Origin of the sequence: Nocardioides lentus, from assembly GCF_039529515.1 — a bacterium.
Classification (GTDB): domain Bacteria; phylum Actinomycetota; class Actinomycetes; order Propionibacteriales; family Nocardioidaceae; genus Nocardioides; species Nocardioides lentus.
In genome coordinates this window covers 1-56972 of sequence record NZ_BAAAMY010000015.1, presented here as the reverse complement: position 1 = coordinate 56972, position 56972 = coordinate 1, and the positions used below count along the sequence as shown (strand labels likewise).

The following is a 56972-nucleotide window of genomic DNA, read 5'->3' as shown; positions in this document are numbered from 1 at the left end:
GCGTGCACACCGGCGACTCGATCACGGTCGCGCCCGCGATGACGCTGACCGACCGCGAGTACCAGCGGCTGCGCGACATCTCGATCGGCGTCATCCGCGAGGTCGGCGTCGACACCGGCGGCTGCAACATCCAGTTCGCGGTGCACCCCGAGAACGGCCGCATCGTCGTCATCGAGATGAACCCGCGCGTCTCGCGCTCGAGCGCGCTGGCGTCGAAGGCGACGGGGTTCCCGATCGCCAAGATCGCCGCCAAGGTCGCCGTCGGCTACACCCTCGACGAGATCGCCAACGACATCACCACCCGACCCGACGGGCAGTCGACGCCGGCCAGCTTCGAGCCGGCCCTCGACTACGTCGTGGTGAAGGTGCCCCGCTTCGCCTTCGAGAAGTTCCCCGGCGCCGACCCGGTGCTGACCACCCACATGAAGTCGGTCGGCGAGGCCATGGCGATCGGCCGCAACTTCACCGAGGCGCTGCAGAAGGCGCTGCGCAGCCTGGAGCGGGCCGACGCCGTCTTCGACTGGGCCAAGGAGTGGGTCGACCTCGACAAGGACGCCCTGCTGGCCGAGATCGCGAGCCCGCACGACGGCCGCCTGAAGAAGGTCATGGACGCGCTGCGGGCCGGCGCGACCCCCGAGGAGGTGTTCGAGGCCACCCGGATCGACCCCTGGTTCCTCGACCAGCTGCTGCTGATCAACGAGGTCGCCGCCGAGGTCACGGCCGCCCCCGAGCTCACGCCCGAGCTGCTGCGCCTGGCTAAGCGCCACGGCTTCAGCGACCACCAGGTCGGCAAGATCCGCGGGATGAGCGCCGACGTCGTGCGCGGGGTCCGTCACGCCCTCGGCATCCGCCCGGTCTACAAGACCGTCGACACCTGCGCGGCCGAGTTCGCGGCGGCCACCCCGTACCACTACTCGTCGTACGACGAGGAGACCGAGGTGCGGCCGCGCGAGAAGCCGGCCGTGGTCATCCTCGGCTCGGGCCCCAACCGGATCGGGCAGGGCATCGAGTTCGACTACTCCTGCGTGCACGCCTCCCTGGCGCTCGCCGACCCGTCGATCCCCGGCGGCGGCTACGAGACGGTGATGGTCAACTGCAACCCCGAGACCGTCTCGACCGACTACGACACCTCCGACCGGCTCTACTTCGAGCCGCTGACGCTGGAGGACGTCCTCGAGGTGATCGCCGCCGAGCGGGCGGCCGGCCCGGTCGCGGGCGTCATCTGCCAGCTCGGCGGGCAGACCCCGCTGGGGCTCGCGCAGGGCCTGTCCGCCGCCGGCGTGCCGATCGTCGGCACCTCGCCCGACGCCATCGACCTGGCCGAGGACCGCGGCGCGTTCGGCCGGGTGCTCGCCGAGGCCGGCCTGGTCGCGCCGAAGCACGGCACCGCGACGTCGTTCGACGAGGCCCGCCGGATCGCGACCGAGATCGGCTACCCGGTGCTCGTGCGCCCGTCGTACGTGCTGGGCGGGCGGGGCATGGAGATCGTCTACGGCGAGGACGCGCTGCAGACCTACCTCGTGAAGTACGTCGCGGCCGGCCTGATCGGCCCGCAGGCGCCGGTGCTGGTCGACCGGTTCGTCGACGACGCCGTCGAGGTGGACGTGGACGCGCTCTTCGACGGCAGCGAGCTGTTCCTCGGCGGGGTCATGGAGCACATCGAGGAGGCGGGCATCCACTCCGGCGACTCCTCGTGCGCGCTGCCGCCGATCACGCTCGGCGACCGGGAGGTGCAGCGCATCCGCGAGGCCACCGAGGCGATCGCGCGGGGCGTCGGGGTGCGGGGGCTGCTCAACATCCAGTTCGCGCTCGGCTCCGACATCCTCTACGTCCTCGAGGCCAACCCGCGCGCGTCGCGGACCGTGCCGTTCACCTCGAAGGCGACCGGCACGCCGCTGGCGAAGGCCGCGGCGCGGATCATGCTGGGCGAGAGCGTCGCCGACCTGCGCACCGCCGGCGTCCTGCCCGCGTCGGGCGACGGCGGGGACCTGCCGCCCGACCAGCCGATCGCGGTGAAGGAGGCGGTCATGCCCTTCAACCGCTTCCGCACCCCCGACGGCTCGCAGGTCGACACGCTGCTCGGCCCGGAGATGAAGTCGACCGGCGAGGTGATGGGCGTCGACGCCGACTTCGGCACGGCGTTCGCGAAGGCGCAGACCGCCGCGTTCGGGCCGCTCGCCACCAGCGGGCGGGTCTTCGTGTCGGTCTCGAACCGCGACAAGCGCTCGATGATCTTCCCCGTCAAGGTGCTCGCCGACCTCGGCTTCGAGATCCTCGCGACCCAGGGCACGGCGGAGGTGCTGCGGCGCAACGGCGTGCAGGCGACGGTGGTCCGCAAGCACCACGAGGGCCCGGGTCCCGACGGCGAGCCGACGACGGTGCAGATGATCACGAGCGGCCAGGTGCAGCTGATCATCAACACGCCGTACGGCTCGGCCGGAGCCGGCGCGGGCACCGAGAACGCCCGCCTCGACGGCTACGAGATCCGCACCGCCGCGGTCATGAGCAACGTGCCGTGCCTGACGACGATCCAGGGCCTCGGCGCCGCCGTCCAGGGCATCGAGGCCGCCCGCCGCGGTGACATCGAGGTCGAGTCCCTCCAGGGCTGGGCGGCACGCCTCGGCCGCTGAGTCGGCACCCGGGGGCGCCGCCGGACCGTCTCGGCCGCGGCGCGCGCTTCCGCCGGCCCGGGTCAGCGGGCGGGGTGGCCGCCGCGGAGCTGCGCCGAGCGCAGCAGCGCGAGGGCGACGGCGGACGCCGCGAGCACGAGCACGGGAGCGGTGGTGCCCGCGACCGGTGCGAGCACGGTCAGCAGCAGCGGCAGGCCGAACCCGACGTAGGTCACGACGTAGAAGAACCCGGTCAGGACCCCGCGGTGCGAGGCCGGGGCGAGCGCCGAGACGTCGAGCAGGCCCTCGCGCAGGCACAGGCCGTAGGCGAGGCCCATCACGACGCAGGTGAGCAGGAACAGGGGCACCCCGACGTCCTCCCCGCCGAGCGCGAGCAGGCCGAAGCCGCTCGCGGAGAGCAGCAGCCCGACGACCCCGGCGCGGGGACCCCACGCGCGGAGCCGCGCGACGGTCTGGACGACGATCCCGGCGCCGAGGGAGCTGATGGCGGCGACACCCTGCAGCATCGGGCCCCCCAGGTCGGCCGGCAGACGGGGCGGGAGGGTCACGAGCACCACGGTCGCCGAGGCGAACACCACGATCGCGACCGGCATGGACCACGCGAGCGCGCGGCCGACGGACCTCACGGGGTCGGGGACCGCGGCCGCCGGTGCGTCCCCGGCGGCGACCCCCGGCCGGGGACCGAGCGGCACGGCGAGGCGCCAGGCCGCGGCCACCGCGCCGAGCGACAGCACCAGCGAGAGCACGAACGGCACCCGCAGCGGCGCCGGCCCCCACTGCGCCAGCGCACCCGAGACCAGCGGGCCCACGCCGAAGCCGGTGGTCAGGAAGACCCCCGCCAGCACCGTGCCCCGGGTGCCGCCGAGGTCCCCGGCCCAGGCCGTGCCGGCGCCCACCGCCAGCCCGGCGCCGAGCCCGACCACGAAGCGGCCGACGGCGAGCCCCAGCGGCTCGTGGCTCGCCAGGAGGACGGCGGTGCCGCACGCCGCCACGAGCGCCCCCGGCAGGACGACGGCGGGACGGCCCCGGCGGTCCGAGAGCCCACCGCCGAGGAACAGGCCGGGCACCAGCCCCACGGCGTACAGCCCGAACACGGCGTCGACCACCGTCACCGACAGCCCCTCGTCGCCGACCAGCACCGGGATGGTCGCGGAGAAGTGGTTGGCGGCCCACCCGGTGGCGAGGAGGACGCCGAGCACGCTCACGAGGGCTCGGGTCTCACGCACGGGCGCGATCCTCGCACCGCTCCGGGGCTGTTAGCCTCACCGGTGGCCCACCCGGGGACGGTGGCTGGCCGAGAGGCGCACGAGGAGGACCCGCAGGCGTGGACACCTACCGCCGCCTCTTCGAGACCGTGGCCGTGCGCACCGACGCCGAGGTCGCGCACCGCGTCGGCTTCGCCGCGATCCGGGCCGCCGCGCCGGTGCTGGCCCGTGTCCCCGGACCCGCGTCCGGGGCGGCCCCGGTGCGCGCGATGGGTCTCGACTTCGCCCACCCCCTCGGCCTGGCCGCCGGCTTCGACAAGGCCGCCGTCGGCATCGACGCCCTCGGCGGCCTCGGCTTCTCGCACGTCGAGGTCGGCACGGTGACCGCGCACCCGCAGCCCGGCAACCCGCTCCCGCGCCTGTTCCGGCTGCCCGCCGACCACGCGGTCGTCAACCGGATGGGGTTCAACAACCCCGGCGCCGAGGCGGTGGCCACCCGGCTCGCCCTGCGCGCCGCGCGCCGCGCGCACGCCGCGCGCCGCCGACCGACCGGGCCCGCGCCGGTGCTGGGCGTCAACATCGGCAAGACCAAGGTCGTCGCCGAGGCCGAGGCGGTCGCCGACCACGTCCGCAGCGCCGGCCTGCTCGCGCCGTACGCCGACTACCTGGTCGTCAACGTCAGCTCGCCGAACACCCCCGGCCTGCGCGACCTGCAGTCGGTCGAGAAGCTCGAGCCGATCCTCGCCGCGGTGCGCCGCCGTGCCGACGAGGTCACCGCGGACCGCGACCGCCGGGTCCCGCTGCTGGTCAAGATCGCCCCGGACCTCGCCGACGCCGACGTGCTCGCCGTCGCGGACCTGGCGCTCGCGCTCGGCCTCGACGGGATCGTGGCGACCAACACCACCATCAGCCGCGACGGCCTGCTGAGTCCCGCCGATGCCGTGGCCGCCACCGGCGCCGGCGGCCTGTCCGGCGCGCCGGTCGCGGTCCGCGCCCGCGAGGTCCTCCGCCTGCTCGCCCACCGGGTCGGGGACCGCCTCACCCTCGTCTCCGTCGGCGGGCTCCGGGACGCCGAGGACGCCCGCGACCGCCTGGCGGCCGGCGCGACCCTGCTGCAGACCTACACCGGCTTCGTGTACGGCGGGCCCGCCTGGCCGCGCCGCGTCGTCCGCGGTCTGCGCGGCGCTCCTCCGACCCCGCGCGCCGCCACCGACGGTGCCACCACCGACGGTGCCGCGCCCGACGGCCCTGCCACCGACCCCGCGGAGGGCGCCGCGTGACGAGCACGCCGCCCCCGGGCGACCCGGCGCCGACGGCGGCCCCGACCCCGACCGGGCCCGTCCACGTGATCGGCGAGATCCTGCACTCGCGCCGCACCGGCGCCTACCAGCACGTCACCCTCGCCGCGCCCGACGTCGCCGAGCGCGTGCGCCCGGGCACCGTCGTGGCGCTGACCGCGGGGGAGCCGCGGCTGGGCCGGCGCCTGTTCTGGGTGCGCGGGGTCCGCACCGTCGGCGGGTTCGGCAGCGCCGTCGAGATCGTGGTCGAGCCCACCGGCCCGGGCAGCCGCTGGGTGGCCGAGCTCCCGGTCGGCGCCCGCCTGCCCGTCACCGGGCCGCTGGGCCGGCCGTTCTCGCTGCCCCGCGACCCCGTCTCCTGCGTGCTCGTCGGCGAGGAGGTCGCCGCCGCCTGCCTCTACCCGCTGGCGCTGCGCCTGAAGGAGCGCGGCTGCGCCGTGACGATGCTCCTCGGCGCACGCAGCGAGTCGCACCTGCTCGCCGCCCTCGAGGCCCGTCGTACCGCCCGGTCGGTCACCGTGGTCACCGCCGACGGCTCGGTCGGGCGCAAGGGCCCGGCCGACGACCTGTTCGGCGCCGCCCTGCCGGAGGTGCTCGAGCGCGCCGCCGCGGACGTCGTCTACGCCGCCGCGACCACCCCGTCGCTGGCCCGGGTCGCGCGCGCCGCGGAGCACCACGGGGCCTGGTGCCAGACCGCGCTGACGCAGCCCGGGGTTTGCGGCACCGGCCTGTGCCAGGGCTGCGCGGTGCCCGTGGCGGGCGAGGACGGCCTCGTGCGCAGCGCCCGGGCCTGCGCGGACGGCCCGGTCTTCCGCGGGGACCGCGTGCGGTGGGACGAGCTCGCCGGGGGTGCCCCGTGAGCGCCAACGCCGCCCGGATCCCGGGCCCGGTCATGAACGCCGCCGGCTGCGGCGGCACCGGCCGTGAGCTCGCGGCGTACGGCGACCTCTCGGCGCTGGGCGCGTTCGTCACCCGCACCATCACCCTGACGCCCCGCACCGGGGGGTCCATGCCGCGCGTCGTCGAGACCCCCTCGGGGCTGCTGCACGCCGTCGGCCTGCAGAACCCCGGCCTCGACCGCTTCCTCGCCACCGAGCTGCCGTGGCTGGTGCGGCAGGGCGCGCGCGTCGTCGTGTCCATCGCGGGGGAGTCGGTCGTCGAGCACGCCGAGCTCGCACGTCGCGTGGGCCAGTCGCCGGGCGTCGCGGCCGTCGAGGTCGACCTCGCCGAGCCCGACCCGCCGGCGTGGGGCCTGCTGGAGACCCGCGAGCCGATCGCGTCCGCGCTCGTGGCGACCCGGGTCATCTCCTCCTGCCGGCGCGAGCTGCCCCGCGACGTGCCGCTGCTGGCCAAGCTGCGTCCCGACCCGGTGCGCGTGGTCGACCAGGCCTACGGGCTGCTCGAGGCCGGGGTCGACGGCCTGGTCGTCGGTCACGCGCTGCCCGCGCTGATGCCCGACGGCCGCTCCGGCGCCCTCAGCGGACCCGCCCTGTTCCCCGTGGCCCGGCGCTGCGTCGCCGAGCTCGCGGCCGCGGTGCCCGACCTGCCGGTGATCGGCTGCGGCGGCGTCGGCAGCACCGCGGACGCGCACGCCATGCTCGACGCCGGCGCGGTGGCCGTGCAGATCGGCACGGCCCTGCTCCACGACCCCACCGCCGTCCACCGGATCGCCGCCGGCGTCGGCGGCGACCGCCGACACGACACCGGGGGAGCGCGGTGAGCGGCCCCACCCAGCCCTTCGGCGCCCGGCTGCACGCCGCGATGGCCGCCCGCGGCCGGGTCTGCGTCGGGATCGACCCCCATCCGGGCCTGCTCGCCGCCTGGGGCCTCGACGACGACGTGGCCGGCCTCGAGCGCTTCTCCCGCGACGCCGTCGCGGTGCTGGGTCCGCTGGTGCCGGCCCTCAAGCCGCAGTCGGCCTTCTTCGAGCGCCACGGCAGCCGCGGCGTCGCCGTCCTCGCCCGCGTGCTGGCCGACGTGCGCGAGACCGGGGCGCTGGCGGTGCTGGACGTCAAGCGCGGCGACATCGGCTCGACCTCCCGCGCCTACGCCGACGCCTACCTCGACCCCGCCAGCGACCTCGCCGGCGACGCCGTGACCCTGAGCCCGTTCCTCGGCCTGGGCTCGCTCGCCCCCTTCGTGGAGGCGGCCCGCACCCACGCCGGCGGACTCTTCGTCCTGGCGCTGACCTCCAACCCCGAGGGCGCCGAGGTCCAGCACGCCCGTGCCGCCGACGGCCGCAGCGTCGCCGCCGGGGTGCTCGACGGCCTGCGGGCCCTCAACGCCGAGGACGCCGCGACCGCCCGGGCCTCCGGCCGCTCGCCGGACCCCCTCGGGTCGTTCGGGGCCGTCGTCGGCGCGACGGCGTCGCTGCCGGCGGGCGCCGACGTCGCGATCGGCGGGCCGCTCCTCGCGCCGGGGATGGGCGCCCAGGGTGCGGACGCGACCGACGTACGGCGACTGGTCGGCGACGCCTCACCCGCCGTGCTCGCCTCCACCTCCCGTCAGGTGCTCGCCGCCGGCCCCGACCCCGACGCCCTCACCGCGGCGTGCCGGTCGGCCCTGACCGCGGCGGCGCCGCTCGGCGCCGGGTGAGCCCGTCGCGGGCCCCGCGCGGGCTCGGCGTGCTCCTGGCGCTCGCCCTCGCCGCCTCGACCGCGGGCTGCGCCGACCCCCAGGAGCGCTACTGCGACACCGTCGCCGACCAGCAGGACCGCCTCTCCGAGATCGCCGGCTCGGGCGACGCGCTCGCGCTGTTCGAGGCGCGTGAGGTGTACGCCGCGCTGGCGGCCGACGCCCCCGACGACATCGCCGACGAGTGGCGGCTCGTGCTCGACCGCATCGACGCGCTCGAGCGCGCCCTCGACGAGGCCGGTGCCGATCCCGAGGCCTACGACCCCGAGGACCCGCCGGCCGGTGTCGACGCCCGGGAGCAGGCCCGGATCCGGCAGGCGGCGGAGGACCTCGTGGACCTCGACGTGGTCTCGGCGATGGGCGACCTCGAGCAGCAGGCGCTCGACGTCTGCGGCACCCCGCTGCGTCTCTGACGACGCCCCGGGACGGTGCGGGACCCCGATGGACGCCCCGCCGTCCGATCTGACAGATTGGCCCGACCGGCCCTGCCCCGGCCGGTCGCGCGGACCCCACCGGGTGCGCGCCTGCGAACCGGACCCAGTCGACCCGACGAGGAACTCTTCCGTGGCCCTGCCCCCCTTGACCCCCGAGCAACGTCAGGCCGCGCTGGAGAAGGCCGCGGCCTCCCGCCGGGAGCGCGCGGAGGTCAAGAACCGGCTCAAGCACTCCGGCGGCTCCCTCGTCGAGGTCCTCGACGAGGGCCAGCGCAACGAGGTCATCGGCAAGATGAAGGTCGTCGACCTGCTGCAGTCGATGCCCGGCCTCGGCCGCGTGCGGGCCCGTCAGCTCATGGAGCGGCTCCAGATCGCCGAGAGCCGCCGGGTGCGCGGGCTCGGGGCGAACCAGCTGGCCGCCCTGAAGAACGAGTTCGCCCCCCGCGGCGACGCGTGACCCGCCCGCCCGCGCCGCCCGCCCCCTCCCGCCTCGTCGTCCTCGCGGGGCCCACCGCCGTCGGCAAGGGCACCGTCGCCGCCGCGGTGCGCGCCGAGCACCCCCAGGTGTGGCTGTCGGTCTCCGCGACGACCCGCCCGCCGCGCCCCGGCGAGGTCGACGGCGTGCACTACCGCTTCGTCTCGCCCGGCGAGTTCGACCGGATGGTCGCCGAGGACGAGCTGCTGGAGTGGGCCGTCGTGCACGGCCACCACCGCTACGGCACGCCGCGCCGGCCCGTCGAGGAGGCTCTCGCCGAGGGCCGCCCGGCGCTGCTGGAGATCGACCTCCAGGGCGCCCGCCAGGTGCGGCGCACGATGCCCGGCGCGCTGTTCGTGTTCCTGCGCCCGCCGTCGTGGGAGGAGCTGGTGCGGCGCCTCGTCGGCCGGGGCACCGAGGACGCCGCCGAGCGGGAGCGTCGCTTGACGACCGCCCGCACCGAGCTGGCCGCCGAGCCCGAGTTCGACGTCTCCGTCACCAACCACGAAGTTCACGCCGCCGCCCAGGAGTTGGTAGCCTTGCTGACGTCCGTGTCCGGCCGCTGACCGCTGCACCACCCGTCGTCCCACCCGCTCCATCCACCGGGTCAGCCGTTCGCCGTCGACACCCCACCCGAGCGCTTGCGAGGTCTCCTGTCGTGTCTGCCCCCAACATCGCCGCCGAGGGCGTCACCAACCCCTCCATCGACGACCTGCTCACCAAGACCGACAGCAAGTACCAGCTGGTCCTCTACAGCGCCAAGCGCGCCCGTCAGATCAACGCCTACTACTCCCAGCTGGGCGAGGGCCTGCTCGAGTACGTCGGGCCGCTGGTCGACACCCACGTGCAGGAGAAGCCGCTGTCGATCGCGCTGCGCGAGATCAACGAGGACCTCCTGACCTGCGAGGAGGCCGACCCGGCCGAGCTCGCCGCCGAGGAGGCCGCGATGCAGGCCGCCACGGAGACCTCCGGCTCGTTCGAGGAGTGAGCCACGCCGGGCCCGCCGAGCCGGTCGCGCCGCGGGTCGTCCTCGGCGTCGCCGGCGGCATCGCGGCGTACAAGGCCTGCGAGCTGCTGCGGGGCCTGACCGAGTCCGGTCACGACGTCACCGTCGTCCCCACGGCGAGCGCGCTCGAGTTCGTCGGCGCGCCGACGTGGGCGGCGCTGTCGGGTCACCCGGTCGCGGCCGACGTCTGGAGCGAGGTCCACGAGGTCCCGCACGTGCGGCTCGGCCGCGAGGCCGACCTCCTCGTCGTCGCCCCCGCCACGACCGACCTGCTCGCCCGGGCCGCCCACGGCCTGGCCGACGACCTGCTGACCAACACCCTGCTCACCGCCCGGTGCCCGGTGCTGATGGCCCCGGCCATGCACACCGAGATGTGGGAGCACGCCGCGACCCGCGCCAACGTGGCCCTGCTGCGCGAGCGGGGGGTGCACGTGCTCGACCCCGACGTCGGACGCCTCACCGGAGCCGACACCGGCCGCGGCCGGCTGCCGCACCCCGACGCGATCCTCGAGGCCGCCCGCGACCTGCTGCTGCGCGGCGAGCGCGGTCGCGACCTGCAGGGCCGTCACGTGGTCGTGTCGGCGGGCGGCACCCGCGAGGCGCTGGACCCGGTCCGCTACCTCGGCAACCACTCCTCGGGCCGCCAGGGCCAGGCGCTCGCGGTCGCCGCGCTCTCCCGCGGGGCGCGGGTCACCCTCGTGCGCGCCCACGTCGACCTGCCCGCTCCCGCCGGCGTGGACGTCGTCGAGGTCGGCAGCACCGGTGAGCTGCGCGACGCCGTCGTCGCGGCCGCCGCGGCCGACGGCGGCGCCGACGCCGTGGTGATGGCCGCGGCGCCCGCCGACTTCCGGCCCGCCGAGGCGTCCGCGAGCAAGATCAAGAAGACCCCCGAGCAGCCCGCCCCGGTGCTGGACCTGGTGCCCACGACCGACGTCCTCGCCGAGCTGGCGGCGCACCGCGCCCGCGCCGGGCAGGTGGTCGTCGGCTTCGCCGCCGAGACCGGCGGCGACGGCCGCTCGGTGCTCGAGCTGGCCCAGGACAAGCTGCGCCGCAAGGGCTGCGACCTGCTCGTCCTCAACGACGTCGGCGGCGGCGCGGTGTTCGGCTCCGCCGACACCGAGGCCGTGGTGCTCGCGGTCGACGCCCCGCCCCGCCCCGTCCCGGCCGGGCCGAAGGGCCTCGTCGCGCACGCGGTCTGGGACGCCGTCGCCGCGCGACTCGGCTGAGGGGTGGGCGACCGCCCTCCGAGCCGTTTCCACCCTGGCGGCACCCCGTGGTTAGGGTGACCGCACCGCGCCTCCGGGCGCTCCCTCAGACCTTCCGGGGCCCTCGCCCCCACCGATCACCAGGAGCCAGCCAGTGCCAGGACGCCTCTTCACGTCCGAGTCCGTGACCGAGGGTCACCCCGACAAGATCGCGGACCAGATCAGCGACACCGTGCTGGACTACCTCCTCGCGCACGACCCGACCAGCCGGGTCGCCGTGGAGACGCTGCTGACCACCGGCCTCGTCGTCGTGGCCGGCGAGGTCGGCACCACGGCCTACGCGCCGGTGGCGGAGCTGGTGCGCAAGAAGATCCTCGAGATCGGCTACGACTCCTCCGACAAGGGCTTCGACGGCGCCAGCTGCGGCGTCCAGGTCGCGATCGGCGGGCAGTCCGCCGACATCGCCCAGGGCGTCGACACCGGCCACGAGTCCCGCACCGGCTCGGTCGACGCGCTCGACAAGCAGGGCGCCGGCGACCAGGGCCTGATGTTCGGCTACGCCTGCGACGACACCCCCGAGCTGATGCCGCTGCCGATCACGCTCGCGCAGCGGCTCGCCCAGCGCCTCACCGAGGTCCGCAAGGACGGCACGCTGGCCTACCTGCGCCCGGACGGCAAGACCCAGGTCACCATCGAGTACGACGCCGACGGCCGCCCCGTGCGCGTCGACACCGTGGTGCTGTCGACCCAGCACGCCGAGGAGGTCGAGCTCGACACCCTCGAGAAGGACGTGAAGACCCACGTCATCGACCCGGTGCTCGCGTCGTTCGACATCCCGTCCACCGACTACCGGCTGCTGGTCAACCCGACCGGTCGCTTCGTCGTCGGCGGCCCGATGGGCGACGCCGGCCTGACCGGCCGCAAGATCATCATCGACACCTACGGCGGCATGGCGCGCCACGGCGGCGGCGCCTTCTCCGGCAAGGACCCGTCGAAGGTCGACCGCTCCGCGGCGTACGCGATGCGCTGGGTGGCCAAGAACGTCGTCGCCGCCGGCCTCGCGAAGCGCTGCGAGGCGCAGGTCGCCTACGCGATCGGCAAGGCGGCGCCCGTGGGTGTCTTCATCGAGACCTTCGGCACCGGCGTCGTCGACGACGAGACGATCCAGCGCGCCGTGCTCGAGGTCTTCGACCTCCGCCCGGCCGCGATCATCCGCGACCTCGACCTGCTGCGCCCGATCTACGCCGCCACCGCGGCGTACGGGCACTTCGGTCGTGAGCTGCCCGACTTCACCTGGGAGCGCACCGACCGCGTCGACGCGCTCAAGGCCGCCGCCGGGATCTAGCCGACCCGGCAGCAGCTCCCGGCGCGGCGGGCCCGACCGGGCGCCGGGTCCCGCGAGGGCGGGCCCGGCCCGCTGTCCGTCACCGCCGCCGGCTCCGTGCACAGGCCCGGCGACGGTGTCCGTCGGGGTGTCGGTCCCGGCTGCCAGGATCGGAGCATGAGCCACGCCGACCCCGACGACCTCGCCGAGCAGCCCGCGCTGCTCCCCGAGGTCGTCCGGGCGTCGGCGCGCACCTCACGACGCCGCGCCGAGGCGGCGGCGGCCACGCCCGCCGCCGAGCCCGCCGAGGTCGACCCTGTCGCCTCGGTGCTCGTCGACGTGCCCCTGGCCCACCTCGACCGCACCTTCGACTACCTGGTGCCGCGGGCCATGGCGGACACCGTGACGGCCGGGGTGCGGGTCAAGGTCCGCTTCGCCGGCCAGGACGTCGACGGCTACGTCGTCGACCGCGCGGCGGCGAGCGAGCACGGCGGCTCCCTGCGCCCCCTGCGCCGCGTGGTCAGCGGCGAGCCGGTGCTGCGCCCGGAGGTGGCCGCCGTCGCGGCCCGCCTCGCCGAGCGGTACGCCGGGACGCGCGGCGACGTGCTCCGTCTCGCCGTGCCGCCGCGCCACGCCACCACGGAGAAGAAGGCGTCCCCGCCGGCCCCGGCGCCGCCGGCGCCCGGCCCCACGCGCGACGCCGCCGTCGCCGCGTGGACCGGTCACGAGCCGGCCGGGGCGTTCCTGGCGCACCTCGCGGAGGGCGGGTCGCCCCGCGCGGTGTGGACCGCCGCCCCGGGGGCGGACTGGCCGCTGCTGCTCGCCCACGCCGCCGCGACGGCGTACGCCGGGGGGCGCGGGGCCCTGCTCTGCGTGCCCGACGGTCGTGACGTCGACCGGGTGTCCGCCGCGCTGACGGCGGTGCTGGGGGAGGGCCACCACGTGGCGCTGCGCGCCGACGTGGGGCCGGCCGCCCGCTACCGCGACTTCCTCGCCGTGTCCCGCGGCGCGCGCCGGGTCGTGGTCGGCACCCGCGCGGCCGCGCTCGCGCCCGTCGCCGACCTGGGGCTGGTGGCGATCTGGGACGACGGCGACGACCTGCACGCCGAGCCGAGGGCGCCGTACCCCCACACCCGCGAGACGCTGCTGCTGCGCGCGGAGGAGCAGGGCACGGCCGCGCTGGTGGGCGGGTTCGCCCGCACCGTCGAGGCGGCCCAGCTGGTGCGCTCGGGCTGGGCGCACGCGGTGGCGCCGCCTCGCGAGGTGGTGCGGTCGCGGGTGACGGTCACCGTGGCCGGGGCCGACGACCGGGAGGTCGAGCGGGACCCGGCCGGGCGCGCCGCGCGGTTCCCGACCGTCGCCCGCGACGTGGTCCGCGACGCCCTGACGCGCGGGCCGGTGCTGGTGCAGGTGCCGCGCGGCGGCTACGCGCCCAGCCTGGCGTGCGCGCGCTGCCGCACCCCGGCCCGCTGCCCGCGCTGCCACGGGCCGCTCGCCGTCGACGGTCCTGACGCCCCGCCCACCTGCCGCTGGTGCGGCACCGCCGACCCCGGCCACGCCTGCTCCGAGTGCGGCGACACCCGCCTGCGCGCGCCGGTCCGGGGCAGCGACCGCACCACCGAGGAGCTCGGCCGCGCGCTACCGGGCGCGCGCCTGCGCTCCTCGGCCGGCGACGGCGTGCTGGCGTCCGTGCCCGACGAGCCGGCCGTCGTCGTGGCCACGCCCGGGGCCGAGCCGGTCGTCGAGCCGGGCACCGGGTCGGGGGCCGGGTCGGGGGCCGGGTCGGGGGAGGGCGGCGCGGGCTACGACGCCGTGGTCCTGCTCGACACCTGGCTGACCCTGGGGCGGGTCGACCTGCGCAGCGACGAGGAGGCCCTGCGGCGCTGGCTGGGCGCCGCCGGCCTGGTGCGGCCCGGTGGTCGCGTCGTGGTCGTCGGTGACCCCGGGCACCCGGCCGTGCAGGCGCTGGTGAGGTGGGACCCGGCCGGGTTCGCGGAGCGCGAGACCGTGTCGCGGGCCGAGGCGGGGCTGCCGCCCGCGAGCCGCCTGGCCTCGCTGACGGCACCGGCCGAGGTGCTCGCCGAGGCCCTCGAGCAGCTCGGCGTGCCCGAGGGGGTCGACGTCCTGGGCCCGGTGCCGGTGCTGCCCACCGGCCCGTCCGCTCTCGCCGAGGACGACCTCGAGCGGGTCGTGCTGAAGGTGCCACGGGTGGCGGGCCCGGGCCTGTCACGCGCGCTGGCGGACCTGCTGCGGCGCCGCTCGGCCCGCAAGCAGCCCGTCGTCCGGGTGCAGGTCGACCCGCCGAGCCTGTGACGCGGCCGCCCACCTGCGACCGGGTCGGGGTCGGGGTGCGTCCCCGGTGGCGCCCTAGACTGCGAGGTCGACCCGTCCCACCCTCCACCACCAGGAGCCGCCCCGTGGCCGTCCGGCCCGTCCGCCTCTTCGGGGACCCCGTGCTGCGCCGTCGCGCGAGCGAGGTCACCGACTTCGACGCCGAGCTGCGCCGGTTGGTCGAGGACCTGACCGACACCATGCTGGAGGCGCCCGGAGCCGGTCTGGCCGCGCCCCAGATCGGGGTCGGGGTGCGGGTCTTCACCTGGAACGTCGACGGCGAGGTCGGCCACCTGGTGAACCCGACGCTCGAGCTGTCCGAGGAGGAGCAGGTGGGGCTCGAGGGGTGCCTGTCGCTGCCCGAGCTGACCGCCGAGTGCCGTCGGGCGATGTCGGTCGTCGCGAAGGGCTTCGACGTCCACGGCGAGCCGGTCACGGTCCACGGCTCCGAGCTGCTCGCGCGGGCGATCCAGCACGAGACCGACCACCTCGACGGCGTGCTGTTCATCGACCGCCTCGACGCCGAGGCCCGCAAGGCCGTGATGCGCGAGGTCCGGGCGGCCGAGTGGTTCGCCGCGGAGAAGCCGCGGGTCAAGGTCTCGCCCCACGTCACCGGGGGCCTCGGCCTGTGAGCGCCGCGTGAGGGTCGTCTTCGCGGGCACGCCCGAGGTCGCGCTCCCGGCCCTGGCCGCCGTGGCCGCCTCGGGCCACGAGCTCGTCGGCGTCGTCACCCGCCCCGACGCGCCCACCGGGCGCGGCCGGCGGCTGGTCGCCAGCCCGGTCGCCCGGGCGGCCGAGGAGCTCGGCGTCCCCCTGCTGAAGCCCGACCACCCCCGTGACCCCGCGTTCCAGGAGGAGCTGGGCTCCCTGGCGCCGGACTGCTGCCCGGTCGTCGCCTACGGCGCGCTCCTGCCGACCTCCGCGCTGGGGATCCCGGCCCACGGATGGGTCAACCTGCACTTCTCGCTGCTCCCGGCCTGGCGCGGGGCCGCGCCGGTGCAGCACGCGCTGTGGGCGGGCGACGAGATCACCGGGGCCACCACCTTCCGGATCGTCAGGGCGATGGACGCGGGCCCGACGTACGGCGTGATGACGGAGGTCGTGCGTCCGGACGACACCGCGGGCGACCTCCTCGGGCGCCTGGCCACGGGCGGCGCCGGCCTGCTGGTGGCGACGCTCGACGGCATCGAGGACGGATCGCTGGTGGCCCGGGAGCAGCCCGACGAGGGCGTCTCCCTCGCGCCCAAGATCGAGGTCGAGCACGCCCGGGTGGTGTGGACCGAGCCGGCTCTCGCCGTCGACCGGCGCGTGCGGGCCTGCACCCCGGCGCCCGGCGCGTGGTCGACCCACGACGGCGAGCGGGTCAAGGTGGGCCCGGTCGGCCTCGACGTGCCCGACGACGTGAGCGCGGCCGGCGTCGCTCCCGGCGCGCTGGTGGTGCGCAAGGACGCCGTCTACGTCGGCACCGCGACGACACCGGTGCGCCTGGGCGAGGTGAAGCCGTTCGGCAAGAGGCAGATGCCCGCCGCCGACTGGGCCCGCGGCGCGCGGCTCGCCGACGGCGAGCTGCTCGGGGGCGGGCGGTGAGCCGGCCGGACCCCGCGCGGATGGCGGCCTACGAGGTGCTCCGCGCCGTCCGCGTCGAGGACGCCTACGCCAACCTGGTGCTGCCCCGGCTGCTGCGCGAGCACGGCCTCACCGGCCGCGACGCCGCCTTCGCCACCGAGCTGGCCTCGGGCACGCTGCGCCGGCGCGGCACCTACGACGCGATCCTCGACGCCTGCACCGACCGACCGCTGGCCACGACGGCGGCGAAGGTCGTCGACGCGCTGCGGCTCGGCGCCCACCAGCTGCTGGCGATGCGGGTGCCGCCGCACGCGGCCATCTCCACGACGGTCGACCTGGTGCGGGACCGCGCGGGGAAGGGGGCCTCGGGCTTCGCGAACGCCGTGCTGCGGCGGGTCGGCGGTCGCGACCTCGACGCGTGGCTCGACGAGCTGGCGCCGAGCGGCTCCGACGCCGACCTCGCCGTGCGGCACAGCCACCCCGCGTGGGTGGTCGCGGCGCTCCGCGAGGCGCTCGACGGCGCCGACGACGAGCTCGCGGCGCTCCTCGCCGCCGACAACGCGGCCCCGGCCGTGACCCTCGTCGCGCGCCCCGGCCGCATCAGCCGGGACGCGCTGCTCGACCAGGTGGGCGTCGGCGGGGGCGGGACGCCGACCGCCCTGTCGAAGCGCGGCGTCACGATGACCGGGGGCGACCCGGGTGCCGTGCCGGCCGTGGCGGCCGGCGACGCTGGTGTGCAGGACGAGGGCTCCCAGCTGGTGGCGCTGGCCCTCGCGAGGGCGCCGCTGACCGGCTCGGACGCGCGTTGGCTCGACCTCACCGCCGGTCCGGGCGGCAAGGCCGCGCTTCTCGCGGGGCTCGGGGCCCAGCGCGGTGCGCTCCTGACGGCCGTCGAGAAGCAGCCCCACCGCGCCGACCTGGTACGACGGGCCCTCCGCGGCGCGGAGGGGGTCGCGGAAGTGCTCACCGCCGACGGCACCGACCCCGGCCTGGAGGCGGGGTCCTTCGACCGGGTGCTCGTCGACGCGCCCTGCTCGGGGCTCGGGGCGCTGCGCCGGCGGCCCGAGGCGCGGTGGCGTCGTACGGCCGCGGACGTGGACGACCTCGTCCCCCTCCAGCGCGCGCTGCTCGACTCCGCGCTGCGGCTGGTCCGCCCCGGTGGCGTCGTCCTCTACGCGACGTGCTCGCCGCTGCTGGCCGAGACCCGCGACGTCGTGGCGCCGGTCGCCGCGCGTGACGACGTGACGCTGGAGCCCTGCCCGATGCCCGTCGACGCCCCCGGTCCGCTGCCGGGCACGACCCAGCTGTGGCCCCACCGCCACGGCACGGACGCGATGTTCGCCGCGCTGCTCCGCCGTACCTGACGTCGAGTCGGCAGGTGTGTGCGGCTCCGGAGCGCTGAGTCGGCAGGTGTGTGCGGCCGGGGAGCGCTGAGTCGGCACTTGTGGGCAGCCGGTCGGGTCGGGCCGTCCCGGCGGTGCACGGAACTGACGACTCGGCGTCGCGGCGGCGCACGGAGCTGCCGACCCGGCTAGTCGAGGACGTGGCGCAGGTAGCGGCCGGGGGCCTCGAGGTAGGAGCGCCAGTGGGTGACGAGCTCGAGGTCCTCCCAGGCGGTCTCGCGCAGGCCCCAGTCGCCGACCTCCAGCAGGCGCGCGCCGGGCAGGGCGGCCAGGACGGGGGAGTGGGTGGCGCAGACGACCTGGCCGCCCAGCCTCGCGACGTCGGCGAGGGTGCCGATCAGCGCGAGGGTGGCGGAGAACGAGAGCGCCGCCTCCGGCTCGTCGAGGCAGTAGAAGCCGGGACCGTCGAACCGGGTGCGCAGCACCTCCAAGAAGGACTCCCCGTGGCTCATCTCGTGGAAGACGGGCTCCCGGTCGTGGCCGGCGGGGTGGTCCTCGAGGAACGTGTACCAGCTGTGCATCGTCTCCGCACGCAGGAAGAAGCCGTAGCGCCCGGTGGCGAGCCCCCGCCGGAGCCGGAGGGCGCCGCCCAGCGGTGACTCGGTGGCCCGGGTGGTGTGGCGCCCCCACGGGGTCCCGCCCTCGGGGGAGAGCCCGTACGCCTCGGCCAGCGCCTCCACGATCGTCGACTTGCCCGAGCCGTTCTCCCCGACGAGGAGGGTCACGCCGCGGGCCGGGCGGAACCCCTCCCGCACCACCTGCTCGACCGCGGGCACCGTGCGCGGCCACGCGCCGGTGGGCAGCCGGCTCTCGTCCTCCACCCACGCTCGCACCACGGGCGGGCCGTCGACGTCCACGCGCCTCACGCTACGGCCCGGCGCCGACGTCGGCTCGGGTGTGATCTCGCTCGCTCTCGGCCGGAGAAGCGTGACACGGCGTCGCGGATACGTGACACTGTGTCGCAGACACCATGTCGCACACACCATCGGAGGAGTCGACGTGACCAGCACCCTGCACCCCGAGACCGCCGCCACCGACGGGCGCGGCGAGCCGCGACCCGCCGAGGACCGCAGCGTCGCGCAGCGGCTGCTGGACTCCAGCCGGGAGCTGTCCTACGACCCCACCGTCGAGGTCGACTGGGAGACCCCCCTCGACGAGAGCCTGCACGGGGCCAGCCCGGAGTGGTCGACGCTCTACGGCACGTCGTACTGGGACGAGCTCAGCGAGGAGCAGCGCCGCGAGCTGACCCGCCAGGAGTCGGCCTGCGTCGCGAGCACCGGCATCTGGTTCGAGCTGATCCTGCAGCAGATGATGATCCGCGACATGTACACCACGGACCGCACGTCCGCGGAGTTCCAGTGGGCACTCACCGAGATCGCCGACGAGTGCCGGCACTCGATCATGTTCGCGCGCGGCGCCGAGAAGCTGAACGCCCCGGCGTACCTGCCGAAGCGCCACGTCCTCGAGCTCGGCCGGTTCTTCAAGACCGTCGCCACGGGCGAGGCCGCCTACGCCGCGATCCTCGTCGCCGAGGAGGTGCTCGACGTCATGCAGCGCGACTGGATGCGCGACGAGCGCGTGGTGCCGTTCGTGCGCACCATCAACAACATCCACGTGGTCGAGGAGTCGCGGCACATGAAGTTCGCCCGCGACGAGGTGATCGAGCGCATGAAGGGCGCCGGCCGACTGCGCCGCGAGGCCAGCGCGCTCCTGGTGGCCTCCGCCGCCTACTTCATCGTCACCAGCATGGTCACATCGCGCGTGTACGCCGAGGCCGGGCTGGACGTCGACCGCGCCGTGGAGGCGGCCGCCGGCAACGCCCACCACCACGCCATGATGCGCTCCAGCTGCGCCGGCCTGATGGACTTCCTCGGCGAGGCGGGCCTGCTCACCCGGGCTGCGCGCCGCATCTACGGGCGCGCGCACCTCCTCTGAGGACGAGCGACCCACGACGCGACCCACGACCCGACCGCCGTCGACGACCCCACGACCAGCCGAGCCGAGACCGCCATGGCCCACGTCATCACGCAGAACTGCTGCAAGGACGCCACCTGCGTGTCCGTCTGCCCCGTCAACTGCATCCACCCCGGCCCCACCGAGGCCGGCCACCACGAGGCGCCGATGCTCTACATCGACGCCGACGCGTGCATCGACTGCGGGGCCTGCGTCGACGCCTGCCCGATCGACGCCGTGGTGCCGGCGGACTCGCTCGCGCCGGCCGAGGTCGTCTACGCCGACGTCAACCGTGACTTCTACGCCGACCGCCGGCCGGTGGCGCAGCGTCCGGAGGGCTCGCCGCTGTTCCGGGCCTGGGAGCCGCCGAGCTTCGACTGGGCGCTCCCGGGCGACTTCCGCGCCCCCGACGTGGCCGTGGTCGGCACCGGGCCGGCCGGCATGTACGCCGTCGACCACCTGCTGCGCCACACCGACGCCCGGATCACCCTGGTGGACCGGCTCGAGGTAGCCGGCGGGCTGGTCCGGTACGGCGTGGCGCCCGACCACCCCGCGACCCGCCGCATCGACGCCACCTTCGCCCGACTGCGCGACCACCCCCGCGTCGAGGTCTGCCTCGGGGTCGAGGTCGGCCGCGACGTGAGCACCGACCAGGTCGCCGAGCACTTCGGCGCCGTCGTGTACGCCGTGGGCGCGTCCGTGGGCCGCGGGCTCGGCGTCCCCGGCGAGGACCTGCCCGGCAGCGTGCCGGGTCCGCGGGCGGTCGGCTGGTACACCGGCCACCCCGACGTCCCCGCCGACGCCGTGCCGACCGACCACCCCCGCGCCGTCGTCGTCGGCACCGGCAACGTCGCCCTGGACGTCGCGCGCGTGCTCACCGGTGACCCCGACGGCCTCCGCGCCACGGACGCGGCCCGCCACGCCGTCGACGCGATCGCCAGCGGCTCCCTGCGCGAGGTGGTCCTGCTCGGGCGGCGCGGACCCGAGCACGCCGCCTGGACCGCCCCCGAGCTGCGCGCCCTCGTCGCCCGCGCGGCGGAGGTCGGTGGCGTCGAGGTCGTGCTCGACGAGACCGGGCCCACCGACGCCGGGGACCTCGCGGGTCCGGGCTCGTCGGCCTCGCTCCTGGCGGACCTGCCGCGCCGTCGCGTCGACCTGGCCGGCCCGCCGGAGCCGGGCCGCCGGGTCGTCCTGCGCTTCGACGCCCGGGTCGCCGAGCTCCGCGGGAACCGCCGCGTCGAGGAGGTCGTGCTCGACGACGGCGCCCGGGTGACCGCGGGCCTCCTGGTCAGCGCCGTCGGCCACCGCGGCGCCCCGGTGCCGGGCCTGCCGTTCGACGAGGCCACCGGCACCGTGCCGCACGAGGCCGGTCGCGTCGTCGGGCGCCCGGGCACCTACGTGACCGGGTGGATCAAGCGCGGCAGCTCCGGGGGCATCGGCGACAACCGCGCCGACGCCGCCGAGACCGTCCGCACCCTGCTCGCCGACGCCACCGCCGGCGCCCTGCCGCGGCCTCCCCGCAGCCGCCGGGGCTTCCACCGCACCGCCCGCCGGCTCCGCCGCACGACGCCCTGACGCGGGCCGTCGTGCGCGTCCCGGCCGGCCCGGCGGGCTAGGTTGGCGGACGTGGCCAGCCCTTCCCCCGCGATCGAGGTCGAGGTCGACGGCCGTGTGGTCCGCGTCTCCAACCCCGACCGCGTCTACTTCCCCGAGACCGGGGCCACCAAGCGGGACCTGGTCGACTACTACCTCGCGGTGGGCGACGGCATCGTCAACGCGCTGTGGGAGCGACCCTGCATGCTGCACCGCTTCCCCACGGGGCTGGCGGGGGAGAAGGTCCACCAGAAGCGGCTGCCGAAGGGCGCGCCCGCGTGGGTCGAGACCGTGCGACTGACGTTCCCGCGCTGGAACCGCACCGCCGACGAGCTGTGCGTCACCGAGCTGGGCAGCGTGATCTGGGCCGTGCAGATGTCGACGGTCGAGTTCCACCCGTGGAACAGCCGCCGCGGTCACGTCGAGGAGCCCGACGAGTGGCGCATCGACCTCGACCCGGGACCCGACTGCGACTGGTCCACGGTCCAGCGGACGACGGGCGTGGTCCACGAGGTGCTCGACGAGCTCGGGGCGGTCGGACACCCCAAGACCAGCGGCGGGCGGGGGCTGCACGTCTACGTCCGCACGACGCCGCGCCCGTTCGCCGAGGTCCGGCGGGCCGCACTGGCGTTCGCCCGCGAGGTGGAGCGGCGCGCGGACGACGTCACCACCGCCTGGTGGCGCAAGGACCGCGACCCCGCGGACCTGTTCGTCGACTACAACCAGAACAGCCGCGACCACACCATCGCCGCGGCGTACTCGGTGCGCGGCACGCCGCGCGGGACGGTCTCCACCCCGGTGCGCTGGGACGAGGTCGACGACTGCGAGCCCGACGACTTCACCCTCGCCACCGTCCCCGCCCGCTACGCCGAGCTCGGCGACCTGCACGCGCGGATCGACGAGCACCCCTTCGACCTCGCGCCGCTCCTGGAGTGGGCCGACCGCGACGAGCGGGACGGCGCGGCCGCCCCGCCCGAGCCGGAGGACCCGTCGTGAGGGGTGACTGGGACGACCTGGCCCGCCGCCTCACCGGTGCGGCCCTCTCCCTCGACGTGTACGACGCGGTGGTCGTCGGCGACACCCGGCCCCCCGCCCGCCGCTCCTTCCTGGGGCTCGGCCCGGCCCGCCGGCCCGACGTGCCCCGACGCTGGGTGCAGGTGACGGCCGCCCAGAGCGTGCTGGTCGGCGAGTGCGTCGGCGCGCGGTCGTGGGGCGGCGGGTGGGACCTGGCCCCCGACGTCGTCGACGCGCTGCTGCGCCAGGGCTGGGAGAAGCCCTGGTCGACGGACTCCACCGCGCTGTGGCGCGAGGCGCCGCTCCAGGCGGCACCGCGGCTCGCCCGCTCGCTCGTCCGCGCCCTGCAGACGATGGGCTGCGAGGTGGCCGGCCTCGAGGTCGAGCGGACCCGCGAGGAACCCGAGCCCTGAGACCCCGTGTGCACGATCGTGCACGGGGAACCGGTCGCGGGTGCCCGACCGAACCACCCACAGCGCCCGCGACCTCGCCCGTGACCTCGCCCGTGACCACTTCGGCCACGACCACCTGCTCCCCGGGCAGGCCGACGTCGTCGAGGCCCTGGCGGAGGGGAGCGACGTGCTCCTCGTGGCGCCGACCGGCGCCGGGAAGTCCTTGACCTACCTCGTCGCGGGCCGGCTGCTCGACGGCCCGGTGCTCGTCGTCTCGCCGCTGCTCGCCCTCGAGCAGGACCAGGTCGACGCCGTGACCCGCGCGCCCACCGAGGTCGCCGCGGCCCGGCTGAGCTCGGTGGAGACGCCCGCGCAGCGCGAGGAGGCCCTGGCGCGCGCCGCCGCCGGCGAGGTCGGCTACCTCTTCTGCTCGCCCGAGCTGCTCGCCGACGCCGACGTCCGGGCCGCCCTGGGGGCGCTCGCCCCGGTGCTGGTCACCGTCGACGAGGCGCACTGCGTCTCCGCGTGGGGGCACTCCTTCCGCCCCGACTACCAGCGCCTCGGCGCGCTCGTCGCCGACCTGGGGTCGCCGCCGGTGCTGGCCATGACGGCCACCGCGGCCGCCCCGGTGCGCGACGAGATCGTCGAGCGGCTGCGGATGCGTGAGCCGCGGGTGGTGGTCACCGGGTTCGACCGTCCCGAGATCGAGCTCGTGGTCCGGCGCTGCCGTGACGCCGACGCGCAGACGTCGGCGACCCGCGCGCTGGTGGCCGAGCAGCACGCCGCCGGCCACGCCGGCCTCGTCTACGCGCGCACCCGCCCGGCGGTCGAGGAGCTCGCCGCGCTGCTCGCCGAGGACCTCGGCGGCGAGCACGTCGCGGCGTACCACGGCGGCATGGCGCGGCGCCGACGCGAGCAGGTCCAGGACGACTTCATGGCCGGGCGCCTCGACGTGGTCGTCGCGACCTCGGCGTTCGGGATGGGCGTCGACAAGCCCGACGTCCGCTTCGTCGTGCACGCCCAGGTCCCGGGGTCGCCCGACACCTACTACCAGGAGGTCGGCCGCGCCGGCCGCGACGGCGAGGCCGCCACCGCGGTAATGATGTACCGACCCGAGGACCTCGCGCTGGGCCGCTACTTCGTCGGCGGCGTCCCCTCGCGCACCGAGCTGCGCCGCACGCTCGACGTGGTCGGCGGCCTCACGCGCGCCGACAGCCTCGCCGCCGTCGACCTCGCCGCCGTCGACCCGGCCGCGGTGGCCGACGAGCTCCCGTTCGGACGCCGGAAGGCCGGACGCCTGCTGACGCTGCTCGAGCTGGGCCGGGTCCGGCTCGACGACGGCGACCCCGAGCCGCGCGCCGTCGTCGACTCCGCCCTCGAGGTCGCGGAGGCCCAGCAGCGTCTCGAGCGCAGCCGCGTCGAGATGGTCCGCACGTACGCCGAGACCCACCGCTGCCGCGTCGAGTTCCTGCTGGCCTACTTCGGCGAGCAGCACGAGCCCTGCGGGCACTGCGACGCCTGCCGCGCGGGCACCGCCGCCGACGCGCACGCCGAGGTCGAGCGGGCCGACCACCCGTTCGCGCCCTCGACCGCGGTGCGCCACCCCGAGTTCGGCGACGGCACCGTCACCGACGCCGAGGCCGACACCGTCACGGTCCTCTTCGACGACGCCGGCTACCGCACCCTCGACGTCCGCCTGGCCCAGGAGCACGAGCTGCTCACCGCCCGCTGAACGGGCCGGACCGGGCGCCGGGGCGGCCGCGCCGTGGCCTAGGTTGGCGCGGGTGGGCATCCAGATCACGCCGAGCATCCTCAACGCCGACTTCGCCCGCCTGGGCGAGGAGGTGGCCCGGATCGGCTCGGCCGACCTCGTGCACGTCGACGTGATGGACAACCACTTCGTGCCCAACCTGACCTTCGGCCCGACGATGGTCGAGGCCCTGGCGCGCAGCACGGACACCCCGCTCGACGCGCACCTCATGATCACCGACGTCGACCGCCACGCCCCGACGTACGTCGAGGCCGGGTGCGCGTCGGTCACCTTCCACGTCGAGGCTGCCGCCGCACCGGTCCGGCTGGCTCGCGAGATCCGCGCCGCCGGCGCCCGCGCCAGCATGGCGCTGAGGCCCGCGACCCCGATCGAGCCGTACGGCGACCTGCTCGGCGAGCTCGACATGGTGCTGCTGATGACCGTCGAGCCCGGCTTCGGGGGCCAGTCCTTCCTCGACCTCGTCGTGCCCAAGATCCGCCGGACCCGGGCACTGCTCGACGCCCACGGCGTCGAGTGCCGCCTCCAGGTCGACGGCGGCGTGTCGCCCGAGACCATCGAGCGCTGCGCCGAGGCCGGCGCCGACACGTTCGTCGCGGGCAGCGCCGTCTACTCCGCCGACGACCCCGACGCGATGATCGCCGAGCTGCGAGGTCTCGCCGAGGGGGCCCGCACCAACGGGTGAGCAGACGCACACCGGGAACAAACGCCACCTCTGGCATATTGAGCCCGAAGACGAGCGACACGCTCGCGTGCTCTGGGGTCGGTGGAAATCCGAGCCGGCGGTGAAAGTCCGCGACCCGGCCACCGCCAGTGGCCGGTTGACCAGGTGCAACTCCTGGACCGACGGTGAGAGTCCGGAAGGGAAGCGCACGCAGGCGAGACGACGTGGCCACCGGCCCCGCCGTCGGACCGCACCACCTGCGCCCACCCTCCCCGGGGCCTCACGGACCACCGAGAGGCACAGCCAGATGTTCACCGGGATCGTCGAGGAGCTCGGCACCGTCCGCGCCGTCGAGCGCGTCGGGGCCGACCAGGACGCCGCACGACTGACCGTCGCCGCCGGCACCGTCACCACGGACGCCGCGCTCGGCGACTCGATCGCCGTCAACGGCTGCTGCCTGACGGTCGCGGCGCTCGGCGACGGCGAGTTCACCGCCGACGTCATGCTCGCCACCCTCGAGCGCACCTCGCTGGCCGACGTCGCCGCGGGCGCCCCGGTCAACCTCGAGCGGGCCGCCACGCTGCAGACGCGGCTCGGCGGCCACCTCGTGCAGGGCCACGTCGACGGCGTCGGCACCGTCGTGGCCCGCGAGCCCGGCGAGCACTGGGAGGTCGTGTCGATCGACCTGCCCGACCCCGCGCTCGGCCGCTACCTCGTCGACCAGGGCTCGGTGACCGTCGACGGCGTGAGCCTGACGGTGCTGCGCACCACCCCGACCGGGTTCGCGGTGAGCCTGATCCCCGAGACCCTCGCCCGCACCACGCTGGGCGCCCGCGCCGTCGGCGAGCGGGTCAACCTCGAGGTCGACGTGCTCGCCAAGCACGTCGAGAAGCTGCTGGCCCACCGCGGGGGGACGGCGTGACCGACCAGGCGCTCCAGTGGCTGCTGCACGGCACCATCGCGGTCGCCGGCGGCCAGCTCGCCGTCCGCGAAGTCGTCGGCAACGCGTTCGGTCTCGCCTCCGCGCTGCTCGGGATGCGCCGAGTCGTGTGGGCCTGGCCCGTCGGGCTGGTCGGCAACACCCTGCTGTTCACCGTGTTCGTCACCGGCGAGCTCGGCGGGTCGACCGGCGGCGAGCCGCTGTGGGGCCAGGCCGGTCGCCAGCTGATGTTCGTCGCGGTCGGCCTCTACGGCTGGTGGCGCTGGTCCGCGGCCGGCCGGAGCCGGGCCGGTGACGACGGCGGCGCGGTCGCCCCGAGGTGGGCCGGCGCGACCGAGCGGCTGCAGCTGCTCGGCCTCGCCGTCCTCGGGTACGCCGCGGCGTACGCCCTGCTCAGCGCGATCGGCTCCTGGGGGCCCGCCACCGAGGCCTGGATCCTCGCCGGCTCGCTGCTCGCGACCTGGGGGATGGCCCGCGGCTACGTCGAGTTCTGGCTGGTCTGGATCGCCGTCGACGTCGTCGGGGTGACCACGCTGGTGCAGGCCGGCTACTACCCCACCGCGGCGATGTACCTGTTCTACGGCGCGTTCTGCGTCGTCGGCCTCCTCACCTGGTGGCGCGCCTCGCGGCGCGTCGTCGAGGTGGCCGCCACCACGAAGGAGGAGGTGCTGCGATGAGCGGCCCCACGAGCGGACCCGAGGGGGTCCGCCTCGACAGCGTCGAGCGCGCGATCGCCGACATCGCCGCCGGGAAGGCGGTCGTCGTCGTCGACGACGAGGACCGGGAGAACGAGGGCGACATCATCTTCGCCGCGTCGAGGGCGACGCCGGAGCTGATGGCGTTCACGATCCGGCACTCCTCGGGGGTGATCTGCGTGCCGATGGAGGCCACGACCCTCGAGCGGCTCGAGATCCCCCTGATGACGCCCCACAACCGGGACCCGCTGCGCACGGCCTACACGATCTCGGTCGACGCCCGCGACGGCACCACCACCGGCATCTCGGCCGCGGACCGCGCGCACACCGCACGCGTGCTCGCCGACTCCGCCACCGAGTCCTGGGAGCTCACCCGCCCCGGGCACGTGTTCCCCCTGCGCTACCGCGAGGGCGGTGTGCTGGTGCGGCGTGGTCACACCGAGGCGGCCGTCGACCTCGCCCGCCTCGCCGGGCTCACCCCGGCCGGCGTGCTGGTCGAGGTCGTCAACGACGACGGCACGATGAAGCGCGGCCCCGAGCTGCGCGAGTTCGCCGACACCCACGGCCTGGCCATGATCTCGATCGAGGCCCTGGTGCGGCACCGGCGGCGGACCGAGGCCCACGCGCAGCGCGTCGCGACCACCCGCCTGCCGACGCGGTACGGCGACTTCACCGCGCACGGCTACCGGGTCACCCTCGACGGCTCCGAGCACGTCGCGCTCGTCCACGGCGACCTCGACGCCGCGATCGCGGCGGGGGAGCCGGTGCTGACCCGCGTGCACTCCGAGTGCCTGACCGGCGACGTGTTCGGCTCCGACCGCTGCGACTGCGGTCCCCAGCTCGACGAGGCCATGGAGCGGATCGTCGCCGAGGGCACGGGCGTCGTGGTCTACCTGCGCGGCCACGAGGGTCGCGGCATCGGCCTGGTCGCCAAGCTGCAGGCCTACCAGCTGCAGGACGGCGGTCGCGACACCGTCGACGCCAACCTCGACCTGGGCCTGCCCGCGGACGCGCGTCACTACGGCACCGCCACCCAGGTCCTCAAGGACCTCGGCGTCACCTCGGTGCGGCTGATGACCAACAACCCCGAGAAGACCGCCGACCTCGCCGACTACGGCGTCGCGGTCGCGGAGCGGGTGCCGCTCACGCCCCGCCCCAACGACCACAACCTGGCCTACCTGCTCACCAAGCGCGACCGCATGGGCCACCAGATCGGCAACCTCCCCGAGCAGAGCGACCCCTCCGACCACCCCGACCTCGCCCCCCAGGAGTCAGCACGATGAGCGGCCACGGCGCCCCCGCCCCCGAGACCTTCGACGCCTCCGACCTGCGGGTCGCGGTCGTCGCCGCGAGCTGGCACACCGAGGTCATGGACGGGCTCCTCGCCGGCGCCCACCGGGCGCTCGCCGAGCACGGCGTCCAGGGCGCGACGGTGGTCCGGGTGCCCGGCACCTTCGAGCTGCCGGTCGTCGCCGGCGTGCTGGCCCACCGCGGGTACGACGCCGTCGTCGCCCTCGGCGTGGTCGTGCGCGGCGGCACGCCCCACTTCGACTACGTCTGCTCGGCCGCCACCGACGGGCTGACCCGGGTCGCACTCGACCACAGCGTCCCCGTCGGGTTCGGGGTGCTGACCTGCGACACCGACGCCCAGGCCCTCGACCGCGCCGGCCTCCCCGGCAGCAGCGAGGACAAGGGGCACGAGGCCACCACGGCCGCCCTCGCCACGGCCCGCGTGCTCCGCGAGCTGCCCCCGCGCTGAGGCGTCCCACCGCCGTCGCCACAGGGCCTCGGTGACCGAGCCCGTCGGCTCGGGCAGCCGGCGCCTGCCCCGGGCCCTCCTCGGCGGGCTCCTCGTCGCGCTGCTGGCCGCGGGCGACGCATGACCGCCCCGCCCGCCCCGCGACCCGACGAGGTCGTCCACCCCGCCGTGCGCCTGCGGATCCGTGGCCCGCTGCGGAGGGTCGCCGGGCTCGAGGTCGGGGTCGTGCGCGACACCCTCGGCGTCAGCGACGCCCACCTGTCCACGAACCTCGAGGTGCTGGCCGACGGGATCCCCCGACACCGCCGCGTGACGGCCTAGCCTCGCGGCGTGGACATCCTGCAGCTGGTCGGCGCCGCGCTGCTCATCGGCGAGTACGTCGTGAAGATCGGCGCCCTCGGCACGGTGCCGGAGGGCCGCAACCCCGGCTCGTCGTCGGCCTGGCTGCTCGCGATCTTCTTCATCCCGGTGCTCGGGCTGCCGCTGTACTGGCTGATCGGCAGCCCCTACGTCCGGGGTCGACGCCACCGCGTGCAGGCCGAGGCCAACCAGCTGCTCGTCGAGCACACCCGGGCCCTGCCGACCGTGCCGGACGGGTTCGCGCCGGGGCCGGGTCTCGAGTCCGTGGTGCGCATGAGCCGCCACCTCACCGGCCTGCCCTGCGTCACCGGCACCGACGAGGCGGTCCACACCGAGACCGACGCGGCCTTCGCGGCCATGGCCCGCGCCGTCGGGGCCGCCGAGCACTACGTGCACGTCGAGTTCTACATCGCCAGCTGGGACGACGCCACCGACCCGGTCTTCAGCGCGCTGGTCGCCGCCGGCCGGCGCGGGGTCCAGGTCCGTTTCCTCCTCGACCACCTCGGCTCGCGGAAGTACGACGGCTTCCGCTCCCTGCAGCGCCGGCTCGCCCAGGCCGGCATCGCCTGCCACCTGATGATGCCGATCCGGCCGCTGCGCGGGCAGTGGCGCCGCCCGGACCTGCGCAACCACCGCAAGCTGCTCGTCGTGGACGGCCGCCGCGCCTTCGTGGGGTCCCACAACCTGATCGGCCCGTCGTACGGCAGCGAGCGCAACGCCCGGGTGGGCCGGCGGTGGAAGGACCTGACGCTCGAGCTGTCCGGCGAGGCGGTCGTCGGGGTGGAGGCGGTCTTCGCCACCGACTGGTACCTCGAGACCGGCGAGCGGCTCGACCCCGACGAGTTCGGGCTCGCCCGGTCCGGCACCGCGACCCCGGGCACCAACGCGATGCAGCTCGTGCCGTCGGGCCCGGGCTTCCCCAGCGGACCCAACCTGCGGCTGTTCACCGCGCTCGTGCACGCCGCGACGCGCGCCGTGTCCATCACCAGCCCCTACTTCGTGCCCGACGAGTCGCTGCTCGCCGCGATCACGTCCGCGGCCTACCGCGGCGTGCGGGTGGACCTGTTCGTGGGCGAGGAGGCCGACCAGTTCGTCGTCGGCCACGCCCAGCGCTCCTACTACTCCGCGCTCCTCGAGGCCGGGGTGCGGATCCACCTCTACCCCGCGCCGGCGGTGCTGCACGCGAAGTACCTCACCGTCGACGGCACGGTCGGCGTGCTCGGCTCGTCCAACATGGACTACCGCTCCTACACGCTGAACTACGAGGTGATGCTGCTCGGCTTCGGCGGGGGCCTGGTGCAGCGGCTGCTCGCCTCCGACGCCGAGTACCTGGCCGTCTCGCGCGAGCTGAGCCCGGAGGAGTGGCGCCGCCAGCCGCTGCGGGCCCGCTACGTCGACAACGTCTGCCGCCTCGCCTCGTCCCTCATGTGAGCCCCGACTCGCCGCGCCCCTGGGCCCGCTGCAGCCGCCACGCCGCCACGACGGCGTCCTCGACCGCGTCGTCGGTCGCGGGGTCGGGGGCGTCGAGGTAGGCGACGACCATCATGTGGCGGGCGTAGCGCTGCGGCACGGCGAACACCGCCGGGTGCGCCGCGAGCAGCAGGGCCCGCACGTCGAAGGGGACCCGGACGACGATCGTCCGGGCGTCGACCTCGCGCACGACCAGTCGCCCGTCGTACTGCCAGCGGGCGAGGCCGTCCCGGGTCGTGCGACGGACCCCGTCGAGGCCGGTGGCCAGCGCGTCCAGCCCGTCGAGGTCCATCGGGGCATCGTCGCCGAGGACCGGGCGCGCCCGCCAGCCCCGGCCCGCCTAGGCTGGTGCCTCGTGAAGACCTTCGAGGAGCTGTGGACGGAGCTGTCCACCAAGGCCGTGGAGCGGCCGGAGGGGTCGGGCACGGTGGCCGCGCTCGACGCGGGCGTGCACACGATCGGCAAGAAGCTGGTCGAGGAGGCCGCCGAGTCCTGGATGGCCGCCGAGCACGAGTCGGCCGAGCGCGCCGCGGAGGAGATCAGCCAGCTGATCTACCACGCCCAGTGCCTCATGCTGGCCCGCGGCATCGGTCTCGACGACGTGTACGCGCACCTGTGAGCGGCCGTGCGGACGCGCCGCTGCGGATCGCCGTACCCAACAAGGGCGCGCTGTCCGAGGCGGCCTCGGGGATCCTGCGCGAGTGCGGCTACCGCCAGCGCCGCGACACCAAGGAGCTGGCGCTCACCGACCACGAGAACGGCGTGGAGTTCTTCTACCTGCGCCCGCGCGACATCGCGCTGTACGTCGGGGAGGGCACGCTCGACATCGGGATCACCGGGCGCGACCTGCTGCTGGACTCCGGCGCGGAGGCCGACGAGGTCCTGAGCCTCGGCTTCGGCCGCGCCCGCTTCCACTTCGCCGGGCGCCCGGGTGACCGGACCGGCTGGGGCGACCTCGCCGGCGCGCGCATCGCCACGTCGTACGTGGGGATCGTGGAGTCGTTCCTGGCCCGCGAGGGCATCGACGCGACGGTCACCCGCCTGGACGGGGCGGTCGAGACCAGCATCCAGCTCGGCGTCGCCGACGCGATCGCCGACGTCGTGGAGACCGGCAGCACGCTGCGCGCGGCCGGGCTGGAGGTCTTCGGCGAGGCGGTGATGACCTCCGAGGCCGTCCTCGTGGCGCGGTCCGGCGGTGACCTGCCGGCCGGCTGGGAGGTCTTCCGTCGGCGGCTCGAGGGCGTGCTCGTCGCCCGCAGCTACGTGATGATGGACTACGACATCGACGTCGAGCACCTGGAGGGCGCGAGCGCCCTCACCCCCGGTATCGAGGGCCCCACGATCTCGCCGCTGCAGCGCGAGGGCTGGGTCGCCGTGCGTGCGATGGTGCCGCGCGACGGCGCGCAGCGGCTGATGGACGAGCTCTACGGCCTGGGAGCCCGCGGGATCCTGCTCACGGACATCCATGCCTGCCGGATCTGAGGGCGGCCGGGCGCTGCCGCGGACGTTCCGCCCCCGCGCCACGACCGCCGCCGCGACCGTCTTCGGCGGTGCGCTGCTCGCCATCTCGCTCGCGTCGTGGTTCCTGCTGGCCAGCGACATCCGGGAGCGCTTCACGCCGTTCCAGATCGGCACGCTGGTCTTCCTCGGGCTGCTGATCTTCGCGGTCTACGTCGGGCTGATCCGCTGTCGCGTCACCGCCCGCGACGACGGCCTCGAGGTGGTCAACGGCTACCGCAAGCACCGCTACGACTGGGCGCAGGTCGTGGCCGTCCGGCTGCCGTCCGGCGCGCCGTGGGCGACCCTGGACCTGGCCGACGGCACCACGGTCACGGCCCTCGGCATCCAGGCCTCCGACGGTGACCGCGCCCGTGGCCAGATCCGCGAGCTGCGCGCCATCCTCGACCGCACCTGACGAGTCGGCCCGGGTACGCACCGGATCGGGGTCGAGTCGGCCCGGGTACGCACGATTGCGGCGTCGAGTCGGCCCGGATGCGCATGGTCGCGGCGTCGAGTCGGCCCGGGTGCGCACGATTGCGGCGTCGAGTCGGCCCGGATGCGCACGATTGCGGCGTCGAGTCGGCCCGGATGCGCATGGTCGCGGCGTCGAGTCGGCCCGGGTGCGCACGATTGCGGCGTCGAGTCGGCCCGGATGCGCAGCGGTCGAGGGTCGGCGGTCCGCCTGCGGCGGATCCTCGGCCGGTGGTCGTCCCGGGTCCGTCCCGTGCCCCATCCCCGGCCCTGGCCGGGCGCCCCTCCCGCCACCGACACGGCCGTGATCGTCGTGGTCGGCGCGGCCGAGCCGCTCGTCCGCGCATCCGGGCCGGCTCGACGTCTGCGGGGTGCGCATGCGGGCCGACTCGGCGTCTGAGGCGTGCGCATCCGGGCCGACTCGGGGTCTAGTCCGTGCGCATCCGGGCCGACTCGACGACCAGGTCGGCGCGGGCGCGGGTGCCCTGGGCGGCGTGGTGGCGGTCCTCGTCGCGCTGCCAGGCGGGGAGGTACGGCGTGACGAGCTCGCCGTCGCGGGCGAGCACGCGGGCGGTCCGCACCTCGCGCGGCGCCGTGACCCAGGCGAGCGCGGTGACCAGCGCGGCGTGCGCCGCGGCGAAGGAGCCGACCCCCTCCAGCACCAGCAGGTCGGCGGGCTCGACCACCACCTCCTCCACGTACGACGAGGCGTGCCAGTCCCAGCGCCGGTAGCGGCCGGCGGACCCCGAGGCCAGCGGGACCAGCAGGGAGTCCAGCTGGGCGCCCACGGCGGCGAGGCCGCCCCACCCGGCGTACAGGTCGTCCATCCCGACCACCCGCGTGCTCCCGTGCCGGGCCGCACGGCCGGCGAGGCGCCGTGCCAGGGTGGTCTTGCCGGCCCCGGCCGGTCCGTCGAGGCAGACCAGGCGGCCCTGGCCGAGGGTGGCGGGCCGCGACAGCGCGAGGGCCAGCACCTGGGCGGCGGGGTCGGCGTCGGCCACCGCTCAGAACACCAGCCCGCGTCCGCGGTAGGTGGGCTCGGCGCCCACCACGACGTCGCCGCGCACGAGCAGCACCTCGCCGACGTGCTCGACCAGCTCGCCGGCCTTGGCGTGCCGGAACCAGACGGTGTCGCCGACGGCGAGGTCGGCGGCGCCGGGTCCGGTGAGGGGCGTCTGCACCTCACCGGCGCCCTCCGAGGCGGTCAGCGCCAGGCCGGCGGGCGCCCACGGGACGGGCAGCCGGTCGCGCCCGGCCGCGCCCGAGGCGACGTAGCCGCCGCCGTGGACGGTGGCGGTGGACCCGTCCGGGCGTCGGGTGACCGGCAGGCCGAGGAAGGCCGCGGGTCGGGGCGCGAACGCCCGGTAGTGGTCGAACAGCGCCGGCGCGAGCAGTCCCGAGCCGGCCGCGACCTCGGTGACCACGGGATCGGCGGCCGAGGTCTCCAGCGAGCCGGTGCCGCCGGCGTTCCACAGCTCCAGCCGGGCCCCGGCCCGCGCCAGGGCGACGGCCACACGACGCCGGCGGCGACCCAGCTGCCGCACGTTCGCGGCCTGCAGGCCCCGCAGCAGCGCGGTGCGCGGCGGGTTGCCGGCCACGTCGTCACCGAGCCCGGCGACGAGGCCCTCGTAGGTCATCGCGCCGACCAGCCGCAGGCCGGGCCGCCCGAGCACCGCGCGGCCCAGCGACAGGGCGTCGGCGGTGGAGCGCAGCGGGGAGCGGCGCGGGCCCAGCCGCCACCCGGGGGCCAGCAGCCCGGCGTCGAGGTCGAGGGCCACCCGGAGGACGGCCGGGGCGTCGTGGCCGGAGCGCGCCTCGTCGAGCATCGCGAGGTGGGCGGGGTCGTCGACCATGACGGTGACGGCCGCCGCGGCGTCGGCGTCGCCCGCCAGGTCCGCGAGGGCGTCGACGTCGGTGCTGGGGTAGGCGACCAGCACGTCGTCGGTGACCCCCTCGTGCACCAGCCACAGCGCCTCGCGCACCGTGTAGGCCAGGACACCGCGACAGCCCGGCACGGCGAGGGCGCGCCGCAGCAGCCCGGGCACGCGCACCGACTTCGACGCCACCCGTACGGGGGTGCCGCCCGCACGACGCACGAGGTCGGCGGCGTTGGCCTCGAACGCGTCGAGGTCCACCACCACGACGGGCCGTGCCCGCCCGCCCGCGCCGTACGACGTGAGCGCACGGTCGAGCCGGGCGGCCAGCGCGTCGCGGTCCGCGGGCGCCCCGCCCGGGACGCCCGCGACGCCGCGGGACCAGGAGCCCTGCCCGGACACGGCGGCCCGGCTCAGGTGATGCCGCGCTTGCGCAGGATGGCCTCGATGTCGTCGTCGAGACCGCCGTCACCGCCAGCGGAGCCGCCAGCGGAGCCGCCCGTGGAGCCGCGACCCGACCCGCGGTCGGCCGGGGATGCCGGAGCGCCGCGACCGCCGGGCCGGCGAGCGCCCCGCCCGGGGTCGGCCGCACCGACCTGCCGCGCCGAACCGCCCGAGCCGCCCTCGACAGCGTCGACGGGCCGGGCGGCCCTGAGCCCGCGACCGCGGGCCATCAGCGAACCGCCGGCGAGGATCAGGAGCACACCGACGCCGCCGAGGGCGACGCCGGACCACACGACCGGCGAGAGGACGAGCCGCGTCGCCCAGGTGCCGATCTCGCTGCCGATCCTCACGAGCAGCGGCAGGGCGTCGGTCAGGTACAGCGCGGGCACCAGCAGGGTGATCCCCGCCCAGCGCAGCGCCGGCGCCGAGCCCCGCCGCTTCAGCACGAGCCAGGTCACCGCGGCGCCCACCACGGTGAGCACCACGGTCAGGGCGAGCCAGGTCGCGTCGGTCACCCGACCAGCCTCCCACAGCGGGGTCTCAGCGCAGGCCCACCAGCGCGTCGTCGTCGGCCGGCAGCAGGCCCCGGCGGCGCAGCGCGGGCACGACGCCCGCGGCGACCGTGCGGGCCTCCTCGTCGTGGGGGTAGCCCGACAGCACGAACTCGTCGATGCCGGCCTCCGCGTAGGTGCCCATCAGCTCCGCGACCTCCTCGTGGCTGCCGACCAGGGCGGTCCCGGCGCCGCCGCGGACCAGGCCGACCCCGGCCCACAGGCCCGGGGAGACCTCGAGCTCCCGCGCGTCGGTGTACGACGAGCCCCCGCCGCGCAGCGCCGTCATGCGCTGCTGGCCGGTCGACTCGCTCGCCGCCATCGCCTGCTGCGCCCGGCGGGCGACCTCGGGGTCGATCCCGTCGAGCAGCTGCTGGGCGTGGGCCCAGGCCTCCTCGTGGGTGTCCCGGGCGATCACGTGCACGCGCAGCCCGAACCGCATCGACCGCCCCTCCTCGGCGGCGAGCCCCCGCACCCAGGCGACCTTCTCCGCGACCTGCTCCGGGGGCTCGCCCCAGGTCAGGTACACGTCGGCGTGACGGGCCGCCACGCGACCGGCCGCGGGGGAGGAGCCCCCGAAGTAGATCGGCGGCACGGGAGAGATGCCGTCGCGCACCAGGGCGCCGGTGGCGGCGTAGTGCGTGCCGGCGAAGTCGAACGGCGCCTCGCTCCAGGTGCCGCGGATCACGGCCAGGAACTCGTCGGTGCGGGCGTAGCGCTCGTCCTTGCCGAGGCCGTCGCCGAACCGCGCCTGCTCCACCGGCTCGCCGCCGGTGACGACGTTGAGCATGAGCCGTCCGCCGGACAGGCGCTGGTAGGTGGCGGCCATCTGGGCCGCCAGCACGGGGTTGACCACGCCGGGGCGGAAGGCGACGAGGAACTTGATGCGCGAGGTCTCCCGCAGCAGCGCCGCGGTCGTGAGCCACGCGTCCTCGCACCAGGTGCCGGTCGGCGTGAGCATGCCGGCGAAGCCGGACTCCTCGGCGGCCCGCGCCACCTGCGCCAGGTAGTCGACGTCGGGGGGTCGGACGACGCCGGGCGTCGTGGCGGGCAGGCCGCGGCCCTGGTCGTGGGCCGCCCCCTGCCCGGCGCCGACGAGCCCGGTGGAGTCCCCCGAGGTGGGCAGGAACCAGTGCAGCACCACCGTCATCGCGTGGTCCCGGACGCGGTCTGCTCCACCAGGGGCGCGAGCGCCTCGTCGTAGCGGCCGTCGAAGTAGTCGTCGACCTGGATCGCCTCGGGGATCAGCTCGGCCTCCGAGAACGCGTCGGCGATCTCCTGCTCGGAGGCGACGACCTCCTCGTCGACCGGGAGCACGGTCAGGGGTCGCTTCTCGGCCGCCGCGAGGGTGATCTCCGGGTCGAGGCCGGTCTGGGAGGCCCACACCTCGGCCCACTCCTCGCGGTTCTCGCTCGCCCAGACCTGGGCGCGCGTGATCCGGGCGACGTAGTCCTCCAGCGCGGCCTCGGTGGCGGGGTCCTCCAGCGCCGCGTCGGCGGCGACCTGGAAGTTCATGCCGTTGACCAGCCCGTCGCCGTCGGCGAGCACCCGGGCGCCCTCGTCGATCTCGGCCTGCGAGGTGTAGGGCTCCCAGGTCGCCCACGCGTCGACACCGCCGTTGGAGAAGGCGGCGAGCGCGTCCTGCGGCTGCAGGGGCTTCACGTCGACGTCGTCGATGTCGACCCCGGCGCGGCTGAGCTGCGCCAGCAGGTTGTAGTTCGCCGAGCTGCCCTCGGCGACGGCGACCGTGGCGCCCTCGAGGTCCTCCACGGACTGCAGGTCGGAGCCCTCCGGCACCAGGATGGCGTCGCCCGTGCCGCCGTACGTCGTGGCCTGGACGATGCGGAACTCCGAGCCGCTGGCCGCGGCCATGATCGGCGGGGTGTTGCCGACGTAGCCGACGTGGATCGCGCCGGTGCCGAGCGCCTCGAGCATCGGCGGGCCCGAGGTGAACTCCTTCCACTCGATCTCGTACGGCGTGTCGTCCTCGCCGGCGGCCTCGAGCATCGCCATCTGGCTGGAGGACTTCTGGTCGCCCGCGATCAGCGTGACCTGCTCGAGGTCGACCGAGCCGTCGTCGTTGACGGCGGCCTCGTTGCCGGTCTCCTCACCGCCGCAGCCGGCGAGCAGGCCCGCGAGGAGTGCGGGGACGGCGGCCATCGCCAGCCGCCCCCGGATCGTGCGGGACGCGCGGCGGGGCGACGCGGGCAGGGCGGTACGGCGGGTCATGCGGCTCCTCGGGAGTCGGTGGCGCGCTCGGTGGCGCGGTCGGTGGCGCGGTTCGGGTTGGGGGGAGTGGGACGGACGCCGAGGACCTCGAGGATCTCGGCGCGGACCCCGGCGATGTCGGGGTGGGCGGGGTTGCGCTCGGAGCGGGGGAGCTCGATCTCCCACGTGCGGGCCATCCGGCCGCCGTCCATCACGTGCAGCCGGTCGGCGAGCAGGAGCGCCTCGTCGACGTCGTGGGTCACGAGCAGGACCGCCATCTGCCGACGGCGCCACAGCTCGATGACGAGCTGGTGCATCTCGATGCGGGTCAGGGCGTCGAGCGCGCTGAACGGCTCGTCGAGCAGCAGCAGGCTGGGGTCGGGCACGAGGGCCCGGGCCAGCGAGACCCGCTGTGCCTGTCCGCCGGAGAGCTGGAGCGGCCAGGCGTCGAGCTTCTCGCCGAGGCCGACCTCCTCGAGCCGCTCGCGCGCCAGGCGGGCCCGCTGCTTGCGCTCGGGGGTGTTGAGCAGGGCGAGCGCGACGTTGTCGTGCACCGAGCGCCACGGCAGCAGCCGCGGCTCCTGGAAGGCGACGGCGGAGCGCCCCCGCACGTCGACCTCCTCGTCGGGGGAGGGGTCGAGCGCGGCGAGGCTGCGCAGGAGCGTCGACTTGCCGCAGCCGCTGCGACCGAGCAGGGCGACGAACTCGCCCGGGGCGATGTCGAGGTCGATGGCGCGCAGCACGTGGACGTCGCCGAAGGAACGGTGGTGCCCGCGCACGCGGGCGACGTGGCCGGCGGCGCGGTCCGCACCGTTGGCCGGGTGGGGGTCGGTCAGGTGCGCCATACCAGCGCCTTCCTCTCGAGGTGGCGGACGACCGCGTCGGTCAGCAGACCGAGCAGGCTGTAGGTGGCGAGACCGACGACGATGACGTCGGTCTGCAGGAAGTCGCGGGCGCGGTTGATCATGTAGCCGAGCCCGGCGTCGGAGGCGATGGTCTCCGCGACGATCAGGGACAGCCAGGCGATGCCCAGGCTCTGGCGCAGGCCCACGAGGGTCTGCGGCAGGGCGCCGGGCAGGATCACGTGGCGGATCCGCTGCAGGCGCGTGAGGTGCATCGAGCGGGCGGCCTCGACGACGCGGCGGTCGATCCCGCGGATCCCGGCGAAGGTGTTGAGGTAGAGCGGGAAGGCCACACCGAGCGCGATCAGGGCCACCTTGGGTGCCTCGTCGATGCCCAGCCAGATGATGAACAGCGGGATCAGGCCGAAGTGCGGCAGCGTGCGGAGCATCTGCATGGGTGGGTCGATAGCGTCCTCGCCGAGCCGGCTGAGGCCCGCGAGCACCGCGAGCACCAGCCCGGCGATCGCGCCGATCGCGAAGCCCAGCGCGACGCGCTGCACCGAGACGCCGATGGCCGACAGCAGCGTCCCGTCGGCGACCAGGTCGGCCGCCGAGACCGCGATCTGCGCGGGCGAGGCGAGGTCCCGCTCGTCGAGCAGGCCCGTGCTGCTCGCGAGCTGCCACAGCGCGATGATCGCGACCGGCGAGACCCAGCGGCGGAACGAGCCGGCACGCAGCCGCGGCAGACCGCGGCGCGGACGGGCGTCGCGTCGCCGGCTGGAGCCGGTGTCCGCGCCGGGGTCGGCGACGGCGGGGGCGACGGTCGTGGGTAGAGACGTCGACGGGGGAGCGGCGCTCCCGGCGAAGGGGGTCGTCATGGGCAGCCATGCTCACCAAGGAACGCCGGTAAAGCAAGTTAGACACTCGACTTAGGTGATGTGATCCGGATTGGCTGCCCCGGCCCCACCCGGGACCTGTCGCACCGGCGGCCCGGTGGGCGCCCGGGCCCACCTGGGAGGATGGCCGCGTGCGAGACATCCCGGACCCCGGATTCGCGGGCGACGACGGCAGTGCCGACCCCGCGCTGCTGGCGGCGCTGGCGACGGCCCGGCAGGACCCGGCCCGCGCCCCCGAGGCCCTCGCGGCCCTCGGCCGGGCCCGGCTGCTGGTGCCCGTGACCGCGGTCGCCGGCGAGGTCGAGACCGGCCCCGACGGCCTGGCGCGGGAGAAGGACAGCGACATGGCGGTGGTCCTCATGCGCGGCCGTGACGGCCGCCTCGCGCTCCTGGCGTTCAGCGGTCACGAGGCCATGACGGCCTGGGACGCCGGCTCGCGACCGGTGCCCGTCACCACCCGGACGGCGGCCGCCGCGGCCCGCCAGGACGGCGCCGAGGCGATGGTCGTCGACGTCGCCGGGCCGGCGCCGTACGTGGTGCAGGGCGACGACCTCACCGCCCTCGCCGAGGGGTGGACCCTCGCGCGCGTGGGCGACGGCGTGGGCTGGATTCGCCCGCCGGCGGAATGAGCCGCTAACATCTGGCGTTGACCGATCAGTCATCCCTGCCCAGGGGTGGCAGATCCGCAAGCGGGAGCACGCACGCGTCGCTCCTCACCCGCACCGGCCGCCCCATCTCCACCGGATCCACAGGCCGTCGGGTCCCGGTCACGGCACCTGCCCTCCGCTCCACGCAGGCGCCGCGAGCACGACCCCGCCTCGACGGGGCGTCTCGTCCGGACTCCCGCTCGCACCGACGGGAGACCGCCCGCCGCACCGCAGCCGCACCCGGCCGCGGGCAGCACCGGTGTGCCTCCCACGAACGTCTGACACCTGGAGGACACATCAGCACCGAGCTCCGCATCAACGACCGGATCCGCGTCTCCGAGGTCCGGCTCGTTGGCCCCAACGGCGAGACGGTCGGCATCGTGCCGACCGGCGACGCCCTGCGTCTGGCGCAGGAGGCCGACCTCGACCTGGTCGAGGTCGCCCCCACGGCGCGCCCGCCCGTCTGCAAGCTCATGGACTACGGGAAGTTCAAGTACGAGAACGCCCAGAAGGCCCGTGAGGCGCGGCGGAACCAGACCAACGTGGTCATCAAGGAGATGAAGCTCCGGCCCAAGATCGACTCGCACGACTACGACACCAAGAAGGGTCACGTCGTGCGGTTCCTGACCGCCGGGGACAAGGTCAAGATCACCATCATGTTCCGCGGCCGCGAGCAGCACCGGCCCGAGCTGGGCTTCCGCCTGCTGCAGCGTCTCGCGGAGGACGTGGTCGACCTCGGCTTCGTCGAGTCGGCGCCCAAGCAGGACGGGCGCAACATGACGATGGTCCTCGGCCCGCACCGCAAGAAGGCGGAGGCGAAGGTCGAGATGAAGGCCGAGAAGGAGAACCAGGCCGCCGCGCGGCTGCAGGCCGAGGCCGACGAGCGCGCCGAGCGCGCCGCGGCCCACAGCGGCCCCGTCGGCGCCAAGAAGGAGCGGGGCAGGTCGGAGAACCTCGACCCCGAGATCGAGGCCTGAGAGCGCCCGTCCCGGTCGGCACCCCGACCGGGCCCCCTGTGGAGGAGAGAGAGCACACGATGCCGAAGAACAAGACCCACTCCGGAGCCAAGAAGCGCTTCCGGATCACCGGCACCGGCAAGATCCGCCGTCAGAAGACGGGCCTGCGCCACAACCTGGAGAAGAAGTCCTCCAAGGTCACGCGCCGCATGTCCGGCACCACGGAGGTCGCCGAGGCCGACGTGCGCCAGGCGAAGAAGCTGCTCGGTCGCTGAGGCGTCCCTGAGCACCGGCACGACCCGTTTTCCCCGTCATCGTCAGGAGTAGAACCCCATGGCACGCGTCAAGCGCGCAGTAAACGCCCAGAAGAAGCGTCGCGTCACCCTCGAGCGGGCCAGCGGCTACCGCGGCCAGCGCTCGCGGCTGTACCGCAAGGCCAAGGAGCAGGTCACCCACTCGCTGGTCTACAGCTACCGTGACCGCCGCGCCAAGAAGGGCGAGTTCCGCAAGCTCTGGATCCAGCGCATCAACGCGGCCGCCCGCGCCGAGGGCATGACCTACAACCGCCTCATCCAGGGCCTCCGGCTCGCCGAGGTCGAGGTCGACCGCAAGATCCTCGCCGACCTCGCCGTCAACGACCCCGCCGCGTTCTCCGCCCTCGTGGCGACCGCGAAGGCCGCGCTGCCCAGCGACGTCAACGCGCCGCGCGCCGAGGCGTCCGCCTGACCGGCACGCCTCCCACCGGCATGCCCCTGGCCGCGGGCAACGCCCGCGTCAAGGACGCACGACGGCTCAGCCGCCGCTCCGTGAGAACGGAGCGGCGGCTGTTCCTCGCCGAGGGCCCCAACGCCGTCGCGGCCGCGCTGGCCCGCCCGGGCTGCGTGGTGGAGCTCTTCGTGACGCCGGCGGCCGCCGGGCGCCACGCCGACCTGCTGGCGGCCGCCCCTGACGACGTCGAGGTCGTCCTCGTCGACGACCGCGCCGCCGCCGCCCTGTCCGACGCGGTCACGGCCCCCGGGCTGGTGGCCGTCTGCCACCTGCTCGACGCCGGCTGGGACGACGTCGTCGCGGCCTCGCCGCGCCTCGTCGCGGTGTGCGCCGACGTCCGTGATCCCGGCAACGCCGGCACCGTGGTCCGCACGGCCGACGCCGCCGGCGCCGACGCGGTCGTGCTCGCGGGCGACGCCGTCGACCTCCACAACGCCAAGACCGTCCGCGCCAGCGCGGGCAGCGTCTTCAGCCTCCCCGTCGTGGTCGAGCGCGATCCCGCGGCCGCCGTACGACGGCTCGCCGACGCCGGCCTGACGGTGCTGGCGACCGCCGCCGACGGGGAGCTCGACCTCTTCGCCGCCGACGACGTGCTCGCCGGCGGCGTGGCCTGGCTGTTCGGCAACGAGGCCTCCGGCCTGCCCGCGGACCTCGCCGCCCTCGCGGACCACCGGGTGTCGATCCCCCTCGCGGGCCACGCGGAGAGCCTCAACCTCGCGACCGCCGCCGCCGTGTGCCTCTACGCCTCCGCCCGCGCGCGCCGCTGACCCGCCCGGGGAGCCGCCGCCGCTCCCGCCGGGCGTCGGCCCGGTGGCCGCCGTGTGGTGGTCCCCTCCGCTCCACCCACCCGTCGACGCGGGCACGGCGCCGCGCGGCCCCCGGCCACCGCGACCGGCTCGGGCACACCGTGGTGGGCCCGGACGAAACCCGGTCGAGGGGCTCCCACGTCGCTTCCTAGACTCGGGCCCATGTCCGGACCCAACACCGAGTACGACCCGGTCGAGGTCGCGACGCTGTCCGCGGAGGCGCTCGACGCCGCCCGCGACGACGCGCTCGCCGCCATCGACGGTGCCGCCGACCTCGAGGAGCTCAAGGCGGTCCGGCTCGCGCACACCGGCGACCGCTCGCCCCTCGCCCTGGCCAACCGCGAGATCGGCGCGCTGCCGCCGCAGGCCCGCAAGGAGGCCGGCCAGCGGGTCGGCCGGGCGCGTGGCGCGGTCGCCCAGGCGCTGGCCCGGCGCACGGAGGTGCTGGAGGCCGAGCACGAGGAGCGGATGCTCGCGACGGAGACCGTCGACGTCACGCTCCCCACCGACCGGCTCCCCGCCGGCGCCCGCCACCCCGTCACCACCGGCGCCGAGCTCGTCGCGGACATCTTCGTGGCGATGGGCTGGGAGGTCGCCGAGGGCCCGGTCGTGGAGGCGGAGTGGCTCAACTTCGACGCCCTCAACCTGGGCCCCGACCACCCGGCCCGCACGATGCAGGACACCTTCTGGACCGAGCCGGCCGAGCACCACCTCGTGCTGCGCACCCAGACCTCGCCGGTGCAGGCGCGCACGATGCTCACCCGCAGGCCCCCGATCTACGTCGTCAGCCCGGGCCGGGTCTTCCGCACCGACGAGTACGACGCGACGCACTCGCCGATGTTCCACCAGGTGGAAGGTCTCGCCGTCGACCGCGGCATCTCGATGGCCCACCTCAAGGGCACGCTCGACCACTTCGCCACCGCCATGTTCGGCGAGGGGATCACCACCCGCTTCCGGCCGTCGTACTTCCCCTTCACCGAGCCCTCCGCCGAGGTCGACCTCGTCTGCTTCGTGTGCCGCGGCGCCGGCACCGACCCCGACTCCGACGGGGCCCGGCCGTGCCGCACCTGCCGGGGCGAGGGCTGGATCGAGTGGGGCGGCTGCGGCGTGGTCAACCCCCGCGTGCTGCGCGCGTGTGGCGTCGACGACGAGGAGTTCACCGGCTTCGCGTTCGGCATGGGCATCGACCGGTCCCTGATGTTCCGCCACGGCATCGAGGACCTCCGCGACCTCTTCGAGGGCGACGTCCGCTTCACCACGACCTTCGGGAGCGAGCTGTGAAGGCACCCGTCAGCTGGATCCGCGAGCTCGTCGACCTGCCCACGGGCACGACGACCGCCGACCTCGCCGCGCGCCTGACCGCGCTGGGCCTCAAGCTCGAGGCCGTCGAGAGCCCCGCGGAGCAGATCACCGGCCCGCTGGTCGTGGGCCGTGTGCTCACCCGCGAGCCCGAGCCGCAGAAGAACGGCAAGACCATCAACTGGTGCACCGTCGACGTGGGCGACGCCAACGGCACGGGTGAGCCGCAGGGGATCGTCTGCGGGGCGCACAACTTCGACGTCGGCGACCTCGTCGTCGTGGTGCTGCCCGGTGGTGTGCTGCCCGGGCCCTTCCCGATCTCCGCGCGCAAGACCTACGGCCACGTCAGCGCCGGCATGATCTGCTCCGCCGCCGAGCTCGGGCTGTCCTCGGAGGCCGACGGGATCATCGTCCTGCCCGCCGACGCCGGTCGTCCCGGCGACGAGGCGATGGGGGTGCTCGGCCTCGACGACGACGTCATCGAGTTCGAGATCAACCCCGACCGCGCCTACGCGCTGAGCCTGCGCGGCGTCGCCCGCGAGGCCGCGCTGGCCTACGACGTCCCCCTGCGCGACCCGGCCGAGCGCGACGCGCCGACCGCCGACGACGCCGGCTGGCCGGTACGCGTCGAGGACCCCGAGGGCTGCCCGGTCTTCGTGACCCGGCTCGTGTCCGGCTTCGACCCGACCGCGCCCACGCCGGACTTCATCGCCCGCCGCGTCACGCAGGCGGGGATGCGCCCGATCAGCCTCGCGGTCGACGTCACCAACTACGTGATGCTCGAGCTCGGCCGGCCGATCCACGGCTACGACGCCGACACCCTCACCGGCACCGTCGGCGTCCGGCGGGCCGCACCGGGCGAGCGCCTGACCACCCTCGACGGCACCGACCGGGCCCTCGACCCGGAGGACCTCGTCGTCGTCGACGACTCCGGGGTCATCGGGCTCGGCGGCGTCATGGGCGGGCAGGCCACCGAGATCTCGGCGAGCACGACCCGGGTGCTCGTGGAGTCGGCCCACTGGGACGCGCGCTCGATGTTCCGCACCGGCCGTCGCCAGCGGATCACCTCCGAGGCCGGCAAGCGCAACGAGCGCGGCGTCGACCCCACGATCTGCGAGGCCGCCGCCGACCGCGTCGTCGAGCTGCTCGTCACCCACGGGGGAGGGTCCGCCGAGCCCGGCGCCACCGTCGTCGGCACCGCCCCGGCACGCGAGGCGATCACCCTCGACCCCGACCTCCCGGCCCGGGTCAGCGGCATCGAGATCCCGGCCGCGCGGACCGTGGAGGTGCTGCGGGCGGTCGGCTGCCGCGTCGACGGCGACCGGCCGCTCACGGTCGTCCCGCCGCCGTGGCGGCCCGACGTGACCGACCCCTTCGACCTCGTCGAGGAGGTGGTCCGCGTGGTCGGCTACGACCGCGTCCCCGCGGTCCTGCCGACCCCCGTCGGCGGGCGCGGGCTGACCCGCGTGCAGCGGCTGCGCCGCCGGGTGGGCCGGAGCCTCGCCGGCGCCGGGTGCGTGGAGGTCGTGAGCTTCCCCTTCGTCGGCGACGCGACCCTGGACCTGCTCGGCCTGGAGGCGGACGACGAGCGCCGACGCACCGTGCGCCTCGCGAACCCGCTCTCCGCGGAGGACCCGGCGTACACCACGACGCTGCTGCCGGGGCTGCTGCGTGCCGCGGCCCGCAACCTCGGGCGCGGGGCGCCGGGCGTCTCGCTCTTCGAGGTCGCCACGGTGGTGCGGGGCGGCTCCTCGCCCGCCCCGATCTACGGCGTCGACCACGCGCCGGGCGAGGTCGAGCTGAAGGAGCTGTTCGCGGCCGTGCCCGACCAGCCCCAGCACCTCGGCCTGGTCCTGACCGGGGAGCGCGAGCGCGCCGGCTGGTGGGGTCCCGGGACGACGGCCGGCTGGTCCGACGCGCTGGCGCTCGTGCGGCGCCTGGGCGACGAGGTCGGCGTGCGCCTGGTGACCCGGGCGGCCACCCGCGCGCCCTGGCACCCCGGCCGCTGCGCCGAGGTCGCGGTCGACGGCGGTCCGGTCGTCGGCTTCGCCGGCGAGCTCCACCCCCGGGTCGCGGCGGCGTTCGGCCTGGCTCCGCGCAGCGCGGCCGCCGAGATCGACCTCGACGCGCTCTTCGCGGCGGCGCCGATCGCCGTCCGGGGCCCGACGGTCTCGAGCTTCCCGGTGGCCAAGGAGGACGTCGCCCTCGTCGTCGACGCCGACCTCCCCGCCGCCCGGGTCGAGACCGCGCTGCGCGAGGGGGCGGGCGACCTGCTGGAGTCGGTACGGCTGTTCGACCGCTACGTCGGCGCGCCGATCGAGGAGGGCAGGGTCTCGCTCGCGTTCGCGCTGCGCTTCCGCGCGCCCGACCGCACGCTGACCGACGAGGAGGTCGCCGCGGCCCGCGACGCCGCGGTCGCCGCGGCGGTCGAGCGGTGCGGGGCCACCCAGCGCTGAGGGGGAGGTGGCGTCCGCCCGTGCGGATCGTGGTGCCGGGGGGCACCGGTCAGCTGGGGCGGCTGCTGCAGCGCACGTGGGTGGCGCAGGGGCACGACGTCGTGGTGCTCGGCCGGGGACGCCCGCCCGCCGAGCCGGGGGCTCGCGCGGTCGCGTGGGACGCCCGGAGCGGTGGCGACCGGGCGGGCGAGGTCGGTCACCCAGCGCGCGCTGATGCGCGACCTCCGCCACGCGTGGGGCACGCGCCTCGGCCCGCCCGCGACCCGCGCCGTGGCGGGAGTCGGCGCCCGGGTGCTGGGCAGCGACCCCGAGCTCCTGCTCACGAGCCGCCGGGTGCTGCCGACGCGCCTGGTGCTCTCCGGCTTCCGGTTCTCCCACCCGACCTGGCCGGACGCCGCGCGTGACCTCGTGGCGCGAGCCCGCGGGCGCGACGAGGGCACCGGCGTCGTCGCGACGCTGCGCGCGACATCGGCCGGCACCGCCGGCTGAGCCCGGCCGGCACCACGACCCCCTCAGCATCGACATGCAGGCTTGTGTATAGTCATGCGGCATGAGTGTGAGAGTCGCCGTCGCAGGCGCCAGCGGGTACGCCGGGGGTGAGGTGCTGCGGCTCCTGCTCGGCCACCCGGAGGTCGAGATCGGGGCCGTCACCGGCGGGTCCAACGCCGGGCAGTCGCTGGGCTCCCTGCAGCCCCACCTGACGCCGCTGGCCGACCGGGTGCTGGAGGAGACCTCCACCGACACCCTCGCCGGCCACGACGTCGTCGTGCTCGGCCTCCCGCACGGCCAGTCGGGCCCGATCGCGGCCGCGCTCCCCGACGACGTCGTCGTCATCGACTGCGGCGCCGACTACCGGCTCGCCGACGCGGGGGAGTGGGAGCGCTTCTACGGCGGTGAGCACGCCGGGACCTGGCCCTACGGCCTCCCCGAGCTCCCCGGCCAGCGTGACCGGCTCCGCGGCGCGACGCGGATCGCGGTGCCCGGCTGCTACCCGACGATCTCCAGCCTGCTGGCCGTCCCGGCCGTCGCCGCCGGCCTGGTGACGCCCGACGTCGTGGTCGTCGCAGCCTCCGGCACCTCCGGCGCCGGCAAGAAGCCGGCGCCCCACCTGCTGGGCAGCGAGGTCATGGGCAGCGCCTCGGCGTACGGCGTGGGCGGGGTGCACCGCCACACCCCGGAGATCACCCAGAACCTGCGGGCCGTCACCGACGAGCCCGTCCGGGTCAGCTTCACGCCCACCCTCGTGCCGATGTCGCGCGGCATCCTCGCCACCGTCTCGGCCCCCGCGCGCGACGGCGTCACCGCGGCCGACGCGCGCGCGGCCTACGCGGAGGCCTACGGCGAGGAGCCGTTCGTGCACCTGCTCGCCGAGGGCCAGTGGCCCGCGACCCAGTCGGTGCTGGGCTCCAACGCCGTCCACCTCCAGGTGGCCCTCGACGAGACCGCCGGCCGGCTGGTCGCCGTCGGCGTGGTCGACAACCTCGCCAAGGGCACCGGCGGCGCGGCCGTCCAGTGCCTCAACCTCGCGCTCGGGCTCGACGAGGGCCTCGGCCTGACCGCCGTGGGGCTGGCCCCGTGAGCGCCGAGCAGCCGACCCTCACCCTGCTGGCCTACCCCGAGACCCTCGCGGTCGTGCGCCTGGGACCGGGAGCCGAGGTGCCCCCGTGGGCGGAGGCCTCCTCCATCCTCTCGGTGACCGCCACGGCCACGGAGACCTCCGTGGTGTGCGCGGGACGCGACGTGCCGCGCAAGATCCCGGCCCACCGCGGGCGCCGGGCCTTCGCGGTCCAGGGCCCGCTCGACCCCGCCGCGACCGGCGTGCTGCTGGCTCTCCTCGGCCCCCTCGCCGAGGAGGGCATCGGGGTCCTCACCATCTCGACCTACGACACCGACTGGCTGCTGGTGGAGGGCGACGACGTGGAGCGTGCGGCCGAGGCCTGGCGACGATCCGGCCACACCGTCACCGACGCCCGTCCCGCCTGACCCCCGCACCCCGAGAAGGACCACCCATGAGCATCACCGCACCCGCCGGCTTCAGCGCCGCCGGCGTCGCCGCCGGCCTCAAGGCCACCGAGGGCGCGAAGGACGTCGCGCTCGTCGTCAACCACGGCCCGTCGTACGACTCGGCGAGCGTCTTCACCGCCAACCGCTGCAAGGCCAACCCCGTCCTGTGGAGCGAGAGGGTCGTGCAGGACGGCACCGTCCGGGCCGTCGTCCTCAACTCCGGCGGCGCCAACTGCTACACCGGGCCCGAGGGCTTCCAGACCACCCACGCCGTCGCGGAGCGGGTCGCCGAGCACGTCGGCATCGGCGCCCTCGACGTGGTCGTGTGCTCGACCGGCCTGATCGGCCTGACCAACGACCGCGGCACGGTGCTGGCCGGCGTCGACGCCGCCCACGCGGCCCTGTCGGCCGACGGCGGCGACGACGCGGCCCACGCGATCATGACCACCGACTCCGTCGCCAAGCAGGTCGTCGTCGAGGGCGCCGGCTGGAGCATCGGCGGGATGGCGAAGGGCGCGGGCATGCTCGCCCCGCAGCTGGCGACGATGCTCGTGGTGCTGACCACCGACGCCGTCGTGCCGGCCGCCGAGCTCGACGCCGCGCTGCGGGCCTCGACCCGGGTCAGCTTCGACCGGCTCGACTCCGACGGCTGCATGTCGACCAACGACACCGTGACCGTGATGGCCAGCGGCGCCAGCGGCATCACCCCCAGCGCGGACGACTTCACCGCCGCGCTCACGCAGGCCTGCACCGACCTCGCCATGCAGCTGCTCGCCGACGCCGAGGGCTCCGAGCACGAGATCGCGATCACCGTCGTCGGGGCCGCGAGCACCGACGACGCGGTCGAGGTGGGCCGCAGCATCGCCCGCAGCAACCTGTTCAAGGCCGCCGTGTTCGGCCGCGACCCCAACTGGGGCCGGGTGCTCGCCTCGGTCGGCACCACCGCCGCGGCCTTCGACCCCGCCGACCTCGACGTCGCGATGAACGGCGTGTGGGTGTGCCGGGAGTCGACGCCGCACACCGACCCGGCCGAGGTCGACCTGTCGGGGCGCGAGGTCACGGTCACCGTCGACCTCAAGGCCGGCGGCGAGCGCGCCACCGTCTGGACCAACGACCTGACCCACGCCTACGTCCACGAGAACAGCGCCTACAGCTCATGAGCGAGGAGACCACCGCGATGGACACCCCCGAGCCCGTCAAGGCCGCCACGCTCGCCGGGGCGCTGCCCTGGCTGAAGGCCTACAACGGCAAGGTCGTCGTCATCAAGTACGGCGGCAACGCGATGACCGACGACGTCCTCAAGCGGGCGTTCGCCGAGGACATCGCCTTCCTCCGCTTCGCCGGCTTCAAGCCGGTCGTCGTCCACGGCGGCGGCCCGCAGATCTCCACGATGCTCGACCGGCTCGGCATCGAGTCGGAGTTCCGCGGCGGCCTGCGCGTCACCACCCCCGAGGCCATGGACGTCGTGCGCATGGTGCTGGTCGGGCAGGTGCAGCGCGAGCTCGTCGGCCTGGTCAACGAGCACGGCCCGCTCGCCGTCGGCCTGTCCGGCGAGGACGCCGGCCTGTTCACCGCCGAGGCCACCAACACCGTCGTCGACGGCGAGGAGGTCAGCCTCGGCCTCGTCGGCGAGGTCGCCCAGGTGCGGCCCGAGGCGGTCCTCGACCTGCTCGAGGCCGGCCGCGTGCCCGTGATCTCGAGCGTGGCCCCCGACGCCGACGGCCAGGTCCACAACGTCAACGCCGACACCGCCGCGGCCGCCCTGGCCGTCGCCCTCGACGCCGCCAAGCTGCTGGTCCTCACCGACGTCGAGGGTCTCTACCGAGACTGGCCCGCCAGCGACGACGTGATCGGCGAGATCAACCCCGACGCGCTCGCCCGGATGCTGCCGGACCTGGCCAGCGGCATGGTCCCGAAGATGACGGCCTGCATGCGCGCGGTGCGCGACGGCGTCCCCAAGGCCACCGTGGTCGACGGCCGCGAGCCCCACGCCGTGCTGCTCGAGCTGTTCACCGACGAGGGGATCGGCACCCAGGTGCTGCCCGGGGTCGCGACCCGCACGCGCAAGGCCAAGGAGAAGCCGTTCGACAAGTCCGCCGCCCCGGCCGACGACGCCGCGGGGGAGGGCGCATGAGCAGCTGGACCGAGCGGTACGCCGCGTCGCTGATGAACACGTTCGGCCCGCCCAAGCTCGCGCTGGTGCGGGGCGAGGGCGCCCACGTGTGGGACGCCGACGGACGGGAGTACGTCGACTTCCTCGGCGGCATCGCCGTCAACACGCTCGGCCACGCCCACCCGGCGCTGGTCGAGGCCCTCTCGGGCCAGGTCGCGACCCTCGGCCACGTCTCGAACTTCTTCACCACGCCCGCCCAGGTCGAGCTCGCCGAGCGGCTGCGCGAGCTGCTGGTGCCGGACGCGGAGGCCCGTGAGGGGGCCCGGGTCTTCTTCTGCTCGACCGGCGCGGAGGCCAACGAGGCCGCGCTCAAGCTCTCGCGCCTGACCGGGCGCACCCGCGTCGTCGCGATGGAGGACGCGTTCCACGGCCGCACCATGGGCTCGCTCTCGCTCACCGCGAAGGCCGCCTACCGGGAGCCGTTCGAGCCCCTGCCGGGCCACGTGACCTGGGTGCCGTTCGGCGACGTCGACGCGCTGCGCGCGGCCGTCGACCACGAGACCGCCGCGGTCGTGCTCGAGCCGCTGCAGGGGGAGGCGGGCGTCAACGTCGCCCCGACCGACTACCTGCGAGCGGCGCGCGAGATCACCGCCTCGGCGGGGGCGCTGCTGTGGTTCGACGAGGTCCAGTCCGGCATGGGCCGCACCGGCTCGTGGCTCGCCAGCCACCCCTCCGGGGTCGTCCCGGACCTCGTCACCCTCGCCAAGGGGCTCGGTGGCGGCATGCCGATCGGGGCGCTGGTCGGCCTCGGCCGCGCGGCGACGATGTTCGACCCCGGCCAGCACGGCACCACCTTCGGCGGCAACCCGCTGTCCTGCGCGACCGCGCTGGCGGTGCTGCGCACCATCGAGGACGAGGGCCTGCTCGGGCGGGCGGCCGTCGTCGGCGACCGGCTCCGTGCCGGCCTCGGCGCCGACGACCGGGTCGTCGAGACCCGGGGTGTCGGCGTGCTCGTGGGCCTGACGCTCGCCGAAGCCAAGGGCCCCGACGTCGTGGCCGCGGCGCAGGACGCCGGGTGGATCGTCAACGCGACCTCGCCCGAGCGGATCCGGCTCGCACCGCCGCTGGTGGTCACCGACGACGACGTCGCCGGCCTGCTCGCCGCGTGGCCCGGCATCCTCGACGCCGCCGGCGTCGCGCACCCGGGGGAGCAGCCGTGAGGCACCTGCTGCGCGACGACGACCTCAGCCCCGCCGAGCAGGCGCGGGTCCTGGACCTCGCCGCCGAGCTCAAGGCCGCGCCGTACGACGCGAAGCCGCTGGCCGGTCCGCGCTCGGTCGCGATGATCTTCGACAAGCCGACCCTGCGCACCCAGACGTCGTTCGGCGCCGGCATCGCCGAGCTCGGGGGCAACCCGATGCTCGTCGAGGGCCGCCTCGCGGGCATCGGCGTGCGCGAGTCGGTCGAGGACGTCGCCCGCGTGCTGGGCCGCCAGGTCGCGGTGGTCGTGTGGCGGACCTTCTTCCAGGCCGACCTCGACACGATGGCCGCCTGGGCCGGTGTGCCGGTCGTCAACGCGCTGACCGACGACTTCCACCCCTGCCAGCTGATCGCCGACCTGCTGACGATCCGCGAGCACGCCGCCGACCACGCGCTGGCGGGCAAGCGGGTGGCGTTCGTGGGCGACGGTGCCTGCAACATGGCCAACTCGTGGCTGCTGGCCGGGGCGACCGCCGGGATGCACGTCGTGGTCTCGGCGCCCGACGGCTACCGGCCCACCGACGAGGTGCTGGCCCGCGGCGCGGAGATCGCCTCGGTGACCGGTGGCTCGGCGACCTGCGTCGCCGACCCCGTCGAGGCCGTCACCGGTGCCGACGTGGTCGTCACCGACACCTGGGTCTCGATGGGCAAGGAGCTGGAGGAGCGGGCCCGCGCCCGCGCTCTGGCCCCCTGGTCGCTGACCGCCGAGCTGCTCACGCACGCCGCCGAGGACGCGCTGGTCCTCCACTGCCTGCCCGCGCACCGGGGCCAGGAGATCGACGACGACGTGCTCGAGGGCCCGCGCAGCGTGGTCTGGGACGAGGCCGAGAACCGCCGCCACGCCCAGAAGGCGGTCCTCGTGTGGCTGCTCGAGCAGGCCGCCGGGGCGGGGACGCCGTGAACGACGGCGCCCTGACCCCCATGACCAAGAGCGCCCGGCAGCAGCTCGTGGTCGACCTGCTGGCGCTCCACGACGTGCGCAGCCAGACCGAGCTCGCCGACCTGCTGGCGGCCCGGGGCGTCATCGTCACGCAGGCCACGCTCAGCCGCGACCTACTTGACCTCGACGCCGTCAAGATCCGCACCAGCGACGGCGCGCTGGTCTACGCCGTGCCGGCCGAGGGCGGGGACCGGACGCCGTCGGCCGGCGCGGCCGCCGGGGCCGGGGCGGGCAGCCGGCTGACGCGGCTGTGCGCCGAGCTCCTCGTGAGCGCCGACGCCAGCGGCAACCTCGCGATCCTGCGCACCCCGCCCGGGGCCGCGCAGTACCTCGCCAGCGCCTTCGACCGCGCCGACGTGCCGGAGGTCCTCGGCACCGTCGCGGGCGACGACACCCTGCTCGTCATCAGCCGCGAGGCCGACGGCGGGCCCGCGCTGGCCCGACGATTCCTGGCGCTCGCCAACCGTGCGGGCGCCCAGCACCCCGAGCAGACATCCCCCGAGCACACTTCCCCCGAGCACCACCAGACCCCGAAGGAGGGACCCGCGTGAGCAAGGTCCTCAGCTCCCTGCCCGTCGGCGAGAAGGTCGGCATCGCGTTCTCCGGAGGCCTCGACACCTCCGTCGCCGTCGCCTGGATGCGCGAGAACGGCGCCGTGCCCTGCTGCTACACCGCCGACATCGGCCAGTACGACGAGTCCGACATCTCCGGCGTCCCCGCCCGCGCCACGGCGTACGGCGCCGAGATCGCCCGCGCCGTCGACATCCGCCGTCCGCTGGTCGAGGAGGGGTTCGCCGCGATCGCCTGCGGCGCCTTCCACATCCGCTCCGGCGGCCGTACCTACTTCAACACCACCCCGATCGGTCGCGCGGTCACCGGCACGATGCTGGTGCGCGCGATGGCCGAGGACGGCGTGGACATCTGGGGCGACGGCTCCACCTACAAGGGCAACGACATCGAGCGGTTCTACCGCTACGGGCTGATGGCCAACCCGTCGCTGCAGATCTACAAGCCCTGGCTCGACGCCAAGTTCGTCCACGAGCTCGGCGGGCGCACCGAGATGAGCCAGTGGCTCACGCAGCGCGACCTGCCCTACCGCGACAGCCAGGAGAAGGCGTACTCGACCGACGCCAACATCTGGGGCGCGACGCACGAGGCGAAGACCCTGGAGCACCTCGACGTGTCGCTGGAGACCGTCGAGCCGATCATGGGCGTGAAGTTCTGGGACCCGGCGGTGGCGATCGAGACCGAGGACGTCACGGTCCGCTTCGAGCAGGGCCGGCCGGTGGCGATCGACGGCACCCGCTACGACGACCCGGTCGCGCTGGTCGACGAGGCGAACCGGATCGGCGGGCGCCACGGGCTGGGCATGAGCGACCAGATCGAGAACCGCATCATCGAGGCCAAGTCCCGCGGCGTCTACGAGGCGCCGGGCATGGCGCTGCTGTGGGCGACGTACGAGCGGCTGGTCAACGCCGTGCACAACGAGGACACGATCGCCCAGTACCACTCGGAGGGCCGCAAGCTGGGCCGGCTGCTCTACGAGGGCCGGTGGCTGGACCCCCAGGCGCTCATGATCCGCGAGGCCACCCAGCGCTGGATCGCCTCGCTCGTCACCGGCGAGGTGACGCTCCGGCTGCGGCGCGGCGAGGACTACACGGTCCTCGACACCCGCGGCGACAACTTCTCCTACCACCCCGACAAGCTGTCGATGGAGCGCACCGAGAACGCCGCGTTCGGTCCCGACGACCGCATCGGGCAGCTGACGATGCGCAACCTCGACATCGCCGACTCACGCGCCAAGCTCGAGATGTACGCCGAGCAGCCCGACGACCAGGGCCACGTCCTGGTCGAGAACGGCACCCTGTACGGCGAGCTGCTGCCCGGTGGCGCCGACCGGATCACGCGCAACCCCCGCGCGGCCGAGATCGACGACGAGGCGCTGGACGCCGCCGCGATGGAGTCCGGGACCGACTGATGGCCCGCATCGACCGCGACGCCGCGCGCCTGCTCGTGGTGGGCCCGTCGGGACGCGTGCTGCTCACCGAGTGGCACGACCCGGCGCGCCCCGACGACTGGCACTGGATCCCCCCGGGCGGGGCGGTCGAGGCCGGGGAGAGCGCGGTCGAGGCGGCGGTGCGCGAGACGTTCGAGGAGACCGGGCTGGTCGTCGACCCGACGGCGGTGACCGGTCCGGTCCACACCGCCGACGAGCCGTTCTCGTTCGGCGGGCTCGACTTCCTCAGCCACGAGACCTACGTGGCGGTGGCCCTCGACGCGCCGGCCGACGCCGTCGAGGAGGATGTGGTCGTGATCAGCCTGGAGGGACTGCAGGGCCCGGAGATCGGCAACTGTCGCGGAGCGGCGTGGTGGTACGCCGACGACCTCGACGCGGCGGGCACCGCCCACGCCGAGGGCCTGACGACGGCCATGCGCGCCGCGGTCGCCACGGTCGCCGGCGGCCCGTCGGGGGCGGGTCGATGAGCGGCGGCACCGGCACCGGCAAGCTCTGGGGCGCCCGGTTCGCGGGCGGCCCCTCGCCGGAGCTGGAGGCGCTGTCGCGCTCCACCCACTTCGACTGGCGCCTCGTGCCCTACGACCTCGCCGGGTCGGCCGCCCACGCCCGGGTCCTCCACGGCGCCGGCCTGCTCGGCGACGCCGACCGGGACGCCCTGCTCGCCGGGATCGCCGCGCTCGGCGAGCGCTTCGAGGCCGGCGACCTCCACCCGGACCCCGCCGACGAGGACGTCCACGGCGCCCTCGAACGGCTGCTGCTGCTCGAGGTCGGCGAGGAGGTCGGCGGCCGGCTCCGGGCCGGACGCTCCCGCAACGACCAGGTCGCCACCCTCTTCCGGGCCTTCCTGCGCGACCACGCGCGGGTGGTCGGGGGAGCGGTGCTCGACCTGGTCGACGCCCTCGTCGGGCAGGCGGCCGACCACCTCGGCGCCGTCATGCCGGGACGGACCCATCTCCAGCACGCCCAGCCGGTGCTGCTGAGCCATCACCTGCTGGCCCACGTCTGGCCGCTGCTGCGCGACGTCGAGCGGCTGCGCGACTGGGACGACCGCACGGCCGCGGGATCGCCGTACGGGTCGGGCGCACTCGCCGGGTCGACGCTCGGGCTGGACCCGGAGGCCGTCGCCCGCGACCTCGGGTTCACGGGGTCGACGGCGAACTCGATCGACGGCACCGCGGCCCGCGACTTCGTCGCCGAGTTCGCGTTCGTGGCCGCGATGACCGGGGTGGACGTCAGCCGGCTGGCCGAGGAGGTCATCCTCTGGGCCACCAAGGAGTTCGGCTTCGTCCGTCTCCACGACAGCTGGTCGACGGGCTCGTCGATCATGCCGCAGAAGAAGAACCCCGACATCGCCGAGCTCGCCCGCGGCAAGGCCGGGCGCCTCGTGGGCAACCTCACCGGGCTGCTCGCCACCCTCAAGGCGCTGCCGCTCGCCTACAACCGCGACCTGCAGGAGGACAAGGAGCCGGTCTTCGATTCCGTGGACACCCTCGAGGTGCTGCTGCCGGCGGTCACCGGGATGGTCGCGACGCTCGTGTTCGACGTCGACCGGATGGCCGAGCTGGCCCCGCAGGGGTTCTCGCTCGCGACCGACGTCGCGGAGTGGCTGGTGCGGGAGGGCGTGCCTTTCCGCGTGGCGCACGAGGTGGCGGGGGCCTGCGTCCGTCGCTGCGAGGAGCTGGGCTGCGAGCTGGCGGACCTCGACGACGCCGAGCTCGCTGGCATCGACGAGCGGCTGACGCCGGCGGTCCGCGACGTGCTCACCGTGGAGGGGTCGGTCGCGTCCCGCTCCGCGCGGGGAGGGACGGCGCCCGACCGCGTGGCCGAGCAGCTCGACGAGGCACGGTCCGCGGCGCTCGCGCTGCGTGCCGCCCTGGCGGACGGGGGCCGCGACACCCCGACCGGCGGCGCGGCCGCGGGCGAGGGTGCCTGACCTCTCCGTCCTCGACGGCCCCGTGCTCGAGGTCGCGCCGCTGCTGCTCGGGGCGCGGCTGACCCACGCCGGGGTGACGGTGCGGCTGACCGAGGTCGAGGCGTACGCCGGCCCGGACGACCCGGGCTCCCACGCCTACCGCGGTCGCACCGCCCGCAACGCCACGATGTTCGGCCCCGCCGGACGCCTCTACGTGTACTTCACCTACGGGATGCACCACTGCGCGAACGTCTGCGTGGGTCCGGAGGGCACGGCGGCGGCGGTCCTGGTCCGGGCCGGCGAGGTGGTGGCCGGGACCGCGGCGGCCCGGGACCGACGGCCGCGGAGCACCGACCGGGACCTCGCCCGCGGGCCGGCGCGCCTGTGCCGCGCGCTCGACCTGGACCGGCGCCACGACGGGGCCGAGCTGGCCTCCACGGCTGGTCCGCACCTCGAGCTGGCGGCGCCGCCGGACCCCTCGCGGGTGCGGACCGGACCCCGGGTCGGGCTCCGGGGGGCCCCCGAGCGCCCGTGGCGTTTTTGGCTCCACGACGAGCCGTCCGTCTCGCAGTACCGCCCTGCAGCGCCCCGCAGAGCCCGCTGAGGGGGCCGGGGGACCCCCCGGTTTGGCACCTCGGGCAGACCCTGCTAAGTTTCTACATGTCGCGCCGAGCGGCCCGCCGGGAGGAAGCAAGTCAGCCTCCTGGTCGGGACCGAAGGCCGGCCAACTTCTCCGGGAAGTCCGGGTTTGACCGCCGAGGCGGTGACCGGTAACTTAACGGAGGCCCTTCCGAGGGTGTCAGTCCCCGCGGCTGACTGCGGTACGGGTGTGTTGCTTGAGAACTCAACAGTGTGTCTTTATGTCGATGGAATTAGTTTGTATGCCTTC

59 protein-coding genes and 1 riboswitch (1 of these 60 running past the window's edge) are annotated in these 56972 nt (G+C 75.5%); of the genes, 49 read left to right on the top strand and 10 right to left on the bottom strand.

Annotated elements, in window-relative coordinates; genetic code table 11:
* Positions 1-2630: the 3' portion of a carbamoyl-phosphate synthase large subunit gene (gene carB / locus ABD158_RS19085; RefSeq protein WP_344009588.1), read on the top strand. 733 nt of this gene lie to the left of the window's left edge; 2630 of the gene's 3363 nt are visible here — the last part of the coding sequence; its start codon lies beyond the left edge, outside the window; the stop codon is at positions 2628-2630.
* Between the two features lie 62 nt (positions 2631-2692).
* Here the strand turns inward: carB and ABD158_RS19080 are convergent, their stop codons facing one another.
* Positions 2693-3856, bottom strand: coding sequence for an MFS transporter (locus ABD158_RS19080; protein ID WP_344009586.1), 1164 nt, complete (start codon positions 3854-3856; stop codon positions 2693-2695).
* 98 nt (positions 3857-3954) lie between these two features.
* Here ABD158_RS19080 and ABD158_RS19075 point away from each other — a divergent pair, with 98 nt between their 5' ends.
* The 14 genes from ABD158_RS19075 to ABD158_RS19010 all read left to right on the top strand — a co-directional run bounded on the left by ABD158_RS19075 (position 3955) and on the right by ABD158_RS19010 (position 17472).
* The gene (locus ABD158_RS19075) at positions 3955-5115 is read left to right on the top strand and encodes a quinone-dependent dihydroorotate dehydrogenase (RefSeq protein WP_344009584.1); all 1161 of its coding nucleotides are present in this window, start codon (positions 3955-3957) and stop codon (positions 5113-5115) included.
* Entirely contained in the window at positions 5112-5993 is an 882-nt protein-coding gene (locus ABD158_RS19070; protein WP_344009582.1) for an iron-sulfur cluster-binding protein, read from the top strand. Before ABD158_RS19075 ends, ABD158_RS19070 begins: the two co-directional genes overlap by 4 nt.
* Positions 5990-6853 (top strand): beta/alpha barrel domain-containing protein, encoded by an 864-nt coding sequence (locus tag ABD158_RS19065; protein ID WP_344009580.1) that lies wholly within the window; start codon positions 5990-5992, stop codon positions 6851-6853. Before ABD158_RS19070 ends, ABD158_RS19065 begins: the two co-directional genes overlap by 4 nt.
* Positions 6850-7728 (top strand): orotidine-5'-phosphate decarboxylase, encoded by an 879-nt coding sequence (gene pyrF / locus ABD158_RS19060; protein WP_344009578.1) that lies wholly within the window; start codon positions 6850-6852, stop codon positions 7726-7728. Before ABD158_RS19065 ends, pyrF begins: the two co-directional genes overlap by 4 nt.
* The gene (locus tag ABD158_RS19055) at positions 7725-8180 is read left to right on the top strand and encodes a hypothetical protein (protein WP_344009576.1); all 456 of its coding nucleotides are present in this window, start codon (positions 7725-7727) and stop codon (positions 8178-8180) included. Before pyrF ends, ABD158_RS19055 begins: the two co-directional genes overlap by 4 nt.
* A 151-nt stretch (positions 8181-8331) precedes the next feature.
* Positions 8332-8658, top strand: a complete 327-nt coding sequence (gene mihF, locus ABD158_RS19050; RefSeq protein ID WP_344009574.1) for an integration host factor, actinobacterial type — start codon at positions 8332-8334, stop codon at positions 8656-8658.
* Positions 8655-9242, top strand: coding sequence for a guanylate kinase (gene gmk / locus ABD158_RS19045; protein WP_344009572.1), 588 nt, complete (start codon positions 8655-8657; stop codon positions 9240-9242). Before mihF ends, gmk begins: the two co-directional genes overlap by 4 nt.
* Positions 9243-9334: 92 nt before the next feature.
* Positions 9335-9664: a DNA-directed RNA polymerase subunit omega gene (gene rpoZ, locus ABD158_RS19040; protein WP_344009570.1), complete on the top strand. Its 330-nt coding sequence runs from the start codon at positions 9335-9337 to the stop codon at positions 9662-9664.
* Complete coding sequence (coaBC, locus tag ABD158_RS19035; RefSeq protein WP_344009568.1) at positions 9661-10908, top strand: bifunctional phosphopantothenoylcysteine decarboxylase/phosphopantothenate--cysteine ligase CoaBC; 1248 nt, start codon at positions 9661-9663, stop codon at positions 10906-10908. The genes rpoZ and coaBC overlap by 4 nt, the downstream gene beginning before the upstream one ends.
* A 133-nt stretch (positions 10909-11041) precedes the next feature.
* Positions 11042-12232, top strand: a complete 1191-nt coding sequence (metK, locus tag ABD158_RS19030; RefSeq protein WP_344009565.1) for a methionine adenosyltransferase — start codon at positions 11042-11044, stop codon at positions 12230-12232.
* A 156-nt stretch (positions 12233-12388) separates the two neighbouring features.
* Positions 12389-14524 (top strand): primosomal protein N', encoded by a 2136-nt coding sequence (locus tag ABD158_RS19025; RefSeq protein ID WP_344009562.1) that lies wholly within the window; start codon positions 12389-12391, stop codon positions 14522-14524.
* Between the two features lie 104 nt (positions 14525-14628).
* Entirely contained in the window at positions 14629-15174 is a 546-nt protein-coding gene (gene def, locus ABD158_RS19020; RefSeq protein WP_344009560.1) for a peptide deformylase, read from the top strand.
* Positions 15175-15181: 7 nt separating this feature from the next.
* Entirely contained in the window at positions 15182-16129 is a 948-nt protein-coding gene (fmt, locus tag ABD158_RS19015; protein WP_344009558.1) for a methionyl-tRNA formyltransferase, read from the top strand.
* A 20-nt stretch (positions 16130-16149) separates the two neighbouring features.
* Positions 16150-17472, top strand: a complete 1323-nt coding sequence (locus ABD158_RS19010) for an RsmB/NOP family class I SAM-dependent RNA methyltransferase (RefSeq protein ID WP_344009649.1) — start codon at positions 16150-16152, stop codon at positions 17470-17472.
* 167 nt (positions 17473-17639) lie between these two features.
* Here ABD158_RS19010 and ABD158_RS19005 read toward each other — a convergent pair whose 3' ends face one another.
* Positions 17640-18368 (bottom strand): AAA family ATPase, encoded by a 729-nt coding sequence (locus ABD158_RS19005; protein ID WP_344009556.1) that lies wholly within the window; start codon positions 18366-18368, stop codon positions 17640-17642.
* 142 nt (positions 18369-18510) lie between these two features.
* Between ABD158_RS19005 and ABD158_RS19000 the strand changes: the two genes are divergently transcribed.
* From ABD158_RS19000 to ABD158_RS18945, 12 genes are all read left to right on the top strand, one after another.
* The gene (locus tag ABD158_RS19000) at positions 18511-19446 is read left to right on the top strand and encodes an AurF N-oxygenase family protein (protein WP_344009554.1); all 936 of its coding nucleotides are present in this window, start codon (positions 18511-18513) and stop codon (positions 19444-19446) included.
* Between the two features lie 75 nt (positions 19447-19521).
* Positions 19522-21039, top strand: coding sequence for an FAD-dependent oxidoreductase (locus ABD158_RS18995; RefSeq protein WP_344009552.1), 1518 nt, complete (start codon positions 19522-19524; stop codon positions 21037-21039).
* 51 nt (positions 21040-21090) lie between these two features.
* Positions 21091-22053 carry a non-homologous end-joining DNA ligase gene (gene ligD / locus ABD158_RS18990; protein WP_344009550.1) on the top strand — a complete coding sequence of 321 codons (963 nt, stop codon included), beginning with the start codon at positions 21091-21093 and terminating at the stop codon, positions 22051-22053.
* Positions 22050-22484 carry a TY-Chap domain-containing protein gene (locus ABD158_RS18985; protein ID WP_344009548.1) on the top strand — a complete coding sequence of 145 codons (435 nt, stop codon included), beginning with the start codon at positions 22050-22052 and terminating at the stop codon, positions 22482-22484. Before ligD ends, ABD158_RS18985 begins: the two co-directional genes overlap by 4 nt.
* A 40-nt stretch (positions 22485-22524) precedes the next feature.
* Positions 22525-24195 carry a RecQ family ATP-dependent DNA helicase gene (locus ABD158_RS18980; protein ID WP_344009546.1) on the top strand — a complete coding sequence of 557 codons (1671 nt, stop codon included), beginning with the start codon at positions 22525-22527 and terminating at the stop codon, positions 24193-24195.
* Between the two features lie 52 nt (positions 24196-24247).
* The gene (gene rpe, locus ABD158_RS18975) at positions 24248-24916 is read left to right on the top strand and encodes a ribulose-phosphate 3-epimerase (RefSeq protein WP_344009544.1); all 669 of its coding nucleotides are present in this window, start codon (positions 24248-24250) and stop codon (positions 24914-24916) included.
* Positions 24917-24979: 63 nt separating this feature from the next.
* Positions 24980-25109, top strand: a riboswitch (FMN riboswitch).
* 93 nt (positions 25110-25202) lie between these two features.
* A complete protein-coding gene (locus tag ABD158_RS18970) occupies positions 25203-25817 on the top strand; it encodes a riboflavin synthase (protein WP_344009542.1) in 615 nt (204 codons plus the stop codon).
* Positions 25814-26512 (top strand): nicotinamide mononucleotide transporter family protein, encoded by a 699-nt coding sequence (locus ABD158_RS18965; protein ID WP_344009540.1) that lies wholly within the window; start codon positions 25814-25816, stop codon positions 26510-26512. The genes ABD158_RS18970 and ABD158_RS18965 overlap by 4 nt, the downstream gene beginning before the upstream one ends.
* The gene (locus ABD158_RS18960) at positions 26509-27813 is read left to right on the top strand and encodes a bifunctional 3,4-dihydroxy-2-butanone-4-phosphate synthase/GTP cyclohydrolase II (protein ID WP_344009538.1); all 1305 of its coding nucleotides are present in this window, start codon (positions 26509-26511) and stop codon (positions 27811-27813) included. The genes ABD158_RS18965 and ABD158_RS18960 overlap by 4 nt, the downstream gene beginning before the upstream one ends.
* A complete protein-coding gene (gene ribH / locus ABD158_RS18955) occupies positions 27810-28289 on the top strand; it encodes a 6,7-dimethyl-8-ribityllumazine synthase (protein ID WP_344009536.1) in 480 nt (159 codons plus the stop codon). Before ABD158_RS18960 ends, ribH begins: the two co-directional genes overlap by 4 nt.
* A 120-nt stretch (positions 28290-28409) precedes the next feature.
* The gene (locus tag ABD158_RS18950; RefSeq protein ID WP_344009534.1) at positions 28410-28610 is read left to right on the top strand and encodes a hypothetical protein; all 201 of its coding nucleotides are present in this window, start codon (positions 28410-28412) and stop codon (positions 28608-28610) included.
* A 9-nt stretch (positions 28611-28619) separates the two neighbouring features.
* On the top strand, positions 28620-30080 hold the full coding sequence (locus ABD158_RS18945; RefSeq protein ID WP_344009532.1) for a phospholipase D-like domain-containing protein: 1461 nt from the start codon (positions 28620-28622) through the stop codon (positions 30078-30080).
* Here the strand turns inward: ABD158_RS18945 and ABD158_RS18940 are convergent.
* Positions 30073-30411: a hypothetical protein gene (locus tag ABD158_RS18940; protein ID WP_344009530.1), complete on the bottom strand. Its 339-nt coding sequence runs from the start codon at positions 30409-30411 to the stop codon at positions 30073-30075. The two genes, ABD158_RS18945 and ABD158_RS18940, sit on opposite strands and share 8 nt — an antisense overlap.
* A gap of 63 nt (positions 30412-30474) precedes the next feature.
* On the opposite strand from ABD158_RS18940, the gene ABD158_RS18935 reads away from it, so the two are divergent.
* The 3 genes from ABD158_RS18935 to ABD158_RS18925 are packed head-to-tail and all read left to right on the top strand — an operon-like array spanning position 30475 to position 32034.
* The gene (locus ABD158_RS18935) at positions 30475-30738 is read left to right on the top strand and encodes a phosphoribosyl-ATP diphosphatase (protein ID WP_344009528.1); all 264 of its coding nucleotides are present in this window, start codon (positions 30475-30477) and stop codon (positions 30736-30738) included.
* Positions 30735-31601, top strand: coding sequence for an ATP phosphoribosyltransferase (gene hisG, locus ABD158_RS18930; protein WP_344009526.1), 867 nt, complete (start codon positions 30735-30737; stop codon positions 31599-31601). Before ABD158_RS18935 ends, hisG begins: the two co-directional genes overlap by 4 nt.
* Positions 31585-32034, top strand: a complete 450-nt coding sequence (locus ABD158_RS18925; protein ID WP_344009524.1) for a PH domain-containing protein — start codon at positions 31585-31587, stop codon at positions 32032-32034. Before hisG ends, ABD158_RS18925 begins: the two co-directional genes overlap by 17 nt.
* A gap of 484 nt (positions 32035-32518) precedes the next feature.
* Here ABD158_RS18925 and ABD158_RS18920 read toward each other — a convergent pair whose 3' ends face one another.
* The 7 genes from ABD158_RS18920 to ABD158_RS18890 are packed head-to-tail and all read right to left on the bottom strand — an operon-like array spanning position 32519 to position 38887.
* On the bottom strand, positions 32519-33091 hold the full coding sequence (locus tag ABD158_RS18920; protein WP_344009522.1) for a nucleoside/nucleotide kinase family protein: 573 nt from the start codon (positions 33089-33091) through the stop codon (positions 32519-32521).
* A 3-nt stretch (positions 33092-33094) separates the two neighbouring features.
* Positions 33095-34366 (bottom strand): alanine racemase, encoded by a 1272-nt coding sequence (locus ABD158_RS18915; RefSeq protein WP_344009520.1) that lies wholly within the window; start codon positions 34364-34366, stop codon positions 33095-33097.
* An 11-nt stretch (positions 34367-34377) separates the two neighbouring features.
* Positions 34378-34923 carry a hypothetical protein gene (locus ABD158_RS18910; protein ID WP_344009518.1) on the bottom strand — a complete coding sequence of 182 codons (546 nt, stop codon included), beginning with the start codon at positions 34921-34923 and terminating at the stop codon, positions 34378-34380.
* Positions 34924-34948: 25 nt separating this feature from the next.
* Positions 34949-36109 carry an LLM class flavin-dependent oxidoreductase gene (locus ABD158_RS18905; RefSeq protein WP_344009516.1) on the bottom strand — a complete coding sequence of 387 codons (1161 nt, stop codon included), beginning with the start codon at positions 36107-36109 and terminating at the stop codon, positions 34949-34951.
* Positions 36106-37188, bottom strand: a complete 1083-nt coding sequence (locus tag ABD158_RS18900) for an ABC transporter substrate-binding protein (protein WP_344009514.1) — start codon at positions 37186-37188, stop codon at positions 36106-36108. The genes ABD158_RS18905 and ABD158_RS18900 overlap by 4 nt, the downstream gene beginning before the upstream one ends.
* Positions 37185-38012: an ABC transporter ATP-binding protein gene (locus ABD158_RS18895; RefSeq protein ID WP_344009512.1), complete on the bottom strand. Its 828-nt coding sequence runs from the start codon at positions 38010-38012 to the stop codon at positions 37185-37187. The genes ABD158_RS18900 and ABD158_RS18895 overlap by 4 nt, the downstream gene beginning before the upstream one ends.
* Positions 38000-38887, bottom strand: coding sequence for an ABC transporter permease (locus ABD158_RS18890; RefSeq protein WP_344009510.1), 888 nt, complete (start codon positions 38885-38887; stop codon positions 38000-38002). Before ABD158_RS18890 ends, ABD158_RS18895 begins: the two co-directional genes overlap by 13 nt.
* A gap of 149 nt (positions 38888-39036) precedes the next feature.
* Here ABD158_RS18890 and ABD158_RS18885 point away from each other — a divergent pair, with 149 nt between their 5' ends.
* The 19 genes from ABD158_RS18885 to ABD158_RS18795 all read left to right on the top strand — a co-directional run bounded on the left by ABD158_RS18885 (position 39037) and on the right by ABD158_RS18795 (position 56687).
* Positions 39037-39534 carry an SseB family protein gene (locus ABD158_RS18885; RefSeq protein ID WP_344009508.1) on the top strand — a complete coding sequence of 166 codons (498 nt, stop codon included), beginning with the start codon at positions 39037-39039 and terminating at the stop codon, positions 39532-39534.
* A gap of 296 nt (positions 39535-39830) precedes the next feature.
* Entirely contained in the window at positions 39831-40529 is a 699-nt protein-coding gene (gene infC, locus ABD158_RS18880; RefSeq protein ID WP_344009646.1) for a translation initiation factor IF-3, read from the top strand.
* A gap of 59 nt (positions 40530-40588) precedes the next feature.
* A complete protein-coding gene (gene rpmI / locus ABD158_RS18875; RefSeq protein WP_344009506.1) occupies positions 40589-40783 on the top strand; it encodes a 50S ribosomal protein L35 in 195 nt (64 codons plus the stop codon).
* 58 nt (positions 40784-40841) lie between these two features.
* The gene (gene rplT / locus ABD158_RS18870) at positions 40842-41234 is read left to right on the top strand and encodes a 50S ribosomal protein L20 (protein WP_344009504.1); all 393 of its coding nucleotides are present in this window, start codon (positions 40842-40844) and stop codon (positions 41232-41234) included.
* Positions 41235-41254: 20 nt separating this feature from the next.
* Entirely contained in the window at positions 41255-42043 is a 789-nt protein-coding gene (locus ABD158_RS18865) for a TrmH family RNA methyltransferase (RefSeq protein ID WP_344009502.1), read from the top strand.
* Positions 42044-42244: 201 nt separating this feature from the next.
* Complete coding sequence (pheS, locus tag ABD158_RS18860; RefSeq protein ID WP_344009500.1) at positions 42245-43363, top strand: phenylalanine--tRNA ligase subunit alpha; 1119 nt, start codon at positions 42245-42247, stop codon at positions 43361-43363.
* Positions 43360-45837: a phenylalanine--tRNA ligase subunit beta gene (gene pheT / locus ABD158_RS18855; RefSeq protein ID WP_344009498.1), complete on the top strand. Its 2478-nt coding sequence runs from the start codon at positions 43360-43362 to the stop codon at positions 45835-45837. The genes pheS and pheT overlap by 4 nt, the downstream gene beginning before the upstream one ends.
* A gap of 213 nt (positions 45838-46050) precedes the next feature.
* Positions 46051-46326 (top strand): DUF1731 domain-containing protein, encoded by a 276-nt coding sequence (locus ABD158_RS18850; RefSeq protein ID WP_344009496.1) that lies wholly within the window; start codon positions 46051-46053, stop codon positions 46324-46326.
* 61 nt (positions 46327-46387) lie between these two features.
* The gene (argC, locus tag ABD158_RS18845) at positions 46388-47416 is read left to right on the top strand and encodes an N-acetyl-gamma-glutamyl-phosphate reductase (RefSeq protein WP_344009494.1); all 1029 of its coding nucleotides are present in this window, start codon (positions 46388-46390) and stop codon (positions 47414-47416) included.
* Positions 47413-47820 carry an ACT domain-containing protein gene (locus ABD158_RS18840; RefSeq protein WP_344009492.1) on the top strand — a complete coding sequence of 136 codons (408 nt, stop codon included), beginning with the start codon at positions 47413-47415 and terminating at the stop codon, positions 47818-47820. The genes argC and ABD158_RS18840 overlap by 4 nt, the downstream gene beginning before the upstream one ends.
* A 26-nt stretch (positions 47821-47846) precedes the next feature.
* Positions 47847-49001, top strand: a complete 1155-nt coding sequence (gene argJ, locus ABD158_RS18835; RefSeq protein ID WP_344009490.1) for a bifunctional glutamate N-acetyltransferase/amino-acid acetyltransferase ArgJ — start codon at positions 47847-47849, stop codon at positions 48999-49001.
* A complete protein-coding gene (gene argB, locus ABD158_RS18830; RefSeq protein ID WP_344009488.1) occupies positions 48998-49975 on the top strand; it encodes an acetylglutamate kinase in 978 nt (325 codons plus the stop codon). The genes argJ and argB overlap by 4 nt, the downstream gene beginning before the upstream one ends.
* Complete coding sequence (locus ABD158_RS18825; RefSeq protein WP_344009486.1) at positions 49972-51174, top strand: acetylornithine transaminase; 1203 nt, start codon at positions 49972-49974, stop codon at positions 51172-51174. Before argB ends, ABD158_RS18825 begins: the two co-directional genes overlap by 4 nt.
* Positions 51171-52115 (top strand): ornithine carbamoyltransferase, encoded by a 945-nt coding sequence (gene argF, locus ABD158_RS18820; protein ID WP_344009483.1) that lies wholly within the window; start codon positions 51171-51173, stop codon positions 52113-52115. Before ABD158_RS18825 ends, argF begins: the two co-directional genes overlap by 4 nt.
* The gene (locus ABD158_RS18815; RefSeq protein WP_344009481.1) at positions 52112-52705 is read left to right on the top strand and encodes an arginine repressor; all 594 of its coding nucleotides are present in this window, start codon (positions 52112-52114) and stop codon (positions 52703-52705) included. The genes argF and ABD158_RS18815 overlap by 4 nt, the downstream gene beginning before the upstream one ends.
* Positions 52702-54132: an argininosuccinate synthase gene (argG, locus tag ABD158_RS18810; RefSeq protein WP_344009479.1), complete on the top strand. Its 1431-nt coding sequence runs from the start codon at positions 52702-52704 to the stop codon at positions 54130-54132. The genes ABD158_RS18815 and argG overlap by 4 nt, the downstream gene beginning before the upstream one ends.
* Complete coding sequence (locus tag ABD158_RS18805; RefSeq protein WP_344009477.1) at positions 54132-54638, top strand: NUDIX domain-containing protein; 507 nt, start codon at positions 54132-54134, stop codon at positions 54636-54638. Before argG ends, ABD158_RS18805 begins: the two co-directional genes overlap by 1 nt.
* Positions 54635-56104 carry an argininosuccinate lyase gene (gene argH, locus ABD158_RS18800; protein WP_344009475.1) on the top strand — a complete coding sequence of 490 codons (1470 nt, stop codon included), beginning with the start codon at positions 54635-54637 and terminating at the stop codon, positions 56102-56104. The genes ABD158_RS18805 and argH overlap by 4 nt, the downstream gene beginning before the upstream one ends.
* Positions 56097-56687 carry a DNA-3-methyladenine glycosylase gene (locus ABD158_RS18795; RefSeq protein WP_344009473.1) on the top strand — a complete coding sequence of 197 codons (591 nt, stop codon included), beginning with the start codon at positions 56097-56099 and terminating at the stop codon, positions 56685-56687. The genes argH and ABD158_RS18795 overlap by 8 nt, the downstream gene beginning before the upstream one ends.
* The last annotated feature ends 285 nt before the right edge of the window (positions 56688-56972 follow it).

What these genes read in the sequence shown, in the direction of transcription:
- ABD158_RS19010 (WP_344009649.1), top strand. Translation starts at nt 16,150, where the DNA reads ATGGCGGCCTACGAGGTGCTCCGCGCCGTCCGCGTCGAGGACGCCTAC.
- pheS (WP_344009500.1), top strand. Translation starts at nt 42,245, where the DNA reads ATGTCCGGACCCAACACCGAGTACGACCCGGTCGAGGTCGCGACGCTG.
- ABD158_RS18895 (WP_344009512.1), bottom strand. Translation starts at nt 38,012, where the DNA reads ATGGCGCACCTGACCGACCCCCACCCGGCCAACGGTGCGGACCGCGCC.
- ABD158_RS18995 (WP_344009552.1), top strand. Translation starts at nt 19,522, where the DNA reads ATGGCCCACGTCATCACGCAGAACTGCTGCAAGGACGCCACCTGCGTG.
- argH (WP_344009475.1), top strand. Translation starts at nt 54,635, where the DNA reads ATGAGCGGCGGCACCGGCACCGGCAAGCTCTGGGGCGCCCGGTTCGCG.
- ABD158_RS18960 (WP_344009538.1), top strand. Translation starts at nt 26,509, where the DNA reads ATGAGCGGCCCCACGAGCGGACCCGAGGGGGTCCGCCTCGACAGCGTC.
- ABD158_RS18970 (WP_344009542.1), top strand. Translation starts at nt 25,203, where the DNA reads ATGTTCACCGGGATCGTCGAGGAGCTCGGCACCGTCCGCGCCGTCGAG.
- rplT (WP_344009504.1), top strand. Translation starts at nt 40,842, where the DNA reads ATGGCACGCGTCAAGCGCGCAGTAAACGCCCAGAAGAAGCGTCGCGTC.
- ABD158_RS18805 (WP_344009477.1), top strand. Translation starts at nt 54,132, where the DNA reads ATGGCCCGCATCGACCGCGACGCCGCGCGCCTGCTCGTGGTGGGCCCG.
- ABD158_RS18950 (WP_344009534.1), top strand. Translation starts at nt 28,410, where the DNA reads ATGACCGCCCCGCCCGCCCCGCGACCCGACGAGGTCGTCCACCCCGCC.
- ABD158_RS18940 (WP_344009530.1), bottom strand. Translation starts at nt 30,411, where the DNA reads ATGGACCTCGACGGGCTGGACGCGCTGGCCACCGGCCTCGACGGGGTC.
- ABD158_RS18925 (WP_344009524.1), top strand. Translation starts at nt 31,585, where the DNA reads ATGCCTGCCGGATCTGAGGGCGGCCGGGCGCTGCCGCGGACGTTCCGC.
- argJ (WP_344009490.1), top strand. Translation starts at nt 47,847, where the DNA reads ATGAGCATCACCGCACCCGCCGGCTTCAGCGCCGCCGGCGTCGCCGCC.
- rpmI (WP_344009506.1), top strand. Translation starts at nt 40,589, where the DNA reads ATGCCGAAGAACAAGACCCACTCCGGAGCCAAGAAGCGCTTCCGGATC.
- ABD158_RS18905 (WP_344009516.1), bottom strand. Translation starts at nt 36,109, where the DNA reads ATGACGGTGGTGCTGCACTGGTTCCTGCCCACCTCGGGGGACTCCACC.
- ABD158_RS19025 (WP_344009562.1), top strand. Translation starts at nt 12,389, where the DNA reads ATGAGCCACGCCGACCCCGACGACCTCGCCGAGCAGCCCGCGCTGCTC.
- ABD158_RS18900 (WP_344009514.1), bottom strand. Translation starts at nt 37,188, where the DNA reads ATGACCCGCCGTACCGCCCTGCCCGCGTCGCCCCGCCGCGCGTCCCGC.
- argC (WP_344009494.1), top strand. Translation starts at nt 46,388, where the DNA reads ATGAGTGTGAGAGTCGCCGTCGCAGGCGCCAGCGGGTACGCCGGGGGT.
- ABD158_RS18850 (WP_344009496.1), top strand. Translation starts at nt 46,051, where the DNA reads ATGCGCGACCTCCGCCACGCGTGGGGCACGCGCCTCGGCCCGCCCGCG.
- ABD158_RS18825 (WP_344009486.1), top strand. Translation starts at nt 49,972, where the DNA reads ATGAGCAGCTGGACCGAGCGGTACGCCGCGTCGCTGATGAACACGTTC.
- argB (WP_344009488.1), top strand. Translation starts at nt 48,998, where the DNA reads ATGAGCGAGGAGACCACCGCGATGGACACCCCCGAGCCCGTCAAGGCC.
- ABD158_RS18890 (WP_344009510.1), bottom strand. Translation starts at nt 38,887, where the DNA reads ATGACGACCCCCTTCGCCGGGAGCGCCGCTCCCCCGTCGACGTCTCTA.
- ABD158_RS18865 (WP_344009502.1), top strand. Translation starts at nt 41,255, where the DNA reads ATGCCCCTGGCCGCGGGCAACGCCCGCGTCAAGGACGCACGACGGCTC.
- ribH (WP_344009536.1), top strand. Translation starts at nt 27,810, where the DNA reads ATGAGCGGCCACGGCGCCCCCGCCCCCGAGACCTTCGACGCCTCCGAC.